Annotated in this window: 55 protein-coding genes (1 of these 55 running past the window's edge); 31 read left to right on the forward strand and 24 right to left on the reverse strand. The window is 63.7% G+C overall.

The annotated features are described in order from the left end of the window. The 6 genes from ABNP31_RS04650 to ABNP31_RS04675 form a co-directional block, all read right to left on the reverse strand. Positions 1–872 carry the 5' portion of an ABC transporter permease subunit gene (locus tag ABNP31_RS04650; RefSeq protein WP_012316108.1) on the reverse strand. Its footprint begins 139 nt before the window's first position, so the window shows 872 of its 1011 coding nt (coding positions 1–872); its start codon is at positions 870–872; its stop codon lies beyond the left edge, outside the window. A gap of 90 nt (positions 873–962) precedes the next feature. After that, positions 963–2573: an ABC transporter substrate-binding protein gene (locus ABNP31_RS04655; protein ID WP_238067294.1), complete on the reverse strand. Its 1611-nt coding sequence runs from the start codon at positions 2571–2573 to the stop codon at positions 963–965. Positions 2574–2648: 75 nt separating this feature from the next. Then, positions 2649–4028 (reverse strand): OprD family porin, encoded by a 1380-nt coding sequence (locus ABNP31_RS04660; RefSeq protein ID WP_025337802.1) that lies wholly within the window; start codon positions 4026–4028, stop codon positions 2649–2651. 233 nt (positions 4029–4261) lie between these two features. Beyond that, the gene (locus ABNP31_RS04665; RefSeq protein WP_350013043.1) at positions 4262–5854 is read right to left on the reverse strand and encodes an ABC transporter substrate-binding protein; all 1593 of its coding nucleotides are present in this window, start codon (positions 5852–5854) and stop codon (positions 4262–4264) included. Positions 5855–6000: 146 nt separating this feature from the next. Further along, the gene (locus ABNP31_RS04670; protein WP_025337804.1) at positions 6001–7626 is read right to left on the reverse strand and encodes an ABC transporter substrate-binding protein; all 1626 of its coding nucleotides are present in this window, start codon (positions 7624–7626) and stop codon (positions 6001–6003) included. A gap of 473 nt (positions 7627–8099) precedes the next feature. Beyond that, complete coding sequence (locus ABNP31_RS04675) at positions 8100–8816, reverse strand: SIMPL domain-containing protein (protein WP_015269044.1); 717 nt, start codon at positions 8814–8816, stop codon at positions 8100–8102. Between the two features lie 202 nt (positions 8817–9018). Here ABNP31_RS04675 and ABNP31_RS04680 point away from each other — a divergent pair, with 202 nt between their 5' ends. The 4 genes from ABNP31_RS04680 (at position 9019) to ABNP31_RS04695 (ending at position 13409) form a co-directional block, all read left to right on the forward strand. Continuing rightward, positions 9019–10275, forward strand: a complete 1257-nt coding sequence (locus ABNP31_RS04680; RefSeq protein ID WP_025337805.1) for an ATP-binding protein — start codon at positions 9019–9021, stop codon at positions 10273–10275. Beyond that, positions 10275–10835: a response regulator transcription factor gene (locus ABNP31_RS04685; protein WP_025337806.1), complete on the forward strand. Its 561-nt coding sequence runs from the start codon at positions 10275–10277 to the stop codon at positions 10833–10835. The genes ABNP31_RS04680 and ABNP31_RS04685 overlap by 1 nt, the downstream gene beginning before the upstream one ends. Positions 10836–11052: 217 nt before the next feature. After that, positions 11053–11994 carry an AEC family transporter gene (locus tag ABNP31_RS04690; RefSeq protein ID WP_238067296.1) on the forward strand — a complete coding sequence of 314 codons (942 nt, stop codon included), beginning with the start codon at positions 11053–11055 and terminating at the stop codon, positions 11992–11994. Positions 11995–12050: 56 nt separating this feature from the next. After that, positions 12051–13409, forward strand: coding sequence for an amino acid permease (locus ABNP31_RS04695; RefSeq protein WP_085616810.1), 1359 nt, complete (start codon positions 12051–12053; stop codon positions 13407–13409). Between the two features lie 119 nt (positions 13410–13528). Here the strand turns inward: ABNP31_RS04695 and ABNP31_RS04700 are convergent, their stop codons facing one another. The 6 genes from ABNP31_RS04700 to gatC all read right to left on the reverse strand — a co-directional run bounded on the left by ABNP31_RS04700 (position 13529) and on the right by gatC (position 18750). Then, on the reverse strand, positions 13529–13900 hold the full coding sequence (locus ABNP31_RS04700; protein WP_046615782.1) for a carboxymuconolactone decarboxylase family protein: 372 nt from the start codon (positions 13898–13900) through the stop codon (positions 13529–13531). A 10-nt stretch (positions 13901–13910) separates the two neighbouring features. Further along, complete coding sequence (locus tag ABNP31_RS04705) at positions 13911–14954, reverse strand: calcium/sodium antiporter (protein WP_137164765.1); 1044 nt, start codon at positions 14952–14954, stop codon at positions 13911–13913. A gap of 60 nt (positions 14955–15014) precedes the next feature. After that, positions 15015–15395: a septal ring lytic transglycosylase RlpA family protein gene (locus ABNP31_RS04710; protein WP_025337810.1), complete on the reverse strand. Its 381-nt coding sequence runs from the start codon at positions 15393–15395 to the stop codon at positions 15015–15017. Positions 15396–15538: 143 nt separating this feature from the next. Beyond that, the gene (gatB, locus tag ABNP31_RS04715; protein ID WP_013971062.1) at positions 15539–16984 is read right to left on the reverse strand and encodes an Asp-tRNA(Asn)/Glu-tRNA(Gln) amidotransferase subunit GatB; all 1446 of its coding nucleotides are present in this window, start codon (positions 16982–16984) and stop codon (positions 15539–15541) included. Positions 16985–16995: 11 nt separating this feature from the next. Beyond that, positions 16996–18447 (reverse strand): Asp-tRNA(Asn)/Glu-tRNA(Gln) amidotransferase subunit GatA, encoded by a 1452-nt coding sequence (gene gatA, locus ABNP31_RS04720; protein ID WP_085664509.1) that lies wholly within the window; start codon positions 18445–18447, stop codon positions 16996–16998. A 15-nt stretch (positions 18448–18462) separates the two neighbouring features. Beyond that, positions 18463–18750 (reverse strand): Asp-tRNA(Asn)/Glu-tRNA(Gln) amidotransferase subunit GatC, encoded by a 288-nt coding sequence (gene gatC, locus ABNP31_RS04725; RefSeq protein WP_003255165.1) that lies wholly within the window; start codon positions 18748–18750, stop codon positions 18463–18465. A gap of 205 nt (positions 18751–18955) precedes the next feature. Here gatC and mreB point away from each other — a divergent pair, with 205 nt between their 5' ends. The 8 genes from mreB to tldD all read left to right on the forward strand — a co-directional run bounded on the left by mreB (position 18956) and on the right by tldD (position 30200). Beyond that, the gene (gene mreB / locus ABNP31_RS04730) at positions 18956–19993 is read left to right on the forward strand and encodes a rod shape-determining protein MreB (RefSeq protein WP_003255163.1); all 1038 of its coding nucleotides are present in this window, start codon (positions 18956–18958) and stop codon (positions 19991–19993) included. A gap of 225 nt (positions 19994–20218) precedes the next feature. After that, positions 20219–21235, forward strand: a complete 1017-nt coding sequence (gene mreC / locus ABNP31_RS04735) for a rod shape-determining protein MreC (protein WP_350013044.1) — start codon at positions 20219–20221, stop codon at positions 21233–21235. Further along, positions 21235–21723, forward strand: coding sequence for a rod shape-determining protein MreD (mreD, locus tag ABNP31_RS04740; protein WP_015269051.1), 489 nt, complete (start codon positions 21235–21237; stop codon positions 21721–21723). Before mreC ends, mreD begins: the two co-directional genes overlap by 1 nt. 33 nt (positions 21724–21756) lie before the next feature. Beyond that, positions 21757–22470 (forward strand): Maf family protein, encoded by a 714-nt coding sequence (locus tag ABNP31_RS04745; protein WP_085664510.1) that lies wholly within the window; start codon positions 21757–21759, stop codon positions 22468–22470. Positions 22471–22524: 54 nt separating this feature from the next. After that, complete coding sequence (rng, locus tag ABNP31_RS04750) at positions 22525–23982, forward strand: ribonuclease G (RefSeq protein ID WP_013971067.1); 1458 nt, start codon at positions 22525–22527, stop codon at positions 23980–23982. Positions 23983–24064: 82 nt separating this feature from the next. Next, positions 24065–27898 carry a YhdP family protein gene (locus tag ABNP31_RS04755; RefSeq protein WP_350013045.1) on the forward strand — a complete coding sequence of 1278 codons (3834 nt, stop codon included), beginning with the start codon at positions 24065–24067 and terminating at the stop codon, positions 27896–27898. Positions 27899–27906: 8 nt separating this feature from the next. Continuing rightward, complete coding sequence (locus ABNP31_RS04760) at positions 27907–28758, forward strand: carbon-nitrogen hydrolase family protein (RefSeq protein ID WP_085664513.1); 852 nt, start codon at positions 27907–27909, stop codon at positions 28756–28758. Between the two features lie 2 nt (positions 28759–28760). After that, the gene (gene tldD, locus ABNP31_RS04765) at positions 28761–30200 is read left to right on the forward strand and encodes a metalloprotease TldD (RefSeq protein WP_025337816.1); all 1440 of its coding nucleotides are present in this window, start codon (positions 28761–28763) and stop codon (positions 30198–30200) included. Between the two features lie 139 nt (positions 30201–30339). Here tldD and yjgA read toward each other — a convergent pair whose 3' ends face one another. Further along, the gene (gene yjgA / locus ABNP31_RS04770) at positions 30340–30861 is read right to left on the reverse strand and encodes a ribosome biogenesis factor YjgA (RefSeq protein ID WP_025337817.1); all 522 of its coding nucleotides are present in this window, start codon (positions 30859–30861) and stop codon (positions 30340–30342) included. Between the two features lie 108 nt (positions 30862–30969). Between yjgA and pmbA the strand changes: the two genes are divergently transcribed. The 4 genes from pmbA to ABNP31_RS04790 all read left to right on the forward strand — a co-directional run bounded on the left by pmbA (position 30970) and on the right by ABNP31_RS04790 (position 35017). Further along, positions 30970–32316: a metalloprotease PmbA gene (pmbA, locus tag ABNP31_RS04775; RefSeq protein WP_025337818.1), complete on the forward strand. Its 1347-nt coding sequence runs from the start codon at positions 30970–30972 to the stop codon at positions 32314–32316. Positions 32317–32559: 243 nt separating this feature from the next. After that, complete coding sequence (locus ABNP31_RS04780; RefSeq protein ID WP_025337819.1) at positions 32560–32961, forward strand: hypothetical protein; 402 nt, start codon at positions 32560–32562, stop codon at positions 32959–32961. Then, positions 32954–34330, forward strand: coding sequence for a class II fumarate hydratase (locus ABNP31_RS04785; RefSeq protein WP_350013046.1), 1377 nt, complete (start codon positions 32954–32956; stop codon positions 34328–34330). Before ABNP31_RS04780 ends, ABNP31_RS04785 begins: the two co-directional genes overlap by 8 nt. A 75-nt stretch (positions 34331–34405) precedes the next feature. After that, positions 34406–35017, forward strand: coding sequence for a superoxide dismutase (locus ABNP31_RS04790; RefSeq protein WP_238067302.1), 612 nt, complete (start codon positions 34406–34408; stop codon positions 35015–35017). 364 nt (positions 35018–35381) lie between these two features. Here the strand turns inward: ABNP31_RS04790 and ABNP31_RS04795 are convergent, their stop codons facing one another. From ABNP31_RS04795 to ABNP31_RS04840, 10 genes are all read right to left on the reverse strand, one after another. Further along, positions 35382–35654 carry an HPr family phosphocarrier protein gene (locus ABNP31_RS04795; protein WP_023660775.1) on the reverse strand — a complete coding sequence of 91 codons (273 nt, stop codon included), beginning with the start codon at positions 35652–35654 and terminating at the stop codon, positions 35382–35384. Between the two features lie 19 nt (positions 35655–35673). Continuing rightward, positions 35674–36528, reverse strand: a complete 855-nt coding sequence (rapZ, locus tag ABNP31_RS04800; protein WP_085587488.1) for an RNase adapter RapZ — start codon at positions 36526–36528, stop codon at positions 35674–35676. 2 nt (positions 36529–36530) lie between these two features. Then, positions 36531–36995, reverse strand: coding sequence for a PTS IIA-like nitrogen regulatory protein PtsN (gene ptsN / locus ABNP31_RS04805; protein WP_015269060.1), 465 nt, complete (start codon positions 36993–36995; stop codon positions 36531–36533). A gap of 12 nt (positions 36996–37007) precedes the next feature. Continuing rightward, entirely contained in the window at positions 37008–37316 is a 309-nt protein-coding gene (hpf, locus tag ABNP31_RS04810; protein WP_003255135.1) for a ribosome hibernation-promoting factor, HPF/YfiA family, read from the reverse strand. A gap of 79 nt (positions 37317–37395) precedes the next feature. Then, on the reverse strand, positions 37396–38889 hold the full coding sequence (locus tag ABNP31_RS04815) for an RNA polymerase factor sigma-54 (protein ID WP_015269061.1): 1494 nt from the start codon (positions 38887–38889) through the stop codon (positions 37396–37398). A 175-nt stretch (positions 38890–39064) separates the two neighbouring features. Continuing rightward, positions 39065–39790 carry an LPS export ABC transporter ATP-binding protein gene (gene lptB, locus ABNP31_RS04820; protein WP_015269062.1) on the reverse strand — a complete coding sequence of 242 codons (726 nt, stop codon included), beginning with the start codon at positions 39788–39790 and terminating at the stop codon, positions 39065–39067. Beyond that, positions 39791–40315, reverse strand: a complete 525-nt coding sequence (gene lptA / locus ABNP31_RS04825) for a lipopolysaccharide transport periplasmic protein LptA (protein ID WP_015269063.1) — start codon at positions 40313–40315, stop codon at positions 39791–39793. Then, positions 40302–40874 carry an LPS export ABC transporter periplasmic protein LptC gene (gene lptC, locus ABNP31_RS04830; protein WP_085664516.1) on the reverse strand — a complete coding sequence of 191 codons (573 nt, stop codon included), beginning with the start codon at positions 40872–40874 and terminating at the stop codon, positions 40302–40304. The genes lptA and lptC overlap by 14 nt, the downstream gene beginning before the upstream one ends. 8 nt (positions 40875–40882) lie before the next feature. Then, the gene (locus ABNP31_RS04835; protein WP_024086339.1) at positions 40883–41407 is read right to left on the reverse strand and encodes a KdsC family phosphatase; all 525 of its coding nucleotides are present in this window, start codon (positions 41405–41407) and stop codon (positions 40883–40885) included. Between the two features lie 12 nt (positions 41408–41419). After that, complete coding sequence (locus tag ABNP31_RS04840) at positions 41420–42394, reverse strand: KpsF/GutQ family sugar-phosphate isomerase (RefSeq protein WP_003257920.1); 975 nt, start codon at positions 42392–42394, stop codon at positions 41420–41422. Positions 42395–42642: 248 nt separating this feature from the next. Here ABNP31_RS04840 and ABNP31_RS04845 point away from each other — a divergent pair, with 248 nt between their 5' ends. The 14 genes from ABNP31_RS04845 to ABNP31_RS04910 all read left to right on the forward strand — a co-directional run bounded on the left by ABNP31_RS04845 (position 42643) and on the right by ABNP31_RS04910 (position 53780). Beyond that, complete coding sequence (locus ABNP31_RS04845; protein ID WP_012270662.1) at positions 42643–43452, forward strand: ATP-binding cassette domain-containing protein; 810 nt, start codon at positions 42643–42645, stop codon at positions 43450–43452. Further along, positions 43452–44249 carry a lipid asymmetry maintenance ABC transporter permease subunit MlaE gene (gene mlaE / locus ABNP31_RS04850; protein ID WP_025337825.1) on the forward strand — a complete coding sequence of 266 codons (798 nt, stop codon included), beginning with the start codon at positions 43452–43454 and terminating at the stop codon, positions 44247–44249. Before ABNP31_RS04845 ends, mlaE begins: the two co-directional genes overlap by 1 nt. Further along, positions 44249–44734 (forward strand): outer membrane lipid asymmetry maintenance protein MlaD, encoded by a 486-nt coding sequence (gene mlaD, locus ABNP31_RS04855; protein WP_003257921.1) that lies wholly within the window; start codon positions 44249–44251, stop codon positions 44732–44734. Before mlaE ends, mlaD begins: the two co-directional genes overlap by 1 nt. A gap of 9 nt (positions 44735–44743) precedes the next feature. Then, positions 44744–45391 (forward strand): MlaC/ttg2D family ABC transporter substrate-binding protein, encoded by a 648-nt coding sequence (locus ABNP31_RS04860; protein ID WP_025337826.1) that lies wholly within the window; start codon positions 44744–44746, stop codon positions 45389–45391. Then, entirely contained in the window at positions 45388–45690 is a 303-nt protein-coding gene (locus tag ABNP31_RS04865; RefSeq protein WP_025337827.1) for an STAS domain-containing protein, read from the forward strand. The genes ABNP31_RS04860 and ABNP31_RS04865 overlap by 4 nt, the downstream gene beginning before the upstream one ends. Positions 45691–45807: 117 nt before the next feature. Continuing rightward, complete coding sequence (locus ABNP31_RS04870; protein ID WP_003255121.1) at positions 45808–46047, forward strand: BolA family protein; 240 nt, start codon at positions 45808–45810, stop codon at positions 46045–46047. A gap of 23 nt (positions 46048–46070) precedes the next feature. After that, positions 46071–47336, forward strand: a complete 1266-nt coding sequence (murA, locus tag ABNP31_RS04875; RefSeq protein WP_085616790.1) for a UDP-N-acetylglucosamine 1-carboxyvinyltransferase — start codon at positions 46071–46073, stop codon at positions 47334–47336. Positions 47337–47503: 167 nt separating this feature from the next. After that, positions 47504–48139, forward strand: a complete 636-nt coding sequence (hisG, locus tag ABNP31_RS04880; protein ID WP_003257924.1) for an ATP phosphoribosyltransferase — start codon at positions 47504–47506, stop codon at positions 48137–48139. 134 nt (positions 48140–48273) lie between these two features. After that, entirely contained in the window at positions 48274–49599 is a 1326-nt protein-coding gene (hisD, locus tag ABNP31_RS04885) for a histidinol dehydrogenase (RefSeq protein ID WP_025337829.1), read from the forward strand. A gap of 2 nt (positions 49600–49601) precedes the next feature. Beyond that, positions 49602–50648 carry a histidinol-phosphate transaminase gene (gene hisC / locus ABNP31_RS04890; RefSeq protein WP_075043871.1) on the forward strand — a complete coding sequence of 349 codons (1047 nt, stop codon included), beginning with the start codon at positions 49602–49604 and terminating at the stop codon, positions 50646–50648. A gap of 241 nt (positions 50649–50889) precedes the next feature. Continuing rightward, positions 50890–51540, forward strand: coding sequence for a FadR/GntR family transcriptional regulator (locus tag ABNP31_RS04895; RefSeq protein WP_025337831.1), 651 nt, complete (start codon positions 50890–50892; stop codon positions 51538–51540). Between the two features lie 13 nt (positions 51541–51553). Further along, complete coding sequence (locus tag ABNP31_RS04900; RefSeq protein WP_075043873.1) at positions 51554–52834, forward strand: CynX/NimT family MFS transporter; 1281 nt, start codon at positions 51554–51556, stop codon at positions 52832–52834. 180 nt (positions 52835–53014) lie between these two features. Then, on the forward strand, positions 53015–53491 hold the full coding sequence (locus tag ABNP31_RS04905) for a nuclear transport factor 2 family protein (RefSeq protein ID WP_350013047.1): 477 nt from the start codon (positions 53015–53017) through the stop codon (positions 53489–53491). Next, positions 53484–53780: a GIY-YIG nuclease family protein gene (locus ABNP31_RS04910; RefSeq protein ID WP_350013048.1), complete on the forward strand. Its 297-nt coding sequence runs from the start codon at positions 53484–53486 to the stop codon at positions 53778–53780. The genes ABNP31_RS04905 and ABNP31_RS04910 overlap by 8 nt, the downstream gene beginning before the upstream one ends. Before the next feature lie 122 nt (positions 53781–53902). On the opposite strand, the gene yejK is transcribed toward ABNP31_RS04910, so the two are convergent. After that, positions 53903–54910 carry a nucleoid-associated protein YejK gene (gene yejK / locus ABNP31_RS04915; RefSeq protein ID WP_085664594.1) on the reverse strand — a complete coding sequence of 336 codons (1008 nt, stop codon included), beginning with the start codon at positions 54908–54910 and terminating at the stop codon, positions 53903–53905. Positions 54911–55280: 370 nt separating this feature from the next. Between yejK and ABNP31_RS04920 the strand changes: the two genes are divergently transcribed. After that, positions 55281–55562 carry an HU family DNA-binding protein gene (locus ABNP31_RS04920; protein WP_003257928.1) on the forward strand — a complete coding sequence of 94 codons (282 nt, stop codon included), beginning with the start codon at positions 55281–55283 and terminating at the stop codon, positions 55560–55562. The last annotated feature ends 22 nt before the right edge of the window (positions 55563–55584 follow it).

A 55584-nucleotide genomic window follows, 5' to 3' on the forward strand; every position in this document is an offset into this window, starting at 1 on the left:
AGCCACTTGCCGATGCCCGGCCAGGAAAAGATGGTTTCGGTCAGCACCGCACCGGCCAGCAACGTGCCGACCTGCAGGCCGAATACGGTCAGTACCGGGATCAGCGCGTTGCGCAGGCCGTGCACGAACACCACGCGGGCCGGCGACAGGCCTTTGGCGCGGGCGGTGCGGATGTAGTCCTCGCGCAGCACTTCGAGCATCGACGAGCGGGTCATGCGGGCAATCACCGCCAGCGGGATGGTGCCGAGCACGATGGCCGGCAGGATCAGGTGCATCACCGCGTCCTTGAACGCGCCTTCCTCGTCGCTGAGCAGGGTGTCGATGAGCATGAAGCCGGTCTTCGGCTCGATGTCGTAGAGCAGGTCGATGCGCCCGGACACCGGGGTCCAGCCCAGGCTTACCGAGAAGAACATGATCAGGATCAGGCCCCACCAGAAGATCGGCATCGAGTAACCGGCCAGGGAAATGCCCATCACCCCGTGGTCGAACAGCGATCCGCGCTTGAGCGCAGCGATCACCCCGGCCAGCAGGCCGACGATGCCGGCGAACAACAGGGCGGCAAAGGCCAGTTCCAGGGTGGCCGGGAACAGGGTGAGGAACTCGCTCCACACGCTCTCGCGGGTGCGCAGCGATTCACCGAGGTCACCCTGGGCCAGCTTGCCGACGTAGTCCAGGTACTGGACCGGCAGCGGCTTGTTCAGGCCCAGGCGCTCCATGGCCTGGGCATGCATTTCGGGGTCGACCCTGCGCTCGCCCATCATCACTTCCACCGGGTCGCCGGGGATCAGGCGTATGAGCGCGAAGGTCAGCAAGGTGATACCGAAAAATGTCGGTATCAGCAGGCCAAGGCGCCGGGCAATAAAGCTCAACATTGTCTGGGTTACCTCATCAGGCCGTGCGGCTAGCAGCACGCTACGGGGTGCCGCCGGTCCCCGTGTGGGTTGCCGGCGGTCGTTGTTGTTCTACTTCACCTTGGTGGTGGCGAAGTTGTTGTTGGCCAGAGGGCTGATCACGTAGCCCTCCACGTTGTCACGCATGGCGGCGAACACCTTGGGGTGGGCCATGCTGATCCAGGGTTGGTCGTCATCGTACACCCTTAAAGCCTCGGCATAGACCCATCGGCGCTCATTGTCATCCGTCATCTGCCGTGCACGCGTGATGAGTTCCTGGAACTGCTGATTGCACCAGCGGGCGTAGTTCTCGCCGTTCTTGGCGGCCTCGCAGCTCAGCAGCGGGGTGAGGAAGTTGTCCGGGTCACCGTTGTCGCCTGCCCAGCCGGTGGAGACCAGGTCGGCTTCGCCGTTCTTGGCACGACGCAGCATTTCGGCCCATTCCATCACGCGGATATCCAGCTGCAGGCCGACCTGTTTCAGGTCGGCCTGCAGCATCTCGGCGGACAGGCGTGGGTTGGGGTTGGTCATGCCGCCGCCGTTGCGGGTGAACAGGGTGATCACGGTACCTTCCGGTACGCCAGCTTCCTTGAGCAGGGCGCGGGCCTTGGCCAGGTCTCGAGGCGGGTTCTGGTTGGTGGTGTTGTAACCGAGCATGGTCGGCGGGTACGGGTTCACGCCCACCAGCGCGTTGTCCTTGCCAAACAGCTGGTCGACGTGTGTCTGGCGGTCGAAGGCCATGTTGATGGCTTTGCGCACGCGCACATCGCTGAGGTACTTGTGCTGGGTGTTCATGGCGATATAGCCGGTAACCAGCGCTTCGGTCTCGGCGACCTTGAGCTTGGGGTCGGCCTTGATCGTCGGCACGTCCTCCGGTTTGGGGTACAGCGCCACCTGGCATTCGTTGGCGCGCAGCTTTTGCAGGCGCACGTTGCTGTCGGTGGCGATGGCGAATATCAGGGCGTCGGCCGGGGGCTTGCCGCGGAAGTAGTCCGGGTTGGGTTTGAAGCGGACCTGGGCGTCCTTGTTGTAACGCTGGAAGATGAACGGGCCGGTGCCGATCGGCTTGCTGTTGAGCTCGGCGGTCTTGCCGGCCTTGAGCAACTGGTCGCCGTATTCGGCGGAGTAGATCGAGGTGAAGCCCATTGCCATGTCCCGCAGGAACGGTGCTTCCGGGCGAGTGAGGGTGATCACCACGGTGTGGTCATCGGTCTTGTCCACCGACTTGAGCAGGCTTTTGAAGGACATGCTTTCGAAGTACGGGTAGCCGACGCTGGTCTTGTCGTGCCACGGATGCGCCGGGTCGAGCTGACGGCGCAGGCTCCACAACACGTCATCGGCGTTGAATTCGCGAGTGGGCGTGAAGTAGTCGGTCTTGTGGAACTTCACCCCTTGGCGCAGGTGGAAGGTGTAGGTCAGGCCGTCCGGTGAGATGTCCCAGCGTTCGGCCAGGGCCGGCTGGACGTCGGTGGTGCCAGGCTTGAAGTCGACCAGGCGGTTGAACAGCGCTTCGGAGGTGGCATCGAAGGTGACCCCCGTAGTGTACTGGACAACGTCGAACCCTTCCGGGCTGGCCTCGGTGCACACTACCAGCGGCTTGGCCGCCAGCTGCGTGGCGCTGCCCAGTACCAGCGCTGCCAGGGCGAGGCGTAGCGGTAGCGATTTCATGAAAGCTCTCTGCATGGGTGGACTCCCTGCTTGCATTGATTCCAGCGTAGCCGCCACGGCCCGCAGCGAAGCAGGCCGTGGCGCCGGCGGTCAGAGAATGTTGAATGGAATGGTGGTAACCACCCGGAACTCATCCAGGCTGCCATCGCCCTGGGCCTTGCTGGCGCGGTGCGCGGTGTAGGTGGCACGGATGCTGGTGTCTTTCAGCGGCCCGCTCTGTACCGCGTAGCTGGTGCCGAAGCCCCACTCGTAGTGGGTTTCGCCGTCCAGGCCGTTCACGTCGTAGGCGGTACCGCGGTAATGGGTACCATCGATGCCCCAGCCGCGGGCGTTGTACAGGTTGAACTTCAGGCCCGGCACGCCGTACGGCGCCATGTTCAGCACGTAGGAAATCTGCAGCGATTTCTCGTTGGGGCCGTTGAAGTCCGACAGCAGCGAGTTGGCCAGGTAGATGCCGTTGGTTTCGTGCAGGTAGTCGAAGTACTCGTTGCCGTTGACCTGCTGCCAGGAGGCGCTGAGGGTGTGGGCCTGGTGGGTCAGGCCGAACGACAGGCTGTAGGTGTCGTTGTCGATCTCGCCCATCTTCTTGCTGCCGGCGTCGACGGTCTTGTAGTAGTTCAGGCCGGTGCTCAGGCTGAGCACTGCGCTGTCGCCGAGCACGTGGTTGGCGCCAAAGTAGTACTGGTTCCAGAAGTCGTCGACCTTGGTGGCGTACAGGCTGGTGCTCAGGCTCTTGAACGGCTGGTAGTTGATGCCGGCGGTACTGGCGCGGTCGGTTTCCACGCCAGTGGCACTGTACTCGGTGCGGAACTTGCTGAGGCTCTGTTCGGTACGTGGCGAGACGCGGTCGAAGGTGCCCAGGTCGAAGCTCAGGTTGTCGAATTCGGCACTGTGCAAAAACGCGCCTTGGAAGCTCGAGGGCAGGGCACGGTTGCCGATGTAGGCGATCATCGGCGTGTCCACCGATTGGCGGCCGACGGTGAGGGTAGTGTTGGACACCCGCGCCTTGACGTTGGCCAGGCCCATCTTGCTCCACTGGCCGACCGGGTCGCCGTCGCTGTGGGTCAGGGTGCGGTTGTTGGGGCCGGCGACGTCCTCGCGGTTCTGCAGCAGGGCGATGGCATTGTAGCCGGCGGCTTCGACGGCGAAGCCGACGGTGCCCTGGGTGAAGCCGGAGCTGTAGTTGAGGATGGTGCCCTGCACCCAGTTCTCGCGGCTGTGGGTGTCGTGGCGGGTGCCGTCGCTCTTGTAGTACTTCCACAGCGGGGCGCGTGCGGCGCGCTCGCGGGCGTACCAGTTGCGGGTGCTGCCGGACAGGCTCTGGCCGTCGACGAAGCCGCTGGCCTGCTCCTGCTCGCTGCTGCCTTTGAGGGTGATGGGCACGTATTCCTGGCTTTGCGGGTCGGCCTGGGTCACGGTGGATAAGGCACTGATGGATAACGCCAGTGCGGTCAAGGTGAATAGTCTCAAGGTTAAAGCTCCCTTTCTGTTCTTCTAGTTATTGCCTGGCCTTGTGGGCCGGGTTTCTTGCTGCGGTGTTGCCAGGGTTGCCCGGGGTCACCGGGCAGAATCGGGGGGTTGTGTTGGCTGTGCCGGCCCTTTCGCGGGTAAACCCGCTCCCACAGGGGCACCACAGGTTTCGGCATGTGCGCCGTACCTGTGGGAGCGGGTTTACCCGCGAAGAGGCCCTTGAGGGCTAAAGATCAATCAACACTCACACCGGAAAAGTCGTTGCGCCCGAACGGGCTGACCTTGAACTCGGAAACCTTGACGCTGAGCGGTTGGTTGACCGTGGAGTGCGCCACCGGGGTAATCGGCACCTGTTGCTTGAGCCGCTGCTGGGCCTGCTGGTACAGGGCGGTGCGCTGTGTGCGGTCGGTGACCTGCTTGGCCTGCTTGACCAGGCTGTCGTACTGCGGATCGCACCACAGCGAGTAGTTGTTGCTGCCGATGGCATCGCAGTTGTAGAGGGTGCCCAGCCAGTTGTCCGGGTCACCGTTGTCCCCGGTCCAGCCGATCAGGGCGATATCGTGCTCGCCGCTTTTCATGCGCTTGAGGTACTCGCCCCATTCGTAGCTGACAATGCGCACCTTGAAGCCGAGCTTGCTCCAGTCGGCCTGGAGCATCTCCGCCATCAGCTTGGCGTTGGGGTTGTACGGGCGCTGCACCGGCATGGCCCACAGGGTGATCTCGGTGCCTGGCTTGACCCCGGCCTGCTGCAGTAGCTGCTTGGCCTTTTCTGGGTCGAAAGGCGCGTCCTTGAGGCTGTCGTCATAGGACCACTGGGTTGGCGGCATGGCGTTGACTGCCAGCTGGCCGGAATCCTGGTACACGGCCTGGATGATCGCCTGCTTGTTTACTGCCATGTCCATCGCCTGGCGCACTTCCAGGCGGTCGAACGGTGGGTGCTGGGTGTTGTAGGCGATGTAGCCAAGGTTGAAGCCAGGTTGCTGCAGCACCTGCAGTTTGCTGTCGGCCTTGAGCGCCGGCAGGTCGGCGGGGCGCGGGTGCAGGGTGACCTGGCATTCGTTGCGGCGCAGCTTCTGGATGCGCACCGAAGGGTCGATGTTGATCGAGAACACCAGATTGTCGATCTTCACGTCCTGCGGTGACCAATAGGCCTTGTTGCCCTTGTAGCGGATCTGCGAATCCTTCTGATAACGCTGGAACACGAACGGGCCGGTGCCGATCGGTTGCTGGTTGATGTCGCTGGGGCGCCCGCTGGCCATCAGTTGTTCGGCGTATTCGGCAGACAGGATGGAAGCGAAGCTCATGGCCAGGTTCTGGATGAACGCGGCATCGACCTTGTTCAGGGTGAACACCACGGTCAGTGGATCGGTCTTTTCGACACGGGCAATGTTCTTGTCCAGGCCCATGCTGATGAAATAGGGGAACTCGGTCGGGTAGGCCTGGCGGAACGGGTGGTTCTTGTCGAGCATGCGGTTGAAGGTGAACAGCACGTCGTCGGCGTTGAAGTCGCGGCTCGGTGCAAAGGCCTTGTTGCTGTGGAATTTCACCCCTTCGCGCAGATGGAAGGTGTAGCGCAGGCCATCCTCGGACACCTCCCAGCGGGTCGCCAGGGCAGGGTGCACGGCAGTGCCGCCGCGTTCGAATTCGACCAGGCGGTTGTAGAGCGGTTCGGCGGCGTCGTTGTCGGTGGCGCTGGTGTACTGGGCGGTGTCGAAGCCGGCGGGGCTGCCTTCCGAGCAGAACACCAGGTTGCTGGCCAGCAGGGCCGGCGATTGGCTGATCAGGCCCACGGCCAGCAGGGCGGAAAGGCGGGTGGTATGGCGCATGGCAAGTCCTTTTACGTCTGTTTGCGCCGCCTCGGGGTACGAATGGCGGCAACAGGTCGCCGACCCCGCTGCGGATGGCGGCGGGACGACATGAAAGGGTACGAGGTTGGCGGGGCACCCGCCGCTCGGCGGGTGCCTTGGCTAGCCTATTTGTCCACGCTGACGCCGTAGAAGGAGTTCAGCGCGAACGGGCTGATCTTGAAGTCCTTCACCTTGGCGCTCATGGGCTGGTACACGGTGGAGTGGGCGATCGGGGTGATCGGCACCTGCTCCTTGAGGATGTGCTGTGCCTGCTGGTACAGCTCGGTGCGCTTGGCCTGGTCGGAGGTGGCCTTGGCCTGCTTGATCAGGTCGTCGTAGGGCTTGTAGCACCACTTGGAGAAGTTGTTGCCGCTCATGGCGTCGCAGCCGTACAGGGTGCCCAGCCAGTTGTCCGGGTCACCGTTGTCACCGCTCCAGCCGATCAGCATGGCGCCTTGTTCGCCGCCTTTGGAGCGCTTGATGTACTCGCCCCATTCATAGCTGACGATCTTCGCCTTGATGCCGACCTTGGCCCAGTCGGATTGCAGCATCTCGGCCATCAGCTTGGCATTGGGGTTGTACGGGCGTTGCACGGGCATCGCCCACAGGGTGATTTCGGTGCCTTCCTTGATGCCGGCTTCCTTGAGCAGCTGCTTGGCTTTCTCAGGGTCGAACGAGGCATCCTTGATGCTGTCGTCATAGGACCATTGGGTCGGCGGCATGGCGTTGACCGCCAGTTGGCCGGCGCCCTGGTAGACCGACTCGATGATCTTTTTCTTGTCCACGGCCATGTCCAGCGCCTCGCGGACTTTCAGCTGGGCCAGCGGGTTGGCCTCGTTGCTGCCCTTGACCTTGTCCATCACGTTGTAGGCGATGTAGCCGAGGTTGAAGCCGGCTTGTTGCGGCATCTGCAGCTTGGGGTCCTGCTTCAGCGGCTGGATGTCGGCCGGCCGCGGGAACAGGGTGACCTGGCATTCGTTCTTCTTCAGCTTCTGCATGCGCACCGAGGCGTCGGTGGTGATGGCGAAGATCAGGTTGTCGATCTTCACGTCATCGGGTTGCCAGTAGTCCTTGTTGCCCTTGAAGCGGATCTGCGCGTCTTTCTGGTACTTGCTGAACACGAACGGGCCGGTGCCGATCGGCTTCTGGTTGATGTCGGCGGCCTTGCCGTCCTTGAGCAGCTGGTCGGCGTATTCGGCGGACTGGATCGAGGCGAAGCTCATGGCCAGGTTCTGGATGAACGCGGCGTCGACTTCGTTGAGGGTGAACTTGACCGTGTGCTCGTCGAGCTTCTCCAGCTTGGCGATGTTCTTGTCCATGCCCATGTCGGTGAAGTACGGGAACTCGGTGGGGTAGGCTTTGCGGAACGGGTGGTTCTTGTCGAGCATGCGGTTGAAGGTGAACAGCACGTCGTCGGCGTTGAAGTTGCGGGTGGGCTTGAAGTAGTCGGTGGTGTGGAACTTGACCCCTTCGCGCAGGTGGAAGGTGTAGGTCTTTCCGTCGTCGGAGACTTCCCACTTGGTCGCCAGACCCGGGATGACTGCAGTGCCGCCACGTTCGAACTGGGTCAGGCGGTTGAACACGGTCTCGGCCGAGGCGTCGAAGTCAGTCCCTGTGGTGTATTGGCCTGGGTCGAAGCCGGCCGGGCTGCCTTCGGAGCAGAACACCAGGTTGGACGCGGCGAGGGCCGACGGTGCGCCGGAGAGCAAGCCTGCGCCTAGCAGGAACGGAATGACTGCGTGTTTGAGCATGGTGGCCTCATTGTTGTCATTTTTCGATTGAGGTGGCCTCGTGAGCCGACCTGCGGATACTTATGCAGGGGCTGTTCCCAATGCAATATGCGGAGGGATAGTTGACGCCAGAAAAGTGGTACGGTCGTACATGGATGTCGCATTGATATAACTTTCGAAGAAGTTAAACGTTTGCGTAGGCAAAATGATGGCTTTTTGCGGGATATTTCGAGGCGGGGTTAGTGTAGGAAGCACCTATTTGGTGCGTAGGAAATTTCCGAAAATCCTGATTTGACAGACAACTGGACTCGCAAGCGATCCGCGTACCCTGTGGGAGCGGCTTTAGCCGCGAAGAATCCAACGCGGTGCATGGCACCGGCTGCGCCGGTGTTCGCGGCTAAAGCCGCTCCCACAGGGTCCCTGCTAATTCAATGTGTTATGTGCAGTTCCATGAGGGCGGGCAAGCCCGCTCCCACAGGTGTTTCGAGGACTCTTCAAGGCATCTGCACTTCGATCAGGCCATCGGCATTCATGCTCACTTCACTGGTCCCGGCCTCGATATCCGGCGCCGGTGCCGACTCATCAGCCCCCATGGCCTTCATCGCCATCGGTGCACTGCGCAGGTACGGGCGTGGGTAACCGCTGCTGTTGAGGTTCAGGCTGACCACTTTGTAGCCCTTGCCACCCAGCGCCTCGGTCGCCAGCTGGGCGCGCGCCTTGAAGGCATCCACGGCATCCTTGAGCAGTGCATCCTCGCTGGCCTTGCGCGTGGCCGGGGCGATGGAGAAGTCCATGCCACCCATCTTCAGCTCTTGCAGCAGGTCGGCGGTCAGCTGCGACAGGGCCGGGAAGTTGGCGCTTTCCAGTCGCAACTCGGCGCGCTCGCGCCAGCCGGTGATCTTCTGGCCCTTGCTGTCATACACCGGGTAGCTGTTGCGGCTGCCCTGGCTGATCTTCACGTCCTTGACCTGGCGCGACTGCTGTACGGCCTTGTTCATGGTTTCGGTGATCTGCTTGGCGAGCTTGCCCGGGTCGGTGTTCTGCGCTTCGCTGTACAGGGTAACGACCATCAGGTCACGCGCCACTTCCTTGCTGACTTCGGCACGCAGCGAGACCTGGTTGTAGCGCGGCTCATCGGCAGCCAGCGCCGGCAGGCTGGCGAGCAGGCCGCAGGACAGGATCAGGGCGGTGCCGCGACGTGGGATTTGCATGTGGTACTCCTTGGCAATATAAGGCGTGGGTTGTGGTCATCCATTCCACGCATGGCCCATCAGACCGGCAACAGTGTAGTGGGTTCAAAAGTGCCATCATCAACCTGTGACAAAGTGTGGCGCTTTGCCGCATCGCTGCAGCGAGGCGCCTGGCTTCGGTATACTCCAGCCGATTTTTCTGGAGCACTCATCAGGAGAGCTCATGCTCGCCGCCGTACAACCGCTGTCCGCTACTCGCCAGAACCTCTGGCGCCTGACCGTCATTCGGGTCCTGGTCCTGGCTGCCCAGGCCGGCTCCGTGGGGGTCGCCTACTGGACCGAACTGCTGCCCTTGCCCTGGCTGTCGCTGGCCGGCACCTTGGCCTTGTCTTCGCTGCTGTGCGCCTTCACGGCCCTGCGCCTGCGCCTGTCGTTGCCGGTCACCGAGCTGGAGTACGCCCTGCAACTGGCCTGCGACCTGCTGATCCACAGTGCCTTGCTGTATTACTCCGGCGGCTCGACAAACCCGTTCGTGTCGTATTACCTGGTGCCGCTGGCGATCGCCGCGGTGACCCTGCCGTGGTTGTATTCGCTGATTCTCTCGGGCATTGCCCTGACCGCCTACAGCCTGCTGCTGGTGCAGTTCTACCCGCTCGAAGGCCTGCCAATGGCGCGGGACAAGATGCAGGTCTATGGCATGTGGTTGAGCATTGCCCTGGCCGCCGCAGTGATCACCTTCTTTGCCGCGCGCATGGCCGAAGAGCTGCGCCGCCAGGAGCAGCTGCGTTCCGAGCGGCGTGAAGAAAGCCTGCGCGACGAGCAGCTGCTGGCCGTGGCCACCCAGGCCGCCGGTGCCGCCCATGAGCTGGGCACGCCGTTGGCGACCATGAGCGTGCTGCTGAATGAAATGCGCCAGGACCACGCCGACCCGCTGCTGCAGGAAGACCTGCAGATCCTTCAGGATCAGGTGAAGCTGTGCAAGGAAACCCTGCAACAGCTGGTACGCGCCGCCGAAGCCAACCGCCGCCTGGCCGTGGTGGAGCAGGATGTGACGGCCTGGCTGGACGAAGCGCTCAACCGTTGGCACCTGATGCGCCCGGAAGCCAGCTACCGCTTCCAGCGCCTGCGCGACGGCCAGGTGCCGCGCCTGACCCCGCCGCCGGACCTGACCCAGGCGCTGTTGAACCTGTTGAACAATGCCGCCGATGCCTGCCCCGATGACCTTGAAGTGCGCCTGGACTGGGACGCCCATGACATCGTCATCAGCATCCGTGACCATGGCCCCGGCGTGCCGCCGGCCATCGCCGAAGCCATCGGCAAACCCTTCATTACCACCAAAGGCAAAGGCTTCGGCCTGGGCCTGTTCTTGAGCAAGGCCAGCGTGACCCGTGCGGGCGGTTCGGTGAAACTCTATAGTCATGAACAGGGTGGCACCCTGACCGAACTGCGCCTGCCCTATGGCAAGCGAGGAGATGAATGATGAGCGAAGAAAACCAGGTCGAAGGCGAAGAGCTGCCGCACCTGCTGCTGGTGGATGACGATGCCACCTTCACCCGGGTCATGGCCCGTGCCATGAGCCGCCGCGGTTTCCGCGTGAGCACCGCCAGCTCTGCCGAAGAAGGGTTGATCCTGGCCCAGCAGGACCTGCCGGACTACGCCACGCTGGACCTGAAGATGGACGGCGACTCCGGGCTGGTGCTGTTGCCCAAGCTGCTGGAGCTGGACCCGGAAATGCGCGTGGTGATCCTGACCGGTTACTCGAGCATTGCCACCGCGGTGGAAGCGGTCAAGCGCGGTGCCTGCAACTACCTGTGCAAGCCGGCCGATGCCGATGATGTGCTGGCGGCGCTGCTGTCGGAGCACACCGACCTGGACACCCTGGTGCCGGAAAACCCGATGTCGGTCGACCGCCTGCAGTGGGAACACATCCAGCGGGTGCTGAACGAGCACGAAGGCAATATCTCGGCCACCGCCCGGGCGCTGGGCATGCACCGGCGGACCTTGCAGCGCAAACTGCAGAAGCGCCCGGTTCGGCGCTGATTCAGTACTGGCAGTACCGGCCTCTTCGCGGGTAAACCCGCTCCCACAGGTATTTCACAAGCCTCAAGACCTGTGCAGTACCTGTGGGAGCGGGTTTACCCGCGAAAGGGCCGTAACTGACAGAAACTTCTCTTTATCACCCCGCGATCCCCGCAAGTCCCGGCCGTTGGCGTATCATTAGCCCCCTAACGGCAACCCCCTCCAGGATCGCTTGCGCATGCTCGCCCTTCTTATCCAGACACTGAACATCACGGCCCCGGTCTTCGCCATGCTGTTCATGGGCGTGCTGCTCAAACGTATCCGCCTGATCGACGACAATTTCAACCGCGTCGCCTCGCAGCTGGTGTTCAACGTGTGCATGCCGGCGCTGCTGTTCCTCGGCATCTATCACGCCGACCTGGCCACGGCGGTCAAACCCGGCGTCCTTCTCTATTTCATCGTCGCCACCCTGGCCGGCTTCGCCATTGCCTGGGGCCTGGCCATCTGGCGCAGCCCGCTGGCCGACCGGGGCATCTATACCCAAGGCGCATTCCGCGGCAACAACGGCGTGATCGGCCTGGCCCTGGCCGCCAGTCTCTACGGCGACTACGGCATCTCCCTGGGGGCGGTGCTCGCCGGCCTGGTCATCCTCATGTACAACTCGCTGTCGGCAGTGGTGCTGGCGGTGTACAGCCCGGACCTGAAGTCCGACCCGTGGAGCATCTGCAAGAGCATCCTCAGCAACCCGCTGATCATCAGTGTGCTGGTGGCCACGCCCATGGCGTACGGCCAGGTGCCGCTGCCCAACTGGCTGCTGACCTCGAGCGACTACCTGGCGCAGATGACCCTGCCGCTGGCGCTGATCTGCATCGGAGGCACGCTGTCGCTGGCGGCACTGCGCGACAGTGGCAGGCTGGCCATCGACGCCAGCCTGGTGAAGATGGTCTGGCTACCGCTGCTCGGCACCCTCGGTGCCTGGCTATGCGGCTTCCGCGGGGCCGAGCTGGGCATCCTGTTCCTGTACATCGGCAGCCCGACCGCAGCGGCCAGCTACGTCATGGCGCGGGCGGCCAACGGCAACCATGAGCTGGCGGCGTCGATCATCGTGATTACCACGCTAATGGCGGCGATCACCACCAACATTGGTATTTTCATCTTGCAGTGGGGCGGATGGATCTAGATCCTTGACTGCAAACAACACAAAAAACACAGCCTCACTGAGCTAAAGGACACTTCATGCAAGACCAGAGCACGCCCGAGCGGTTACAGCGCGGGCTGAAGAATCGCCATATCCAGCTGATCGCGCTGGGCGGGGCCATCGGTACCGGGTTGTTCCTGGGCATCGCCCAGACCATCCAGCTGGCCGGCCCTTCCGTCCTGCTGGGCTACGCCATTGCCGGCCTGATGGCCTTCCTGATCATGCGCCAGCTCGGCGAAATGGTGGTGGAAGAGCCGGTGGCCGGCAGCTTCAGCCACTTCGCCCACCAGTACTGGAGCGAGTTCGCCGGCTTCGTCTCGGGCTGGAACTACTGGGTGGTGTATGTACTGGTCGGCATGGCCGAGCTGACAGCGGTGGGTATCTACGTGCAGTACTGGTGGCCCGGCTTCCCCACCTGGGCCACGGCGGCGATCTTCTTCGTGGTGATCAACCTGATCAACCTGACCCAGGTGAAGGTCTACGGCGAGATGGAGTTCTGGTTCGCCCTGGTCAAGGTGGTGGCCATCGTCAGCATGATCGGCTTCGGCGCCTGGCTGCTGACCAGCGGCCATGGCGGCCCGGACGCCAGCGTGGCCAACCTCTGGCAGTACGGCGGCTTCTTCCCCAACGGCGTCTCCGGCCTGGTGATGGCACTGGCAGTGATCATGTTTTCGTTCGGTGGCCTGGAGCTGGTGGGCATTACCGCCGCCGAGGCCGACAACCCGCGTCAGAGCATCCCCAAGGCCACCAACCAGGTGGTGTACCGCATCCTCATCTTCTATATCGGTGCCCTGGCGGTGCTGCTGTCGCTGTACCCGTGGCAGAAGGTGGTGCAGGGTGGCAGCCCGTTCGTGATGATCTTCCACGAACTGGACAGTGACCTGGTGGCGACCATCCTCAATATCGTGGTGCTGACGGCCGCACTGTCGGTGTACAACAGCTGCGTGTACGCCAACAGCCGCATGCTGTTTGGCCTGGCCAGCCAGGGCGACGCACCGCGTCAGTTGCTGAAGGTAAGCCGTAGCGGCGTGCCGCTGACCGCGCTGGGTGTGTCGGCTTTCGCCACCGGGCTGTGCGTGCTGATCAACTACCTGATGCCGGGTGAAGCCTTTGGTTTGCTGATGGCCCTGGCGGTGTCGGCGCTGGTGATCAACTGGGCGAGCATCAGCATCACCCACCTGAAGTTCCGCAAGGCCAAGCTGGCGGCCGGGATTACCCCGTTCTACAAAAGCTGGGGGCACCCGGTCACCAACTACCTTTGCCTGGCGTTCATCGTGCTGATCCTGGTGGTGATGTACCTGACCCCGCCGATTCGCATCTCGGTGATGCTGATTCCGGGGTGGATCCTTGTGCTGTGGGTGGCCTTCAAGATGAAGAAGGCTCGCCAGGCCAGGTAGGTAACACAGTACCGGCCTCTTCGCGGGCACGCCCGCTCCCACAGGGGCTCCACAGGCACTGAAACCTGTGCAGTACCTGTGGGAGCGGGTTTACCCGCGAAGAGGCCGGCACAGGCTACCTATTGATAACTGTCGATCACTTCCTGTGCCGCACGGAACGCGTCAATCGCCGCCGGCACCCCCGCATACACCGCGCAATGCAGCAGCGCTTCGCGAATCTCCTCCACCGTACAGCCATTGTTCAACGCCCCGCGCACATGCCCCTTGAGTTCCTGCGGGCACTTCAGTGCGGTCAGCGTGGCCAGGGTAATCAGGCTGCGGGTTTTCAACGGCAGCCCGTCGCGGGCCCACACGCTGCCCCAGGCATGTTCGTTGACGAAGTCCTGCAGCGGTTGGGTAAAGTCGGTGGCATTGCCCAGGGCGCGGTCGACGAACGCATCGCCCATCACCTGGCGCCGAATCTGTTCGCCGGTTTTCTTGCTATCAGCCATGTTGTTTTCCTTAGTGTTGGCGACGCCAGGCTCGTGCGGTGGTGTACAGCAACACCATGGCGAGCACCGGCAGTACGTAGAACAGCATCAACCGCTCCAGGCGGCCGGCCAGCGGCATGCCCATGGTGAACGCCGCCACGTGCAGCCCATAGGCCAGGTACAGGCAGAGGAACACCAGGCCTTCGGCGCGGGTGATGCGGTAACCGGAATAGAACACCGGCAGGCTCAGCGCAGCAACACCCAGCATTACCGGCAGGTCGAAAGCCAAGGCGTTGGGCGAGATCGACAGCGGCTCGGGGGTGACCAGTGCGGTCAGGCCCAGCACCGCCAGCAGGTTGAACAGGTTGCTGCCTATCACCGTGCCCACGGCGATTTCCCGTTCACCGCGCAGGGCGGCGATCAGCGCAGCGGCCAGTTCCGGCAGGGAGGTACAGATGGCAACGACGGTCAGGCCGATGATGCGCTCGGACAGCCCCAGGTCGGTGGCCACCTCTACGGCAGCTTCCAGCAACAAGTGACCCGCCAGGCTCAGCAGGCCCAGGCCGGCCAGCACCTGCAGCAGCGTGCCCGACCAGAAGCGCCCGGTGCTGCTGGTGGCGGTGGCCGGAGCGGGGTAGGTGCGGGCGTAGTGGCGCGACTGGTGCCAAAGCATAGCCAGGTAGCCGACCAGCCCGGTCAGCAACAACACCCCTTCGACCCGGCCGAGGTGGCCGTTGGCGGATAACCCGTAGACCAGGCCGCTGGCGATGATCATCAGTGGGATGTCCAGGCGCACCAGTTGCCGCGACACGCGCAGCGGGATGATCAGTGCGGCCAGGCCGAGAATGACCAGTACGTTGAAGATGTTGCTGCCGATCACGCTGCCCACCGCCACGTCCGGCGCGCCCTGGTAGGCGGCCTGCAGGCTCACGGTCATTTGCGGGGCAGTGCTGCCGAAGGCCACCAGGCTCAGGCCGATGATCAGCGGGCGTACGTGCAGGCGCTGGGCCAGGCGCAGGGCTGCGCGTACCAGCAGTTCGGCACCGCCGACCAGCAACAGCAAGGCGATGCCCAGTTGCAAGAGGCTGAAGGTGGGAAGGGTAGCCAGGTCGAAAATGGTCGGACTCCTGTCGCGTCAGTCGCTAAGCCCTTGTACTCGCACGCGCGCGGTTCCGCTACGGATCATGCCGATTTTTTCTGCGGCGGCACGTGAAAGATCGATCAGGCGGCCGCGGGTATGTGGGCCACGGTCATTGATGCGCACCACGACGCTGCGCTGGTTGGCCAGGTTGGTAACCCGTACCCGGGTGCCGAAGGGCAGGCTGCGGTGGGCGGCGGTGAGGCCATGCTGGTTGAACGGTTCGCCGCTGGCGGTGCGTTTGCCGTGGTGGCGCGCGCCGTAATAGGAAGCGGTGCCGGTCTTGTCGTAACCGTCGGGGTCGACGTCGATGTCCTGGCTGGCGCAGCCGGCCAGCAGGGAGAAGAGGGCGAGGGTGCTCAGGGATCGCTTTAGCAATTCGAATGCTCCGGTGCGGCCATTCGCGGCTAAAGCCGCTCCCACAGGTACGGCGCTGCACTGGCGAGCGGTGCTGTACCTGTGGGAGCGGCTTTAGCCGCGAACGAGGGCAAAGCCCTCGCAGGACTACAGGGGTAAAACAATCACCCTTCGAGCTTGGCCTTGAGCAATTGGTTCACTTGCCCCGGGTTGGCCTTGCCTTTGGAGGCTTTCATCGCCTGGCCGACGAAGAAGCCGAACATCTTGCCACGCTTGGCCTCGTCGGCTGCGCGGTACTGTTCGACCTGCTCGGCGTTGGCCGCCAGCACTTCGTCGAGCATCTTGTCGATCGCACCGGTATCGGTGACCTGCTTCAGGCCTTTGCTTTCGATGATGCTGTCGGCATCGCCTTCACCAGCGGCCATGGCCTCGAACACAGTCTTGGCGATCTTGCCGCTGATGGTGTTGTCGCGGATACGCAGCAGCATGCCGCCCAGCTGTGCGGCGCTGACCGGCGCCTGGTCGATCTCGATGCCCAGCTTGTTCAGCAGGCTGCCCAGCTCGACCATGACCCAGTTGGCTGCCAGCTTGGCATCGCCACCGATCTTCACCACTTCCTCGAAGTAGTCCGCCTGTTCGCGGCTGGATGCCAGCACGTTGGCGTCGTAGGCCGACAGGCCGTACTGGTTCTGGAAGCGCTCGACCTTCTGCGTCGGCAGTTCCGGCAAGCCGGCGCGGACGGTTTCGAGGAAGCTGTCCTCGATCACCACCGGCAGCAGGTCCGGGTCGGGGAAGTAACGGTAGTCGTTGGCTTCCTCCTTGCTGCGCATGGAGCGGGTCTCGTCCTTGTTCGGGTCGTACAGGCGAGTTTCCTGTACCACCTTGCCGCCGTCCTCGATCAGGTCGATCTGGCGCTGGATCTCGCTGTTGATCGCGCGCTCGATGAAGCGGAACGAGTTGACGTTCTTGATCTCGCAGCGGGTGCCGAACTCGGCCTGGCCTTTCGGGCGGATCGACACGTTGCAGTCGCAACGCAGCGAGCCTTCAGCCATGTTGCCGTCGCAGATGCCCAGGTAACGCACCAGCGCGTGGATCGCCTTGACGTAGGCCACGGCTTCCTTGGCGCTGCGCATGTCAGGCTCGGAGACAATTTCCAGCAGCGGGGTGCCGGCACGGTTCAGGTCGATGCCGGTGGAGCCGCTGAAGTCTTCGTGCAGGCTCTTGCCGGCGTCTTCTTCCAGGTGCGCACGGGTTACCCCGATGCGCTTGATGGTGCCGTCTTCCAGGGCGATGTCCAGGTGGCCCTTGCCGACGATCGGCAGGTCCATCTGGCTGATCTGGTAGCCCTTGGGCAGGTCCGGGTAGAAGTAGTTCTTGCGCGCGAACACGTTGCGCTTGCCGATCTCGGCATCGATGGCCAGGCCGAACATGCACGCCATGCGCACGGCTTCCTGGTTCAGCACCGGCAGTACGCCAGGCATGCCCAGGTCAACCAGGCTGGCCTGGGTGTTCGGCTCGGAACCGAAGGTGGTGGCGCTGCCGGAGAAGATCTTCGACTGGGTGGCGAGCTGAGTGTGGATTTCCAGCCCGATCACAACTTCCCATTGCATGTGTGAATTCCTCAGAAGCCGTTGGGGGCGCGGGTGTGCCAGTCGGTCACTTGCTGGTAGCGGTGCGCGACGTTGAGCAGGCGGCCTTCCTGGAAGTATGGCGCCAGCAGCTGCACGCCGACCGGCAGGCCATCGACGAAGCCGGCCGGCATCGACAGGCCCGGCAGGCCCGCCAGGTTGGCGGTGATGGTGTAGACGTCTTCCAGATAGGCGGCGACCGGGTCGCTGCTTTTGGCGCCGAGCTTCCAGGCCGGGTTCGGCGTGGTCGGGCCGAGGATCAGGTCGACGTCGTTGAAGGCAGCCATGAAATCGTTCTTGATCAGGCGGCGGATCTGCTGCGCCTTCACGTAGTAGGCGTCGTAGTAGCCGGCCGACAGGGCGTAGGTGCCGACCATGATGCGGCGCTGCACTTCGACACCGAAGCCTTCGCCACGCGAACGCTTGTACAGGTCGGTGAGGTCTTTCGGGCTTTCGCAGCGGTAGCCGAAGCGCACGCCGTCGAAGCGCGACAGGTTGGACGAGGCTTCAGCGGGGGCGATCACGTAGTAGGCCGGGATGGCGTGCTGCATGTTCGGCAGGCTGATTTCCTTGACCACCGCGCCGAGCTTTTCCAGCTCCTTGACGCTGGCCTGGACCAGGTCGGCGATGCGTGGGTCGAGGCCGGCACCGAAGTACTCCTTCGGCAGGCCGATGCGCAGGCCCTGCAGCGAAGCATTCAGGTTGGCGCTGTAGTCCGGCACCGGCTCTTCGATGCTGGTGGAGTCCTTGGCGTCGAAACCGGCCATGCCTTGCAGCAGCAGGGCGCAGTCTTCGGCGGTACGGGCCAGCGGGCCACCCTGGTCGAGGCTGGAGGCGTAGGCAATCATGCCCCAGCGCGACACGCGGCCATAGGTCGGCTTGAGGCCGGTGAGGTTGGTCAGTGCCGCCGGTTGGCGGATCGAGCCGCCGGTGTCGGTGCCGGTGGTGGCTGGCAGCAGGCGCGCAGCCACTGCCGCGGCCGAACCGCCCGACGAGCCGCCCGGGACGTGCTCGAGGTTCCATGGGTTCTTCACCGCGCCGTAGTGGCTGGATTCGTTGGCCGAACCCATGGCGAATTCGTCCATGTTGGTCTTGCCCAGGGTGACCATGCCGGCTTCGGCCAGCTTGGCAACCACGGTGGCATCATACGGCGCCTTGAAGTTGTCGAGCATCTTCGAGCCGCAGCTGGTGCGTACGCCGTTGGTGCAGAACAGGTCCTTGTGGGCGATCGGGGCACCCAGCAGCGCGCCGGTTTCGCCGGCGGCGCGACGGGCGTCGGCGGCACGCGCCTGGCCCAGGGCCAGGTCTTCGGTGACGCTGATGAAGCTGTTGATCTGCGGGTCGAGCTGCTTGATGCGCGCCAGCAGGGCGCCGGTCAGCTCTTCGGAGGAAAACGACTTGTCGGCGAGTCCGCGGGCGATCTCGGCCAGGGTCAATTGATGCATGGCAGGCTCTATCCCTTACTCGATGACTTTGGGAACCAGGTACAGACCGCTTTCGGTCGACGGCGCGATGGCCTGGTAGGCGTCGCGCTGGTTGCTTTCGGTGACCTGGTCGGGACGCAGGCGCTGGCTGGCCTCCAGGGGGTGGGCCAGTGGCTCGATGCCGGTAGTGTCGACCGCTTGCATCTGGTCGACCAGCCCGAGAATGCTGTTCAGTGCGTCAGTAATGCGTGGCAGTTCGCCATCATTCAGGCCCAGACGGGCCAGATGGGCGATCTTTTCCACGTCGCAGCGTTCAAGCGCCATGGGGATCTCCAGGGGAAACAAAGACCGGAATTTGGGTCCGCAGTGAGGAACATGTCAGCTTTCTGGCGGTCTAACGGCCGCGAAATTCTGCTGGCGTGCTCGGAAAAACAGCCAATTTAACATATTGGCTCCTTGCCCAAAATCCCTGCCATTGTTAGAGTTTGCCGCACTTTTTTACCCACGCTTTCCCCAGGGTCACTTTCCCATGTTCAAGAAACTGCGTGGCATGTTTTCCAGCGATCTGTCCATCGACCTGGGTACTGCCAACACCCTTATTTACGTGCGTGAGCGCGGTATCGTCCTGAATGAGCCCTCGGTTGTTGCCATCCGTACCCATGGCAACCAGAAAAGCGTCGTCGCCGTCGGTACCGAAGCCAAGCGCATGCTGGGCCGTACGCCTGGCAACATTGCTGCCATTCGTCCGATGAAGGACGGCGTCATCGCCGACTTCAGCGTTTGCGAAAAAATGTTGCAATATTTTATCAACAAGGTTCACGAGAACAGCTTCCTGCAGCCGAGCCCGCGCGTGCTGATCTGCGTGCCGTGCAAGTCGACCCAGGTAGAGCGCCGCGCCATTCGCGAATCGGCGCTGGGTGCCGGTGCCCGTGAAGTGTTCCTGATCGAAGAGCCGATGGCCGCCGCCATCGGTGCCGGCCTGCCGGTCGAAGAAGCCCGCGGTTCGATGGTCGTCGATATCGGTGGTGGTACCACTGAAATCGCGCTCATCTCCCTGAACGGCGTGGTCTATGCCGAGTCCGTCCGCGTTGGCGGCGACCGCTTCGATGAAGCCATCGTCACCTACGTGCGCCGCAACTACGGCAGCCTGATCGGCGAGTCCACCGCCGAGCGCATCAAGCAGGAAATCGGTACCGCCTACCCGGGCGGCGAAGTACGCGAAGTCGATGTGCGCGGCCGCAACCTGGCCGAGGGCGTACCGCGTGCCTTCACCCTGAACTCCAACGAAGTGCTCGAAGCGCTGCAGGAGTCCCTGGCGACCATCGTCCAGGCGGTCAAGAGTGCCCTGGAGCAATCGCCGCCTGAGCTGGCCTCGGACATCGCCGAGCGTGGCCTGGTGCTGACCGGTGGTGGCGCACTGCTGCGTGACCTGGACAAGCTGCTGGCCCAGGAAACCGGCCTGCCGGTGATCGTCGCCGAAGACCCGCTGACCTGTGTCGCCCGTGGCGGTGGTCGCGCCTTGGAGATGATGGACAAGCACGCGATGGACCTGCTCTCCAGCGAGTGATTCCGCTCGCTGTTCACGAGCCCCGGTTTACAGGTAGTACGCACAGTGCTACCTGTATGTGCTGGGCTGGCGCCCGTTCGGGGCGCCGTATCCGTCAACCCGCAACCAGGCTGGTGCGTTGTCCCATGTCCAATGACCTCCTGAGTCGTCCACGAGGAACGGCCCATTAAACCGCTTTTCTCCAAGGGCCCTTCGCTGGGCGTTCGCCTGCTCGTCCTGGTGGTGATGTCGGTCGCGTTGATGGTTGTCGACGCGCGCTTCGACGTGCTCAAACCAGTGCGCAGCCAGATGGGCCTGGTACTCATGGAGTCGTACTGGATCACCGACCTGCCGCAGCGTGCGTGGCAAGGTGTGGCCGGCCAGTTCGGCAGCCGCACCGAACTGATCGCCGAGAACGAAAAGCTCAAGACCGAAGCCCTGCTGCTGCAGGGGCGCCTGCAGAAGCTGGCGGCCCTGACCGAGCAGAACGTGCGCCTGCGCGAGTTGCTCAACTCCTCGGCGCTGGTCAACGAAAAGGTCGAGGTGGCCGAGCTGATCGGTGTCGACCCCAACCCGTTCACCCACCGCATCCTGATCAACAAGGGCGAGCGTGATGGCGTGTTCCTGGGCCAGCCGGTGCTCGATGCCCGTGGCCTGATGGGCCAGGTGGTCGAGCTGATGCCCTACACCTCGCGGGTACTGTTGCTGACCGATACCACCCATAGCATCCCGGTGCAGGTCAACCGCAACGGCCTGCGCGCCATCGCCAGCGGCACCGGCAACCCGGAGCGCCTGGAGCTGCGCCATGTGGCCGATACCGCCGACATCAAGGAAGGCGACCTGCTGGTCAGTTCCGGCATGGGGCAACGGTTCCCGGCCGGCTACCCGGTGGCCACGGTCAACGAAGTGATCCACGATTCCGGCCAGCCGTTCGCCATCGTTCGTGCCATCCCCACCGCCGCGCTCAACCGTAGCCGCTACATGCTGCTGGTGTTCAGCGACCGGCGCAGCCCGGAACAGCGCGCCACCGATGCCGCCATTGCCCAGGAAGAGGCTGACCGCAAGGGCACCTCGACCGCAGGCCAGCCGGCCACGACGGGCGAGCAGGGCGCACCAGCTGGCAGCGCCCCTGCCACGCCGGCCACACCAGCGGCCACACCAGCGACCCCGGCAGCCCCGGCTGCGCAGCCTGCAGCTCCGGCGGCCGCACCTGCCACGCCGGCTGCCGCGCCTGCCGCACCCGCTCACACCCGGAGGCAATGATGGCTGCATCACGCCGCAACAACGGCTGGGTCATCTGGCTGACTTTCGCCATCGGCCTGCTGCTCAGCGTCTCGCCCATGCCGCAGTTCATGGAAGTGTTCCGGCCCATGTGGCTGGCCTTGCTGGTGTCGTTCTGGACCCTCGCCGTACCGAACAAGGTCGGCATGACCACCGCGTTCGTGCTGGGCCTGGCCGAGGATGTGCTGTACGGCACCCTGCTGGGGCAGAACGCGCTGATCCTTACCCTCATCACCTTCCTGGTGCTGTCGTTGCAGCAGCGCCTGCGTATGTTCCCCATGTGGCAGCAGAGCCTGGTGATCCTGGTGATCTTCGGTATTGCCCAGCTGATCCAGCTGTGGCTCAGCGCGCTGACCGGCAACCGCCTGCCCACCCTGGCGTTGGTCTGGTCGGCGGTGATCAGTGCCTTGCTCTGGCCGTGGATCAGCTTCGCCCTGCGCGACCTGCGCCGACGCTTGCATATCAACTGACGGCGCCGCCGCGACTGACAGGGAGATGTCTGCATGACCCCGCTATACCTGGCCTCCGGCTCGCCCCGTCGTCGTGAACTGCTGACCCAGATCGGTGTACCGTTCAGCGTCGTCAGTGCCCCCATCGATGAAACCCCATTGCCTGATGAAAGCGCCCCGGCCTACGTCGAGCGCCTGGCCCGGGCCAAGGCTGCCGCCGGCCTGGCCAGCCTGGAACATCCAGTGCAGGCCATTCGCGGGCATGCCCGCTCTCACGAGGGCAGCGCCGTCCCTGTGGGAGCGGGCGCGCCCGCGAATAGCCACACCGCGGCCCTGGAAAATCGTGCTGTGGTGCTGGGTGCAGACACTGCCGTGGTGCTCGATGGTCGTATTCTCGGCAAACCGGAAACCCGCGAAGATGCCCTGGCCATGCTGGCCGACCTTTCGGGCCGCGAGCACCAGGTTTTGACCGCGGTCGCCCTGAGCGATGGCCAGCGCGTGCACAGCCTGTGCGTCACCAGCAAGGTGCGCTTCCGTGCGATCAGCGCCGAGGAAGCGCAACGCTACTGGGCCAGCGGCGAGCCCGCGGACAAGGCCGGCGGCTATGCCATCCAGGGCTTGGGCGCGGTGTTCGTCACCGGCCTTTCCGGCAGCTACTCGGCGGTGGTCGGCTTGCCCCTCAGTGAAACGGCCGAACTGCTCGGCCAATTCGGCATTGCCTGCTGGCAATCGCCCGCGCATACGCCAGAGGTAACAAACCAGCGGTAGCCAGCACTGCATACGCCATCCATCATTATCCAAGACCTTTGACGAGAGCCTGCCATGAGTGAAGAGATCCTGATCAACATCACCCCGATGGAGTCGCGCGTGGCGGTGGTGGAAAACGGGGTGCTGCAGGAAGTGCATGTCGAGCGCACCCAGCGCCGGGGCATCGTCGGCAATATCTACAAAGGCAAGGTGGTGCGTGTGCTGCCGGGCATGCAGGCGGCCTTTGTCGACATCGGCCTGGAGCGCGCGGCATTCATCCATGCCTCGGAAATATCCCAGCGCGAAGGCTCGGCGGTAGAGAACATCACCGCCCTGGTGCACGAGGGCCAGGCCCTGGTGGTGCAGGTGACCAAGGACCCGATCGGCACCAAGGGCGCGCGCCTGACCACCCAGCTGTCGATCCCGTCGCGCTACCTGGTGTACATGCCGCGCAGCAGCCATGTCGGCATTTCCCTGAAGATCGAAGACGAAGCCGAGCGCGAGCGCCTCAAGCAGGTGGTCAGCGACTGCATGGAAAGCGAGAACATCAAGGACGCCGGTGGCTTCATCCTGCGTACCGCCGCCGAAGGCGCACGCGCTGAAGAGATCCTGCAGGACATTCGCTACCTGCGCCGCCTGTGGGAGCAGATCGGCACCCAGATCAAGACTTGCGGTGCGCCCACGGTCATCTACGAGGACCTGGGCCTGGCCCTGCGTACCTTGCGCGACCTGGTCAACCCGAAGATCGAGAAGATCCGCATCGACTCGCGGGAAACCTTCCAGAAGACCACGCAGTTCGTTGGCGAGCTGATGCCGGAAATCGCCGACCGCCTCGAGCACTACCCGGGCGAACGGCCGATCTTCGACCTGTACGGCGTCGAGGACGAGATCCAGCGCGCACTGGAGCGCAAGGTACCGCTGAAGTCCGGCGGCTATCTGGTGGTCGACCCCGCTGAAGCGATGACCACCATCGATGTGAACACCGGCGCCTTCGTCGGCCATCGCAACCTTGAAGAGACCATCTTCAAGACCAACCTCGAGGCCGCCACAGCCATCGCCCGGCAACTGCGCCTGCGCAATATCGGCGGCATCATCATCATCGACTTCATCGACATGGAAGACGAGGAGCACCAGCGCCAGGTGCTGCGCACCCTGGAAAAGCAGCTGGAGCGCGATCACGCCAAGACCAATATCATCGGCATCACCGAGCTGGGCCTGGTGCAGATGACCCGCAAGCGCACACGGGAAAGCCTGGAACAGGTGCTGTGCGAGCCCTGCCTGGCCTGTCAGGGCCGTGGCAAGCTGAAAACCCCCGAGACCATCTGTTACGAAATCTTCCGCGAGATCCTGCGCGAGGCCCGTGCCTACCAGGCCGAAGGCTACCGCGTGCTGGCCAACCAGAAGGTGGTCGACCGGTTGCTGGATGAAGAGTCCGGTAACGTCGCGGAACTGGAGGCCTTCATCGGCCGAACCATTCGTTTCCAGGTGGAGTCGATGTATTCGCAGGAACAATACGATGTGGTGCTGCTCTGAGGCCTTCTGAAACGCGCCGCGGGTGGCCCGGGCTGGCAAAACCGGGACGACGGGCCATCATGGATAAACGACCTGGAGGGCCATGGCCATGGGACGTCTGACCCGCGTTCTTGTCGCCTTGACCCGCTGGGGGCTGGGCGTTTGCGCCCTGCTGGCGGTACTGGTGGCGCTGTATGTCAGCCTCGGCCGCGAACTGGTGCCGTTGGTGGCCGAGTACCGCGCCGATGTGGAAAGCAAGGCCGAACAGGCTTTGGGCCTGCCCGTGCACGTCGGTGCCCTGGAAGGCCGCTGGAGCGGCCTGGCACCGGTGCTGCGGGTGCGCGACCTGCAACTGGGCGAGGGGGCCACGGCCCTGCGCCTGGACGACGTCAAGGTGGTACCCGATGTCTGGGCCAGCCTCACCGCCCGCGAGGTACGCCTGGCACGCATTCAGTTGGGCGGCCTGCAACTGATCCTGCGCGAGAACGAGCAGGGCGCCTGGAGCCTCGAAGGCCTGCCGAAGAAGGACGATACGCCGCTCGACCCCGCCGAGTTGTTGCAGCGCCTGCGCCAGTTGGGCCGCATCGATGTGTTCGACAGCCAGGTCACCCTGCACCCCTGGCAGCGCGACCCGTTGACCCTGACTTATGTGAGCGTCGGCCTGCAGGCCGGGGCTTCGCGCCATGCCCTGGACCTGCGCGCGACCCTGCCCGATGGCCAGCCCCTGTCGCTGAACCTGCGCAGTCGTGCCTCGGCCAACGCCTGGCGCGACGGCCAGGTCGAAGCCTACCTGAGCCTGCCACAGAGTGACTGGGCGCGTTGGCTGCCACCACGCCTGCTGGGTCAGTGGCATGCCGACGCGCTGCGGGCGGGCGGCGAGTTCTGGGTCGACTGGCGCAAGGGGCAGTTGCAGCAGGCCGTCGTACGCCTCAATGCACCGGAGTTGCAGGGCGCCTATGCCGGGCGCAAGGCGGCCAAGCTGAACAACCTGGCCCTGGGCGCCTGGTTCCAGCGCCGGGAGCAAGGCTTCGATGTGGTGGTCGACTCCCTGGCCATGGATGTCGGCAAGACCCGCTGGGAGTCGCACCTGCAATTGCAGCAGCGTCCAGGCGAGGACGCTGCCGCGGAAAGCTGGCAAGTGCAGGCCGACCGCCTCGACCTCACACCGTTGACCCCGCTGATCGATGCCCTGGCGCCGCTGCCGGACAAGGTCATGGCCGTGGTCGATGGCCTGAAGGTGACCGGCGCGCTGCGCAATGTGCGCCTGGAGGCCCGGCCCAAGGCCGAGGGTGACCAGCGCCTGCAGTTCGAAGCCAACCTGGAGAAGGTCGGTTTCGATGCCTATCACAATGCTCCTGCAGCCGGTAACGTCAGCGGCAGCATCAGCGGTGACCTTGGCCATGGCGAACTGCGCCTTGATACCGATGCGTTCATGCTGCATCTGTACCCGATCTTCGCCAAACCCTGGCACTACCAGAAGGCCAATGCGCGCCTGACCTGGGCCTTGGACAAGGAAGGTTTCACCCTGGTCGCGCCTTACCTCAAGGTGCTCGGCGAGGAGGGCAAGATCGCCGGTGACTTCCTCATTCGCCTGTTGTTCGAAGAGGGCCGCGAGGACTACATGGACCTGCGCGTCGGCCTGACCGAAGGCGATGGCCGCTACACCGCCAAGTACCTGCCCGAGGTGCTCAGCCCCGCCCTCGACGAATGGCTGCGCAGTGCGATCGTCAAAGGCACGGTGGACGAAGGCTACTTCCAGTACCAGGGCTCGCTGAACCATGGCGTCGCGCCGGAAGCCCGCAGCATCAGTCTGTTCTTCAAGGTGCGTGATGCGGCCCTGGACTTCCAGCCGGGCTGGCCGCAGGTGCAGCACGTTGATGGCGATGTGTTCATCGAGGACAGCGGTGTGCGCATCAAGGCCCAGCGTGGCGTACTGCTCGACACCGAGGTCAGTGATGTGAGCGTCGATATCCCGCATGTCGACCAGGGCCAGCAAAGCCACCTGTACCTCGATGGCGACTTCGACGGCAGCCTGGGCGATGGCCTGAAGATCCTCAAGGAAGCGCCAATCGGCACTGGCGAGATCTTCGCTGGCTGGGAGGGCGAGGGGCCGCTCAAGGGCAAGGTCAAGCTCGACATTCCGCTGGCCCACGGGCAGCGGCCGAAAGTGCAGGTGGACTTTGCCACCGACGATGCGCGGCTGAAGGTCGCGCCGCCGAGCCTTGATTTGAGCCGCCTGAAGGGTGACTTCAGTTTTGATTTGGACAAGGGCCTGAGCGGCAAGGGCATCAGCCTGCAGGCCTTCGGCAAGCCGGTGACGGCGCAAATCACCGCCGAAGGCCAGCCCGGGCAGATGCAGACACGCGTCAACGCCAGCGGCCAGGTGTCGCTCAAGGCACTGACCGACTGGCTGCAGTTCAACCAGGCCTTGCCGGCTTCCGGCGACCTGCCGTACCAGTTGCAGGTCAGCCTGGGTAGCCGGGACAACCGCCTGAGCATCAATTCCAGCCTCAAGGGCCTGGCCATCGACCTGCCAGCACCCTTTGGCAAGGCAGCGTCCGATACCCGTGACACCCGTTTCAGCATGACCCTGCAGGGGCCGGAGCGGCGCTTCGATGTCGCCTACACCGACCTTGCCCGCTTTGCCTACGCCGCGCCGGCCGAGAAGCTGGGGCAGGGCCGTGGCGAGTTGCTGCTGGGCGCCGGGGACGCCCAGGTACCTGCCGGCCAGGGCCTGCGAGTGCGCGGGCACCTGGAGGCGCTGGACCTGGGGCCTTGGCAGGAACAGGCGGCGCGCCTGGCCGGTAACGACCCGGGTGGTAGCGCGCGGCAGAACCTGCAAGGCGTCGACCTGAGCATCGGCCAGCTGAAAGCCTTTGGCCTGGACCTGAACCAGGCCGTGGTGCGCCTGGCCCGTGGTGGCCCCGCCTGGGATTTGCGCCTCGACAGCAAGGAAGTCATCGGCAACGCCCGGCTGCCGGATGCCAAGGGCGCGCCCATGGTCGTGCGCATGCAGACCTTGCGCCTGCCCGCCGCCAGCGCTGCTGAAAAGCAGGCCGAGGCACAGGCCGAGGAGGGCCCGGACCCGCTGGCCTCGTTCGACCCGCGCAAGGTGCCGGCGCTGGACCTGAGCATCGACAAGCTCTATCGCGGTGACGACCTGTTCGGCAGTGCGTCGCTCAAGCTGCGGCCGACCGCGCGTGGCGTGACCGCCAGCGACATCGACCTCGACTTCAAAGGCCTGCGTATCGATGGTGGCGGCGGCTGGGAAGGCGAACCGGGCGGCACCAGCAGCTGGTACAAAGGGCGCCTGGACGGCAAGAACCTGGCGGATGTGCTCAAGGCCTGGGGCTTTGCCCCGACCGTGACCAGCCGCGACTTCCGCCTGGATGTGGATGGCCGCTGGCCGGGTTCGCCGGCCTCGGTGAGCCTCAAGCGCTTCTCTGGCAGCATGGACGCAGCGCTGCGCACCGGACAGTTCGTCGAGGTCGAAGGCAGTGCCCAGGCGCTGCGGGTGTTCGGCCTGTTGAACTTCAACTCCATCGGCCGGCGCTTGCGCCTGGACTTCTCCGACCTGTTCGACAAGGGCCTGGCCTACGACCGGGTCAAAGGCTTGCTGGTGGCCAGTAACGGTGTCTATGTGACCCGCGAGCCAATCGCCGTGACTGGCCCGTCGAGCAACTTCGAGCTGGACGGTACCCTGGACCTGGTACGCGACCGGGTCGATGCCAACCTGCAGGTGAGCCTGCCAGTGACCAACAACCTGCCGCTGGCGGCCTTGATTGTCGGCGCGCCGGCCGTGGGCGGGGCGCTGTTCCTGGTCGACCGGCTGATCGGCGACCGCGTGTCGCGCTTTGCCAGCGTGCACTACCGTGTCGAAGGTCCGGTGAAAGAGCCTAGAATCACATTTGTGAAACCTTTCGAGAAATCCCGCTAGGAGTGCCCATGAAGGCAGCTGTAATCCAGATGGTCAGCCAGGACGATGTGCTGGCCAACCTGCAGCGCGCCGGTGCCCTGCTGGAGCAGGCCGCCTTTGGCGGTGCACAACTGGCCGTGCTGCCAGAAAACTTCGCCGCCATGGGCCGCAAGGATGCCGCTGCCATCGGCCGCGCCGAAGCGTTGGGCGAAGGGCCGGTCCTGCCATGGTTGAAACGTACCGCCCGCGACCTCAAGTTATGGATTGTCGCCGGTACCTTGCCATTGCCACCGGTCGGCCAGCCTGAAGCCAAGGCGCATGCCTGCTCGCTGTTGATCGACGAACACGGTGAGGTAGCGGCACGCTATGACAAGCTGCACCTGTTCGATGTGGACGTTGCCGACAACCGTGGCCGTTACCGCGAGTCTGACGACTATGCTCACGGCGCTCAGGTAGTGGTGGCTGATACGCCGGTGGGGCGGCTGGGGCTGAGCGTGTGCTACGACCTGCGCTTCCCCGAACTGTACAGCGCACTGCGCGCCGCTGGTGCGGAACTGATCACTGCGCCGGCCGCCTTCACTGCGGTAACGGGCGCGGCGCACTGGGAAGTGCTGGTGCGCGCCCGGGCCATCGAGACCCAGTGCTACCTGCTGGCTGCGGCGCAGGGCGGCACTCACCCGGGGCCACGGGAAACCCATGGCCATGCGGCGATCGTCGACCCCTGGGGGCGCATCGTCGCGGAACAGGCGCAAGGTGAAGCGGTACTGCTCGCCGAGCGCGACATTGACGAACAAGCGTCCATCCGGGCGCGCATGCCGGTGGTATCGCACCGGCGCTTTTTCTCGCAGGGCGCGTTGCGGCCTGCGCACACCTCGGAGTGACTATGAGCCAGATGTTATCCACCGTCAGCGAGCAGCTCCTGGCCCCAGGCGGCTTGACCCTGGACAGCCTGCAGAGCGTGCTGGGTGAGTTGGCCGGCCCCGGCATCGATGCCGCCGACCTGTATTTCCAGGGCCAGATCTCGGAAACCTGGGCGCTGGAAGACGGCATCGTCAAAGAGGGCAGTTTCAACCTCGACCAGGGCGTGGGCGTGCGTGCCCAGTCGGGTGAAAAGACCGGCTTTGCCTACAGCAACGCAATCAACCTCGAAGCGCTGACCTCGGCCGCCCGTGCCGCCCGTTCGATCTCCCGTGCCGGGCAGAACGGTAAGGTGCAGGCCTTCCGCAGCCAGGACGTGACTGCCCTTTATCCGGCGGACAACCCGCTGGATGTGCTCAGCCGTGCTGAAAAGGTCGACCTGCTCAAGCGTGTCGACGCCGCCACCCGTGCCCTGGACCCGCGTATCCAGCAGGTCAGTGTGAGCATGGCCGGGGTCTGGGAGCGCATCCTGATCGCTGCGGCCGATGGCAGCCTGGCCGCCGACGTGCGCCCGCTGGTGCGCTTCAACGTCAGCGTCATCGTCGAGCAGAATGGCCGCCGCGAGCGTGGCGGGCAGGGCGGTGGCGGGCGTACCGACTACCGCTTCTTCACCGAAGAGCGGGTCATGGGCTATGCCCGCGAAGCGCTGCGCCAGGCCCTGGTGAACCTGGAGGCGATCCCGGCACCGGCTGGTACCCTGCCGGTGGTGCTGGGCTCGGGCTGGTCGGGCGTGCTGCTGCACGAGGCTGTCGGCCATGGCCTGGAAGGTGACTTCAACCGCAAGGGCAGTTCGGCGTTCAGCGGCCGCATTGGCGAGAAAGTGGCATCGAGCCTGTGCACCATCGTCGACGACGGCACCCTCGAAGGCCGCCGTGGCTCGCTGAGCGTGGATGACGAAGGCACCCCGACCGAGTGCACCACGCTGATCGAGAACGGTGTGCTCAAGGGCTACATGCAGGACAAGCTGAACGCGCGCCTGATGGGCATGGCGGTGACCGGCAACGGCCGCCGCGAATCCTACGCGCACCTGCCGATGCCGCGCATGACCAACACCTACATGCGTGCCGGCGAAAGCGACCCGCAGGAAATCATCGCTTCGGTGAAGAAGGGCATCTACTGCGCCAACCTCGGCGGTGGCCAGGTGGACATCACCAGCGGCAAGTTCGTGTTCTCGACCAGTGAGGCCTACCTGATCGAAGACGGCAAGATTACCGCGCCGGTGAAGGGGGCGACCCTGATCGGCAATGGCCCGGAGGCGATGAGCCGGGTGTCGATGGTCGGTAACGACCTGGCGCTGGACAGCGGGGTAGGGACTTGCGGCAAGGACGGGCAGTCGGTGCCGGTGGGGGTCGGGCAGCCGACCTTGAAGCTGGATGCGATTACCGTGGGCGGTACCGGGGCGTGATGGCCATCTGGGACCGCTTTGCGGTCCTTTCGCGACGCAAGGCCGCTCCCACAGGGATTGCGCCATGCAGAAATGGCTGCGCACTTACTGTGGGAGCGGCCTTGTGTCGCGATTGGGCCGCAAAGCGGCCCCAGAGTGATCAGCGCAAGCCGCGCTGCAGCTCGTCGAGGTCGCGGATGTACTTGAACACCTTGCGCGCGGCGGCAGGCGGTTTGTTCCGCGCCTTCTCGTGCTGGGCATGGCGTACCAGCGAGCGCAGTTGCTGGCGGTCGGTGTCGGGGTATTCGCTGACGAAGCGCTCAAGGTCTTCGTCGTTACCGTCGATCAACCGGTCGCGCCAGCGCTCCAGGCCGTGGAAGCGCTCGTTGTACTGGCGGGTCGAGCTGTCCATCTGTTCGAGCAAGGCGTGGATGGCATCCAGGTCCTGCACGCGCATCAGCTTGCCGACAAACGACATGTGGCGTTTGCGGGCACCGTGAGCGGTGTGCTTGCTGGCTTCGGCCAGGGCCTTGCGCAGCTCGTCGGTCAACGGCAGGCGAGCCAGGGTATCGGCCTTGAGCGTGGTAAGGCGCTCGCCGAGTTCGACCAGCGCATGCAGCTCGCGCTTGATCTGGGTTTTGCTTTTTTCGCCGTCGAAGGCGTCGTCGTTTGAATCAACCATGGTGGCAGTCCGCTAGAAATCGCCGCCATGATAACCAGTCGGGGGCCGCTTGTCCGGCCCGGTCGTAGAATGACCCTCGCCGAACGCAGAATTTGAGTGGAGAGAACCATGAGTGCAGTCCAGAGCGTAGGTCCGAAGGACCTGCCAGCATTGCAGGAGCAGGTCGAGGCGATCATCGCCGAAGCGCGCCGCCAGGGGGCCAGTGCCTGCGAAGTGGCGGTGTCGCTGGAGCAGGGCCTGTCCACCACGGTACGCCAGCGAGAGGTCGAAACGGTCGAGTTCAACCGCGACCAGGGCTTTGGCATCACCCTCTATGTGGGCCAGCGCAAAGGCTCGGCCAGCACCTCGGCCAGTGGCCCGGAAGCGATCCGCGAAACCGTCGCCGCCGCCTTGGCGATTGCCAAGCATACCTCCGAAGACGAATGTTCCGGCTTGGCCGACGCAGCGTTGATGGCCCGCGAGATCCCGGACCTGGACCTGTACCACGACTGGAACCTCGAGCCGGAGAAGGCCATCGAGATGGCCCTGGCCTGCGAGGCGGCGGCGTTCGACGCCGACCCGCGTATCCTCAATGCCGACGGCACCACCCTCAATACCCACCAGGGCTGCCGCGTGTATGGCAACAGCCATGGTTTCATCGGTGGCTACGCCTCGACCCGGCACAGCCTGAGCTGCGTGATGATCGCCGAAGGCGACGGCCAGATGCAGCGCGACTACTGGTACGACGTGAACCGCCAGGGCAACCTGCTGGCAGACCCGCGTAGCATCGGCGTGCGCGCTGCCCAGCGTGCTGCCAGCCGCCTGGGTGCGCGACCGGTGCCGACCTGCGAGGTGCCGGTGCTGTTCTCGGCCGAGCTGGCCGGTGGCCTGTTCGGCAGCTTCCTGTCGGCCATCTCCGGCGGCAACCTGTACCGCAAGTCGTCGTTCCTGGAGGGGACCATCGGCCAGCGCCTGTTCCCTACCTGGCTGACCCTCGACGAGCGCCCGCACATTCCGCGGGCACTGGGCAGTGCCGCATTCGACGGCGATGGCCTGGCTACCTATGCCAAGCCGTTCGTCGACAAGGGTGAGCTGGTGTCGTACTTGCTGGGTACCTATTCCGGGCGCAAGCTGGGTTTGCCAAGCACGGCCAATGCCGGCGGCGTGCACAACCTGTTCGTCAGCCATGGTGTCGAAGACCAGGCGGCGCTGATCCGGCGCATGGGCCGCGGGCTGCTGGTGACCGAGTTGATGGGGCATGGCCTGAACATGGTGACGGGGGATTATTCCCGTGGCGCGGCAGGGTTCTGGGTCGAGAATGGCGAGATTCAGCACGCGGTGCAGGAAGTGACCATTGCCGGGAACATGAAAGACATGTTCCAGCAGATTGTCGCGATTGGCAGCGATCTTGAGACCCGCAGCAACATTCACACCGGCTCGGTGCTGATCGAGCGGATGACTGTGGCGGGTAGCTGATCCACAGCCTGTACCGGCCTCTTCGCGGGTAAACCCGCTCCCACAGGTGCTGCACCAGACTTAAGCCCTGTGCGATTCCTGTGGGAGCGGGTTTACCCGCGAAGAGGCCGGTGCAGGCTATAGAGAATTTTCAATGAAACCGAAGACCCGGCCCCCACGCCGGGTTTTTTGTTTCATCACCTTTCTCTTGAAGTGATTCTGTTTATCACCTAATAATGAATATCATTATCCAGTAACCCGGCGATGATGTTCATGAAACCCGTCCTCCGCGAACTGCCCTACCTGGAAAACTGGCGCTGGCTCAGCCGACGCATCCGCTGTGCGCTCGAGCCCGACGAGCCGCGCTTGATCGAGCATTACCTGGCTGAAGGCCGTTACCTGGTGTGCTGCACCGAGACCTCGCCATGGACGGTGGCGCTGACCTCCTTCCGCCTGCTGCTGGATACCGCCTGCGACCGCATGCTGCCCTGGCATTGGCGCTGCCTGTGCCTGGACCAGGCCTGGCGCCCGCTACTGGACCTGCGCAACCTCGACCGCGAGGCCCAGAACCAGCGCTGGCAGCCCTACGCCCTGCAGTTGGCCAATTGCCGCCTGCTGCCGTCGATTTCTCCCGATGAACTGATGCAAGGATTTGATGATGAGTGATACCCGTATCGAGCGTGACAGCATGGGCGAACTGCAGGTGCCGGCCCAGGCCCTGTACGGTGCCCAGACCCAGCGCGCGGTCGACAATTTCCCGATCAGCGGCCAGCGCATGCCGGCCCAGTTCATTCGTGCGCTGCTGCTGGCCAAGGCTGCCGCGGCCAAGGCCAACGTCGAACTGGAACAGCTGTCGACCGCGCAGGGCCAGGCCATCGTAACGGCAGTCGAGCAACTGCTGGCGGGTCACTTCATCCAGCATTTCCCGGTGGATGTGTTCCAGACCGGCTCCGGCACCAGCTCGAACATGAACGCCAACGAGGTGATCGCGACTCTGGCCAGCCGCGTGCTGGGTGAGGCCGTCAACGCCAACGACCACGTCAACTGCGGCCAGAGCAGCAACGACATCATCCCGACCACCATTCACGTCAGTGCCGCCCTGGCCCTGCACGAGCAACTGCTGCCAGCCCTGGCGCACCTGGTAAAGGTGATCGAGGCCAAGTCGGCACAGGTGCATCAGTACGTGAAGACCGGCCGCACCCACCTGATGGACGCCATGCCAGTGCGCATGAGCCAGGTGCTGGATGGCTGGGCGGCGCAGATCAATGGCGCCAAGGCACACATCGAAGCGACCCTGCCGAGCCTGCAGGCGCTGGCCCAGGGTGGCACCGCCGTGGGCACCGGCATCAACGCTCACCCACAGTTCGCTGCCGGTTTCGCCCGCCAGCTCAGCGGCCTGACCCAGGTCGAGTTCACCCCCGGGCAGAACCTGTTCGCCCTGATCGGCTCGCAGGACACCGCGGTGGCCCTGTCCGGCCAGCTCAAGACTGCCGCCGTGGCGCTGATGAAGATCGCCAACGACCTGCGCTGGATGAACTCTGGCCCGCTGGCCGGGCTGGGCGAAATCGAGCTGCAAGGCCTGCAGCCGGGCTCTTCGATCATGCCGGGCAAGGTCAACCCGGTGATTCCGGAGGCCACCGCCATGGTCGCCGCCCAGGTGATCGGCAATGACGCCACCATCGCCATCGCCGGCCAGTCCGGCAACTTCGAGCTGAACGTGATGCTGCCGGTGATCGCCCGCAACCTGCTGGAGAGCATCGAGCTGATGGCCAACGTCAGCCGCCTGCTGGCCGACAAGGCCATCGCCAGCTTCAAGGTCAACGAAAGCAAGCTCAAGGAAGCCCTGGCACGCAACCCGATTCTGGTCACGGCGCTGAACCCGATCATCGGCTACCTCAAGGCCGCTGAAATCGCCAAGACCGCCTACAAGCAGGGCCGTCCGATCATCGACGTGGCGCTGGAGCACACCGACCTGTCGCGTGACCAGCTGGAAGCGCTGCTGGACCCGGAGAAGCTCACCGCCGGTGGTATCTGACACTGAGTCACGGCCCAAGCGCCAGCGGTGGCCGCATTGGTCATCGCCCAACCCATGCCTACGGAATTCACTGATATGCCCCATACCTTGCCTGCACTGTCTTACGCCTACGCTGCGCTGGAACCGCACATCGACGCGCAGACCATGGAAATCCACCACACCAAGCACCACCAGACCTACGTCAATGGCCTCAACGCCGCCATCGAAGGCACCGAGTGGGCTGAGTGGCCGGTGGAAAAACTGCTCGGCGCGGTCGGGCAACTGCCGGAAAACCTGCGTGGTGCGGTGACCAACCATGGCGGCGGGCACGCCAACCACAGCCTGTTCTGGACCGTGATGTCACCGCAGGGCGGGGGAGAGCCGCATGGCGCTCTGGCGCAGGCCATCGACGCCCAACTGGGCGGCTTCGATGCCTTCAAGGAGGCCTTCACCAAGGCTGCGCTGACCCGCTTCGGCAGTGGCTGGGCCTGGCTCAGCGTGACCCCGCAGAAAACCCTGGTAGTGGAAAGCAGCGGCAACCAGGACAGCCCGCTGATGCACGGCAACACGCCAATCCTCGGCCTGGACGTGTGGGAGCATGCCTACTACCTGAAGTACCAGAACCGTCGTCCGGAATACATCGGTGCTTTCTACAACGTCATTGACTGGGCGGAAGTGGAGCGCCGCTACCTCGAAACCCTGAAATGAGTCTCCCCGGTATGCGCTCCCAGATGATGTCCGTCAGCCGTGTGCGCCTGTTTCGCCTGTTTCGCCTGACGCTTGGGACTTTGCTGTTGCTGGCAGGCACTGCATTGCTATTGGCGCGCGGCTTCGCCTGGTTGGACCTGGCCTGGCCAGCTTGGGGGTGTGCATCGGTTTGCGCCGGATGATGGGGTGTTCACCGGTTTCGCTGTGGGAGCGGCACATGACTCATTGAATTAGCGGGGACTCTGTGGGAGCGGCTTTAGCCGCGAACACCGGCGTAGCCGGTGCCATGCACCGCGTTGGGTTCTTCGCGGCTAAAGCCGCTCCCACAGGGTACGCGTACCGCTTGCGAATGAGCCAGCGAAATTCATTCGCCTTCGTCGAAGAAGTTGTTGATCAGCTCGACCAGCGCATCCATGGCATCAACGTCCTGCTCGCCTTCGGTATGCAGGTGCACCTGGGTGCCTTTGCCGGCCGCCAGCATCATCACCGCCATGATGCTCTTGCCATCCACCAGCTTGTCCGGCGCACGGCCAACCCTGACCTGGCAGGGGAAGCGGCCGGCAACGCCGACGAACTTGGCTGCCGCCCGGGCATGCAGACCCAGCTTGTTGATGATGGTGATTTCACGGGCGGGCATCGTGGGGCGGATCCTTGGGCTAGAGGTCGCGGTGGCGGACCTGGACGTTTTTCAGGGATTGCTGCAGCAGCTGGCCAAGGCGTTCGGTGATGTACACCGAGCGGTGGTGACCGCCGGTGCAGCCAATGGCAATGGTGACGTAGGCACGGTTGCTGGCGGCGAAGCGGGGCAGCCACTTGAGCAGGTAGCTGGAAATGTCGTTGAACATCTCTTCGACATCCGGCTGTGCGGCCAGGTAGTCGATTACCGGTTGGTCGAGGCCGGAGTGCTCACGCAGCTCAGGCTTCCAGTAGGGGTTGGGCAGGCAGCGCACATCGAACACCAGGTCGGCATCGACCGGCATTCCGCGCTTGAAACCGAACGACTCGACCAGGAACGCGGTGCCAGGCTCGGGCTGGTTGAGCAGGCGCAGCTTGATCGAATCACGCAACTGGTACAGGTTCAGGCTGGTGGTATCGATCTTCAGGTCGGCCAGGTCAGCAATCGGCCCCAGCAATTCGCTTTCCACCCGAATCGCTTCCGCGAGCGAGCGGTTGGCGTTGGTCAGCGGGTGGCGCCGGCGGGTTTCCGAAAAGCGCTTGAGCAGCATGTCTTCGTCGGCATCCAGGTACAGCACGTCGCACTGGATATGCCGGGCGCGGGCTTCTTCGAGCAACTCGGGGAAGCGCGTCAGGTGGCTGGGCAGGTTGCGCGCGTCGATCGACACGGCGACCTTGGGTTGCAGCAACTCGGTATTGATCAGTGCATTTTCCGCCAGCTGTGGCAGCAGCCCGGCGGGCAGGTTGTCAATGCAGTAGAAACCGTTGTCTTCCAGGACATCGAGGGCGGTGCTCTTGCCGGAGCCGGACCGGCCGCTGACGATGATCAGGCGCATGTTCAGTGCTCGTTCTGTACGTCCAGGACAACCTGGAACAGGGCCTCGCTGCTGGTGGCCGCACGCAGGCGATCACGGACCTCCTTGCGATCGAGCATGCTGGCAATCTGGCGCAGCAGTTCCAGATGGGCATCGGTGGCGGCTTCAGGCACCAGCAGGACGAACAGCAGGTCCACCGGCGCGCCATCGATGGCGTCGTAGTCGATAGGGGCTTCCAGGTGCAGCAGGGCGCTGACCGGAGCGGAACATCCTTCAAGCCGGCAGTGCGGGATGGCGATGCCGTTGCCGAAACCGGTCGAACCGAGTTTTTCCCGGGCGACCAGTTTTTCGAAGACGTCTTGCATCTCCAGTTCGGGCACTTGTTCGGCGATGACGGTGGCGACCTTTTCCAGGGCGCGCTTCTTGCTGCCGCCCGGCACGTTCACGAGGGAACGGCCGGGGGTCAGGATGGTTTCAAGTCGGATCATGGATGAGGGGGATCAGCGGGCAGCTGCACCTTGCAGCAGGCTTTGCTGTTTTTCCTTGTGTTTTTTCAGTTGGCGGTCGAGCTTGTCGGCCAAGGCGTCGATCGCTGCATACATGTCTTCGTGTTCGGCGTTGGCAACCACTTCGCCGCCGGGAATCTGCAAGGTCGCCTCGACCTTCTGCTGCAGCTTCTCGACTTTCATGATGACCTGCACGTTGGTGATCTTGTCGAAGTGACTTTCCACGCGAGCGAGCTTTTCAAGCACATAATCGCGCAGTGGCTGGGTGACTTCTACATGCTGTCCACTGATATTGACTTGCATACAGCTTCTCCTTTGTTGCCCGTGCATAAAGAGGCAGGTCTTGCACCTGCCCCACAAACGCTGTGGCACATCTCAGGGGCTACATCAGTCGCTTGCGCTCGCTCGACGGTGCGATGCCGAGGGACTCGCGGTACTTGGCGACGGTGCGACGGGCTACCTGGATGCCTTGTGCCTCCAGTAAACCAGCGATCTTGCTGTCACTCAATGGCTTTTTCTGATTTTCCGCCGCAACCAGTTTCTTGATGATCGCGCGGATCGCCGTAGACGAGCATTCTCCGCCTTCGGAGGTGCTGACGTGGCTTGAGAAAAAGTATTTCAGTTCGTAGATGCCACGCGGGGTGTGCATGTATTTCTGCGTGGTTACCCGCGAAATGGTCGACTCGTGCATGCCCACCGCTTCGGCGATGTCATGCAGTACCAGCGGCTTCATCGCTTCGTCGCCGTGGTCGAGGAAGCCGCGCTGGTGCTCGACGATCTGCGTGGCCACCTTCATCAGGGTTTCGTTGCGGCTTTGCAGGCTCTTGATGAACCAGCGCGCTTCCTGCAGCTGGTTGCGCATGAAGGTGTTGTCGGCGCTGGTGTCGGCCCGGCGCACAAACCCGGCGTACTGCGGGTTGACGCGCAGGCGCGGAATGGCCTCCTGGTTCAGCTCCACCAGCCAGCGGTCGCTGTCCTTGCGCACGATGACGTCGGGCACCACGTACTCGGGCTCGCTGGACTCGATCTGCGAGCCGGGGCGCGGGTTGAGGCTTTGTACCAGCTCGATGACCTGGCGCAGCTCGTCTTCCTTGATTTTCATGCGACGCATCAGCTGGCTGTAGTCACGGCTGCCGAGCAGGTCGATGAAGTCGGTGACCAGGCGCTTGGCTTCGGCCATCCACGGGGTGCTGGCGGGCAGTTGGCGTAGTTGCAGCAACAGGCATTCGCCCAGGGTACGGGCGGCAACGCCGGCTGGCTCGAACTGCTGGATGCGGTGCAGCACCGCTTCGACCTCGTCCAGCTCGATATCCAGCTCCGGGTCGAAACCGGCGCAGATCTCCTCGAGGGTGTCTTCCAGGTAGCCCTGGCCGTTGATGCTGTCGATCAGGGTGACGGCGATCAGGCGGTCGGTGTCGGACATCGGAGCCAGGTTCAGTTGCCACAACAGGTGGCTTTGCAGGCTTTCGCCGGCCGATGTGCGGGTGGTGAAGTCCCACTCGTCGTCGTCGTTGCTCGGCAGGCTGCTGGCACTGGTCTGGTAGATGTCTTCCCAGGCGGTGTCGACCGGCAGTTCGTTGGGGATGCGCTCGCTCCACTCACCGTCTTCCAGGGTGTCGGCACTGGTAGTGCTTTCCTGGAAGCTGTTGTCCTGGACTTCGGCGGCCGGCTTGTTCTCGGCGTTGTCCGCCATCGGGTCGCTGTTGTCGAAGTCGTCGCCGTCTTCCTGACGTTCGAGCATCGGGTTCGACTCCAGCGCTTCCTGGATTTCCTGTTGGAGGTCCAGGGTGGAGAGCTGGAGCAGGCGGATGGCCTGTTGCAACTGCGGTGTCATCGTCAGTTGCTGGCCCATTTTTAGGACGAGCGATGGTTTCATGGCTGGGGCTTAATACCTTGTTCGCCGGCGCGCATGCGCCATCCACTACACGAGGGCGCCGGGGCGCCAGATCAAGCAAGTTTTATGCCTTAAATTGTAGCGTTTGCCTAGAGCACCGTAACACTTTACCCCGGGTTTCAGGGCGATTTGCCAGTACTCCAGGCGCGTGCCGGGCTCAGAGCCGGAACTCGTGGCCCAGATAAACCTCTTTGACCAGGTCGTTGGCCAGGATGGTTTCGGCGTCGCCTTCGGCGATCAGCCGGCCATCGTTGACGATATAGGCGGTTTCGCAGATATCCAGGGTCTCACGCACGTTGTGGTCGGTGATCAGTACACCGATACCCTTGGCCTTGAGGTGATGGATGATCTGCTTGATGTCGCCGACCGAAATCGGGTCGACACCGGCAAACGGTTCGTCCAGCAGGATGAACTTGGGTGCGGTCGCCAGCGCGCGGGCAATTTCCACGCGGCGGCGCTCACCACCGGACAGGCTCATGCCGAGGTTGTCGCGAATGTGGCTGATGTGGAACTCCTGCAGCAGGCTTTCCAGCTCTTTGCGCCGGCCGTCGCGATCGAGTTCCTTGCGGGTCTCGAGGATGGCCATGATGTTGTCGGCCACCGACAGCTTGCGGAAGATCGAGGCTTCCTGCGGCAGGTAGCCGATGCCGGCGCGGGCGCGACCGTGCATGGGCTGGTGGCTGACATCGAGGTTGTCGATCAGCACGCGCCCCTGATCGGCCTGGACCAGGCCGACGATCATGTAGAAGCAGGTGGTCTTGCCGGCGCCGTTGGGGCCGAGCAGGCCGACGATCTGGCCGCTGTCGATCGACAGGCTGACGTCACGTACGACTTGCCGCCCCTTGTAGCTCTTGGCCAGGTGCTGGGCTTTGAGGGTTGCCATTTACTCGGCCTTCTTCTTGGGCTGGATCACCATGTCGATACGCTGACGCGGCGAGGTCACGTTGCCACCGCGACCGGCGGTTGCCACCTGGGTCTGGGTGTTGTAGACGATCTTCTCGCCTTCGGTGGTGTTGCCTTCGTTCTCGACCTTGGCGCGGTCGGTGAGGATCACCATGTCCTTCTGCGACTGGTACTGGATGGTCACCGCCCAGCCTTTCATCTTGTCTGGCTTGGCTGCGCTCTGCTGCTGCTCGAAGTAGGCCAGGTTGCCCACCGAGGTCACCACGTCGATGTCGCCGGAGGCGGAGCGGGTGATGGTCACGGTGTTGCCTTTGATCATCATCGAACCCTGGGTGATGATCACGTCGCCGGTGTAGGTGGCCACGCCCTGCTTGTCGTCCAGGTGGGCGTTGTCGGCCTGGATGCGGATAGGCTGGTCACGGTCGTTCGGCAGGGCGAGGGCGCTCGCGCTTCCCAGTGCTGCGCTCAGGCTGAGCAAAAGGGGGAGGGTTTTAACGAGCCTCATACTGTCCTCTTACGTTAGAGAGCAAGTCCATCTTGCCTTCTTTCAAATACGCTTTCATTCCTTTGCCCGTAGTTGTGCCACCGGCGCCGTCGATTCTAACGGCTTGCTCGGTCTGCGCATATTGCTTCTGCGGGAACACGGTCATGCGTGAGCTGGTAATGATCATTTCGCGCTGCTTTTCGTCGGTGCGGGCGACCCGTACGTTGTCGATCAGTTCGACTTCGCTGCCGTCCGGGTTGACTTCGGCGCGGGTGCTCTGCACATGCCACGGGTATTCGGTACCGCGGTACAGGTGCAGGTCCGGCGTGGTCAGCAGGGTGATTTCGCTGGCCTTGAGGTGTTCGACCTTGTCGGCGGTCATTTCGTACTGCAATTTGCCGTCGGGCAGGAACTGCACGCTGTGGGCGTTGACCGCGTAGTAGTCGATGGCGCTTTCGTCGACCTGGGTCACCGGCTTGTCGAGGAAGCTTTCCGGGCTGACATTCCAGTAGCCGATCGCCACCAGCAGGGCGGCGATCACTGCGAGCAGCGCAATGTTGCGGGCTTTCTTGCTGAGCATGGGCAGCCTTACAGGTAGTTGGCGTTGGCAGCGTCCAGGGTGCCCTGGGCCTGCATGATCAGTTCGCAGAATTCACGGGCCGCGCCTTCGCCGCCACGTGCCTGGGTCACGCCATGGGCGTGCTGGCGAACGAACGGCGCGGCGTTGGCCACTGCCATGCCCAGGGCGACCCGGCGGATTACCGGCAGGTCGGGCAGGTCGTCGCCCAGGTAGGCCACTTGAGCATAGCTCAGGCCCAGTTCGGCGAGCAGGCCGTCCAGCACCACCAGTTTGTCCTCGCGGCCCTGGTACAGGTGCGGGATGCCGAGGTTCTTCGCCCGGCGCTCGACCACCGGGGTCTTGCGCCCGCTGATGATCGCGGTGGTCACGCCCGAGGCCATGAGCATCTTGATGCCCTGGCCGTCGAGGGTGTTGAAGGTCTTGAACTCGCTGCCGTCCTCGAGGAAGTACAGGCGCCCGTCGGTGAGCACGCCGTCCACGTCGAACACTGCCAGCTTGATGTTCTTGCCGCGTTGCATGAGGTCCTGGTTCATTCCATCGCTCCTTTACATCACGCCGGCGCGCAGCAGGTCGTGCATGTTCAGGGCGCCGGTGGGGCGGTCCTCGCGGTCCACCACCACCAGGGCGCCGATCTTGTGGTCTTCCATGATCTTCAGGGCCTCGGCCGCAAGCATTTCGGCGCGGGCCGTCTTGCCGTGCACGGTCATTACCTGGTCGATCAGGGTGGTGTGGACGTCGATGTTGCGGTCCAGGCTGCGGCGCAGGTCGCCGTCGGTGAAGATCCCTGCCAGCTTGCCATCGGCTTCGACGATCACGGTCATGCCCAGGCCTTTGCGGGACATTTCAAGGAGTGCGTCCTTGAGCAGGGTGCCGCGGGGCACCTGGGGCAGTTCGTCGCCGGCGTGCATCACGTTTTCCACCTTGAGCAGCAGGCGGCGGCCCAGTGCACCACCCGGGTGCGAGAAGGCAAAGTCCTCGGCGGTGAAGCCGCGAGCTTCGAGCAGGGCAATGGCCAGCGCGTCGCCCAGCACCAGCGATGCGGTGGTGGAGGAGGTGGGGGCCAGGTTCAGCGGGCAGGCCTCTTGCTCGACGCGGGCGTCGAGGTTGACCTCGGCAGCTTGGGCCAGGGGCGAGTCCGGGTTGCCGGTCAGGCTGATCAGCTTGATGCCCAGGCGCTTGATCAGCGGCAGCAGGGTGACGATTTCGGCGGTGCTGCCGGAATTCGACAGGGCAAGGATGACATCATCGCGGGTGATCATGCCCATGTCGCCATGGCTGGCTTCGGCCGGGTGCACGAAAAACGCCGGCGTGCCGGTGCTGGCCAGGGTGGCGGCGATCTTGTTGCCGATGTGCCCGGACTTGCCCATGCCGACCACGACGACCCGGCCCTTGCTGGCCAGGATCAGTTCGCAGGCCTTGACGAAATTGTCGTCGATGCGCGCCAGCAGGGCCTCTACGGCCTCGAGTTCCAGGCGCAGGGTGCGTTGGGCGGATTGGATCAGCTCGCTGGATTGGCTCATGTCGAAAAAGCAATGCCTGATGAAAAGGCGGCGATTATAGCTGCAATGAAAGAAACCCTCACGCTTTCGATTGCCGTGGTGAATGTCTCGCCAGCCTGTCGCAGGGCTGAACGACTCGTTAGCCGACCTTGGGGCGGCGCTGTCAGCGGTGCTATAGTTCGCCGCTATTCGGCCTGCCAGGGGCGCTTGTGCCTTCCAGATGGAGGCCGACGTCCATTAGGACGAGGCTGCACTAGCAAGGAGTCTAGATGAGTGTGGATAGCGCCTACGCGGTCGAGTTGAAGGGGGTTACCTTCAAACGCGGTTCGCGCAGCATTTTCAGCAACGTCGACATTCGCATCCCGCGCGGCAAGGTCACCGGTATCATGGGGCCATCGGGTTGCGGCAAGACCACGTTGCTCCGCCTGATGGGCGCGCAGTTGCGCCCCTCCAGCGGTGAGGTCTGGGTTGCCGGGCAGAACCTGCCGACGCTGTCGCGCAGCGACCTGTTCGACGCCCGCAAGCAAATGGGGGTGCTGTTCCAGAGCGGCGCGCTGTTCACCGATCTCGATGTGTTCGAGAACGTCGCGTTCCCGCTGCGCGTGCACACCCAGCTGTCGGACGAGATGATCCGCGATATCGTGCTGATGAAGCTGCAGGCCGTGGGGCTGCGCGGTGCCATCGACCTGATGCCCGACGAGCTGTCCGGTGGCATGAAACGCCGTGTGGCGTTGGCCCGGGCAATTGCCCTCGATCCGCAGATCCTCATGTACGACGAACCGTTCGTCGGCCAGGACCCGATCGCCATGGGTGTATTGGTGCGTCTGATCCGCCTGCTCAACGACGCCCTGGGTATCACCAGCATCGTCGTTTCCCACGACCTGGCGGAAACCGCCAGCATCGCCGACTACATCTATGTGGTAGGTGATGGCCAGGTGCTGGGCCAGGGTACGCCTGACGAGCTGATGGGCTCGGACAACCCGCGCATTCGCCAGTTCATGAAGGGCGACCCGGACGGCCCGGTGCCTTTCCATTTCCCTGCGCCTGACTACCGCGCCGACCTGCTGGGAGCGCGTTGATGCGCAGAAAATCCTTACTCGAACGTGTCCGCCTGCTGGGGCGCTCGGCCATCGACGTGCTTGCGGTGCTGGGGCGCTCCTGTCTGTTCCTGTTCCATGCGCTGATTGGCCGTGGGGGCATCGGTGGCGGCTTCCAGCTGCTGGTCAAGCAGCTGTATTCGGTGGGCGTGCTGTCGCTGGCGATCATCGTCGTGTCCGGCGTGTTCATCGGCATGGTGCTGGCGCTGCAGGGCTTCAGCATCCTGACCAAGTACGGCTCGGAGCAGGCGGTTGGGCAGATGGTCGCCCTGACCCTGCTGCGTGAGCTCGGCCCGGTGGTGACGGCATTGCTGTTCGCCGGCCGTGCCGGTTCGGCGCTGACCGCAGAAATCGGCAACATGAAGTCCACCGAGCAGTTGTCGAGCCTTGAAATGATCGGCGTCGACCCGCTCAAGTACATCGTCGCGCCGCGCCTGTGGGCCGGTTTCATCTCGCTGCCGTTGCTGGCGCTGATCTTCAGCGTGGTCGGCATCTGGGGTGGCTCGTGGGTGGCGGTGGACTGGCTGGGCGTCTACGAGGGCTCGTTCTGGGCCAACATGCAGAACAGTGTTTCGTTCACCGACGATGTGCTCAACGGGCTGATCAAGAGCCTGGTATTTGCCTTCGTCACGACCTGGATCGCCGTATTCCAGGGGTACGACTGTGAGCCCACCTCAGAAGGGATCAGCCGTGCCACCACCAAGACCGTGGTCTATGCCTCGTTGGCAGTGCTGGGTCTGGACTTTATTCTGACCGCCTTGATGTTTGGAGATTTCTGATGCAAAACCGCACCCTGGAAATCGGTGTCGGCCTGTTCCTCCTGGCCGGGATCCTGGCGCTGCTGCTGCTCGCCCTGCGTGTCAGCGGGCTGTCGGCCAGCCCGAGCAGCGATACCTATAAAGTTTATGCCTACTTCGACAATATCGCCGGTTTGACGGTCAGAGCTAAAGTGACCATGGCCGGTGTGACCATCGGCAAGGTTACCGCCATCGATCTGGACCGTGATTCGTACACCGGTCGGGTGACGCTGCAGCTGGACAAGTCGGTGGACAACCTGCCGACCGACTCCACTGCCTCGATCCTGACCGCCGGGTTGCTTGGCGAGAAGTACATCGGCATCAGCGTGGGCGGTGAGGACCAGGTGCTCAAGGACGGCGGGACCATCCACGACACCCAGTCGGCGCTGGTGCTGGAGGATCTGATTGGCAAGTTCCTGCTCAACTCCGTTGGCAAGGAACCGAAAGAAGCGCAACCGGCTAACTAAGGAGTTTCCATGATTTCCATCCTGCGACGTGGCCTGCTGGTCCTGCTGGCGGCCTTCCCCCTGCTGACCATGGCTGCGCAGACGCCACACGATGTGGTTCAGGGCACCACCACTGAACTGCTGGGCGACCTCAAGGCCAACAAGGAACAGTACAAGTCCAACCCCAACGCCTTCTACGATGCGCTGAACCGCATCCTCGGCCCGGTGGTGGACGCTGACGGTATTTCCAGAAGCATCATGACCGTCAAGTACTCGCGCAAGGCTACCCCCGAGCAGATGCAGCGCTTCCAGGAAAACTTCAAGCGCAGCCTGATGCAGTTCTATGGCAATGCCCTGCTCGAGTACAACAACCAGGGCATCACCGTCGACCCGGCCAAGGCTGATGACGGCAAGCGCGCCAGCGTTGGCATGAAGGTCACCGGCAACAACGGTGCCGTGTATCCGGTGCAGTACACCCTGGAAAACATCGGCGGCGAGTGGAAGGTGCGTAACGTGATCGTCAACGGCATCAACATCGGCAAGCTGTTCCGCGACCAGTTCGCCGACGCCATGCAGCGCAATGGCAACGACCTGGACAAGACCATCGACGGCTGGGCCGGCGAAGTGGCAAAGGCCAAGCAGGCCGCCGACAACTCGCCAGAGAAGACCGTCAAATGAGTGAGGCCGGCGTAAGCATGGCCGAGCCGGGCGTGCTGCGCCTGGCCGGCGTGCTGGACTACCGCAGCGGGCCGGCCCTGCGCAAGCAGGGCAAGGCGCTGATCGCGGCCTGCCGCGAGGCGCAGCTGGTGCTCGATTGCTCGGCAGTGCAGCGCTCCACCAGTGTCGGCCTGTCGTTGCTGCTGGCATTCATGCGTGACGCCCAGGCCGCCGGCAAGGGTTGCCAGGTGCGCAGCATGCCCGACGACATGCGGGAAATTGCCGAGGTCTATGACCTCGATGAAGTGCTGGCAACCTGATGGCATGGCACGGATGATGGCCCCTCGGTCAGCGAAGCCCTCGTTGGGCTTCGCAGGCGAGGGGCTTTTTTGTATGATGGCCGACCCGTGCGCATCGGGCGCCGATTGAGGTTGAGCATGCAGGCCGTAGAAGTTAAAAGCTTCCTTGAAGAGAAATTGCCGGGTTCCCGGGTCGAAGTTGAAGGCGAAGGCTGCAACTTCCAGTTGAACGTGATCAGCGACGAGTTGGCTGGCCTGAGCCCGGTCAAACGCCAGCAGGCGATCTATGCTCACCTGAATCCGTGGATCGCCAATGGCAGCATCCATGCGGTAACCATGAAATTTTTCAGCAGCGCAGCCTGGGCTGAGCGCACCTGAGCCAACGTGGCGGCGAGATTCCAATGGACAAACTGATTATTACTGGCGGCGCTTGCCTTGATGGCGAGATCCGCATTTCGGGCGCGAAGAACGCAGCCCTGCCGATTCTGGCGGCGACCCTGCTGGCCGACGGCCCGGTCACCGTGGGCAACCTGCCGCACCTGCACGACATCACCACCATGATCGAGCTGTTCGGCCGCATGGGCATCGAGCCGGTGATCGACGAAAAGCTGGCGGTCGAGATCGACCCTCGCACCATCAAGACCCTGGTTGCACCTTACGAGCTGGTCAAGACCATGCGCGCCTCGATCCTGGTGCTGGGCCCGATGGTCGCCCGTTTCGGTGAGGCCGAAGTGGCCCTGCCTGGCGGTTGCGCCATTGGCTCGCGCCCGGTCGACCTGCACATCCGTGGCCTCGAGGCCATGGGCGCGAAGATCGAAGTCGAAGCCGGCTACATCAAGGCCAAGGCGCCTGAGGGTGGCCTGCGCGGTGCGCACTTCTTCTTCGACACCGTGAGCGTGACCGGTACCGAGAACATCATGATGGCCGCTGCCCTGGCCAAGGGCCGCAGCGTGCTGCAGAACGCCGCGCGCGAGCCGGAAGTGGTCGACCTGGCCAACTTCATCAACGCCATGGGCGGCAAGGTCCAGGGCGCTGGTACCGACACCATCACCATCGATGGCGTCGAGCGCCTGCACTCGGCCAACTACCGCGTGATGCCGGACCGTATCGAGACCGGCACCTACCTGGTTGCCGCTGCCGTGACCGGCGGCCGCGTCAAGGTCAAGGACACCGATCCGACCATCCTTGAAGCCGTACTGGAAAAACTCAAGGAAGCCGGCGCCGACATCAACACTGGCGAAGACTGGATCGAGCTGGACATGCACGGCAAGCGGCCGAAAGCCGTCAACCTGCGTACCGCCCCGTACCCGGCGTTCCCGACCGACATGCAGGCGCAGTTCATCTCGCTCAACGCCATTGCCGAAGGCACCGGTGCAGTGATCGAGACGATCTTCGAAAACCGCTTCATGCACGTCTACGAAATGCACCGCATGGGCGCGCAGATCCAGGTCGAAGGCAACACTGCCATCGTCACTGGCGTCAAGGCGCTGAAGGGTGCCCCGGTAATGGCCACCGACCTGCGTGCTTCCGCCAGCCTGGTGCTGTCGGCGCTGGTAGCCGAAGGCGATACCCTGATCGATCGCATCTACCACATCGACCGTGGTTACGAGTGCATCGAAGAAAAACTGCAGATGCTGGGCGCGAAGATCCGTCGCGTACCGGGCTAGTAGCCCGTCGGCATACCGTGTGGGAGCGGGCTTGCCCGCGAATACCGGCAGAGCCGGTGCCATGCACCGCGGTGGTTGCTTTGCGGGCAAGCCCGCTCCCACAATGAATCAAATGCGGTCGGGCTCGACGCCCGGCCGGCAGTAGCCGCTTAAGGACCGACGTTCCAATGTTGACCATCGCGCTTTCCAAAGGCCGTATTCTCGACGATACCCTGCCGTTGCTGGCCGAGGCCGGTATCGTGCCGACCGAGAACCCGGACAAGAGCCGCAAACTGATCATCCCCACCACGCAGGACGATGTGCGCCTGCTGATCGTGCGTGCCACCGACGTGCCGACCTATGTCGAGCATGGTGCCGCCGACTTGGGTGTGGCCGGCAAGGATGTGCTGATGGAGTACGGCGGCCAGGGCCTTTACGAGCCCCTGGACCTGCAGATTGCACGTTGCAAGCTGATGACCGCTGGCGTGGTCGGCGCACCCGAGCCCAAGGGGCGTCTGCGCGTGGCTACCAAGTTCGTCAACGTAGCCAAGCGCTATTACGCCGAACAGGGCCGCCAGGTCGACATCATCAAGCTGTACGGCTCGATGGAACTGGCACCGCTGATCAACCTCGCCGACAAGATCATCGACGTGGTCGACACCGGCAACACCCTGCGTGCCAACGGCCTGGAGCCCCAGGAACTGATCGCCACGATCAGCTCGCGCCTGGTGGTCAACAAGGCCTCCATGAAAATGCAGCACGCCCGTATCCAGAGCCTGATCGACACGCTGCGCGGAGCGGTCGAATCGCGACACCGCGGCTGACTCTCTACCGACTGCGCGCGGCCTTCGCTGCCGCGCCCGTCTATCCGCGTCATAGCCATTTTTCTCGGGTGCCCGCGCGGATGGACTGGTAGCCTAGGGCGCCTGAGCATTCGCCAATAATCGAGGCCCTCGCCATGACCGTGTCCACTGCAATTGCCCGTCTCAACGCTGCTGATCCGGATTTCGCCCGACATCTGGATCATCTGCTGAGCTGGGAAAGTGTGTCCGATGACGCGGTCAACCAGCGCGTGCTCGACATCATCAAGGCCGTGCGCGAGCGTGGCGATGCGGCATTGGTGGAATTCACCCAGCGTTTCGATGGTGTCGATGCCAAGTCCATCGATGACCTGATCCTCGGTCGCGAGCGCCTGGAACTGGCCCTGACCCGCATTACCCCGGTCCAGCGCGAAGCCCTGGAAAAGGCTGCCAACCGTGTGCGCATGTACCACGAGCGGCAGAAGCAGGACTCCTGGCAGTACACCGAGGCCGACGGCACCGTGCTTGGCCAGAAGGTCACCCCGCTGGACCGCGCCGGCCTGTATGTGCCGGGTGGCAAGGCGTCGTACCCGTCGTCGGTACTGATGAACGCCATCCCGGCCAAGGTCGCCGGTGTGGCCGAAGTGGTGATGGTGGTGCCGACCCCGCGTGGCGAGGTCAACGAGCTGGTGCTGGCGGCTGCCTGCATCGCCGGTGTCGACCGTGTGTTCACCGTCGGTGGCGCCCAGGCTGTCGCCGCCCTGGCCTACGGTACCGAAAGCGTGCCGCAGGTGGACAAGATCGTCGGCCCGGGCAACATCTACGTTGCCACCGCCAAGCGCCACGTGTTCGGCCAGGTGGGTATCGACATGATCGCCGGCCCGTCGGAAATCCTCGTGGTGTGCGACGGCCAGACCGACCCGGACTGGATCGCCATGGACCTGTTCTCCCAGGCCGAGCACGACGAAGATGCCCAGGCCATCCTGGTCAGCCCGGACGCCGCCTTCCTCGACCGCGTTGCCGCCAGCATCGACAAGCTGCTGCCGACCATGGAACGTGCCGAGATCATCGAGAAGTCGATCAATGGCCGTGGTGCGCTGATTCAGGTGCGTGACATGCAGCAGGCCATGGAAGTGGCCAACCGCATCGCACCCGAGCACCTGGAACTGTCGGTGGCCGATCCGCAGGCCTGGCTGCCGCACATCCGCCACGCTGGCGCGATCTTCATGGGTCGTCACACCAGCGAAGCGCTGGGCGACTACTGCGCAGGGCCCAACCACGTGCTGCCGACTTCCGGCACCGCGCGTTTCTCGTCGCCGCTGGGGGTTTATGACTTCCAGAAGCGCTCGTCGATCATTTTCTGCTCCGAGCAGGGCGCGTCCGAGCTGGGCCACACCGCCTCGGTCCTGGCCCGTGGCGAGTCGCTGACCGCCCACGCCCGCAGCGCCGAATACCGCATCCTGACCCAAGAGAAGGGGAACTGAGCATGAGTCGATTCTGGAGCCCCTTCGTCAAGGACCTGGTGCCTTACGTGCCGGGCGAGCAGCCCAAGCTGGCCCGCCTGGTCAAGCTGAACACCAACGAAAACCCCTACGGCCCTTCGCCCAAGGCGCTGGAGGCCATGCGCGGCGAGCTGAACGACAACCTGCGCCTGTACCCGGACCCGAACGGTGACCGGCTGAAGCAGGCGGTGGCCGAGTACTACGGCGTGACGCCGGCACAAGTGTTCGTCGGCAACGGCTCGGACGAGGTGCTGGCGCACATCTTCCACGGCCTGTTCCAGCACGACGCACCGCTGCTGTTCCCTGACATCAGCTACAGCTTCTACCCGGTCTACTGCGGCCTGTACGGTATCGCCTTCGAGCAGGTGGCGCTGGACGAGCAGTTCCAGATCCGCATCGAGGACTACAACAAGCCCAATGCCGGCATCATCTTCCCCAATCCCAACGCGCCGACCGGTTGCCTGATGCCGCTGCAGGCGGTGGAGCAGTTGCTGCAGGCCAACCGTGATTCGGTGGTGGTGGTCGATGAAGCCTACATCGACTTCGGTGGCGAAACGGCGATCAGCCTGGTGGACCGCTACGACAACCTGCTGGTCACCCAGACCCTGTCGAAGTCGCGTTCGCTGGCCGGGCTGCGGGTTGGCCTGGCGGTGGGCCACCCGGACCTGATCGAGGCGCTGGAGCGGATCAAGAACAGCTTCAACTCCTACCCGCTGGACCGTGCCGCGATCGTCGGCGCAGCGGTGGCGTTCGAGGACCGCGAGTACTTCGAGGAAACCTGCCGCAAGGTGATCGACAGCCGCGAGGTGTTGGTCGGGCAGCTGCAGGCCAAGGGCTTCGAAGTGCTGCCGTCGGCGGCCAACTTCATCTTCGCCCGCCATCCGCAACAAGATGCTGGTGAGCTGGCTGCACGCCTGCGCGAGCAGGGCGTGATCGTGCGCCACTTCAAGCAGCCGCGCATTGCCCAGTTCCTGCGCATCACCATCGGTACGCCAGAGATGAACCAGGCGCTGCTCGATGCGTTGACCTGACGCCATCCACTGCCCTGCGCGGTCCTTGTAGGAGCGGCCTTGTGTCGCGATAGGGCCGCAAAGCGGCCCCAGCAGTTTTTGCATCTGCGCTGAAATCCAGGGGCCGCTTTGCGGCCCTTTCGCGACACAAGGCCGCTCCCACAAAAAATCGCGCCAGGTTTCTAATCGTTGCTCTCTTCAATGACAAACACTTTGCCCACCGGTATGCTGCGCCAATTCATCGGATGATTGGTTGAGTAGCATGAGTACCGAATTGACCAAGCGGTCCCTGGTCGAACTGGCCGTCGAGCGCATGCGCGAACGCATCGTGCTGGGCGACTGGCAGGTTGGCCAGCGTTTGCCGACCGAGCCGGAACTGGCCCTGCAGTTGGGCATAAGCCGCAACACCGTACGCGAGGCCATGCGTGTGCTGGCATTCAGTGGCCTGGTGGAGATCCGCCAGGGCGACGGCAGCTACCTGCGCACGGCCCAGGACCCGCTGCAGGCGGTGCAGGCGATGTCACGCTGCACGCCCGAGCAGGCCCGTGAAACCCGGCACATCCTCGAAGCCGAGGCCATCGGCCTGGCCGCACTGCGCCGAACCGACGCCGACCTGCAGGCGCTGCGTGATGCCCTGGCCAACAGTGCCGGGCATTTTCACGGTGATATCGATGCTTATGTGGCCTGCGACCTGGTGTTTCACCAGCGGCTGGTCGATGCCGCCCACAACCCGGCCTTGAGTGAGCTGTACCGTTACTTTTCCGGGGTGGTGGCTGCCGCGCTGCAGCACAACATGGCGACCGTGCCGCGCTGCCAGGCCACGTTCGACCTGCATGGGCAGATCCTTGCCGCCATCGAGCAACGCGATGCGGAGCAGGCCAAGCGCCTGAGCCGTACCCTTATCGAATCCTGACTCCGAGAAGGCCATGGCTGATTCCATCACCCGTAACACCCCACCGAGCGAGCGGGACCTCGAAGAGTTGCTGATCGACGCCGAGGCTGACGACGAACAGGTCCAACAGCAGCCGGTACAGGTACAGCGGCCTTGGCTGTTGTTGCTCGGCCTGGTGCTGGTGGCTTTGAACCTGCGCCCGGCATTGTCGAGCATGGCGCCAGTGCTGGGCCAGGTGTCCGAAGGCCTGGGGCTGAACGCCTCGCAGGCCGGTTTGCTGACCACCTTGCCAGTGCTGTGCCTGGGCCTGTTCGCCCCTTTGGCGCCGGTGCTGGCGCGGCGCTTTGGCAGCGAGCGGGTGATCCTCGGCATTCTCGCTACCCTGGCGCTTGGCATTGTCGTGCGCAGTAGCCTGGGGGCTGCCGGGGTGTTCCTCGGCAGCCTCATGGCGGGGGCCAGTATCGGCATCATTGGCGTGCTGTTGCCGGGCATCGTCAAGCGCGATTTCCCGCAGCACGCTGGCACGCTGACCGGCGTGTACACCATGGCGTTGTGTCTGGGCGCCGCCATGGCGGCTGGCGCCACGGTGCCCCTGGCCCAGCATTTCGACGGCAGCTGGGCGCTGGGGCTTGGCTTCTGGATGTTGCCGGCCCTGCTGGCCATGCTCGTATGGCTGCCGCAGGCCCGCCAGGGTCATGGCCTGCACAAGGTGGCCTATCGCGTGCGTGGGCTGTGGCGTGATCCGCTGGCCTGGCAGGTGACCCTGTACATGGGCCTGCAGTCGTCACTGGCCTACATCGTCTTTGGCTGGTTGCCATCGATTCTGATCGGCCGTGGGTTGAGCCCGACCGAGGCGGGGCTGGTGCTGTCGGGGTCGGTGATCGTGCAGCTGGTCAGTTCGCTCAGTGCGCCCTGGCTGGCCACTCGCGGCAAGGACCAGCGCCTGGCGATCGTGCTGGTCATGCTGATTACCCTGGCCGGCCTGTTCGGTTGCCTGTATGCGCCGCTTTCCGGGCTATGGGGCTGGGCGGTTGTGCTGGGCCTGGGGCAGGGCGGTACCTTTGCCCTGGCGCTGACCTTGATCGTGCTGCGCTCGAAGGATGCCCATGTGGCGGCGAACCTGTCGAGCATGGCGCAGGGGGTGGGTTATACGCTGGCGTCGATGGGGCCGTTTGCGGTGGGGCTGGTGCATGACCTGACCGGGGGCTGGGCGGCAGTGGGGTGGATCTTTGCCGTGCTGGGGGTGGGGGCCATCGTGTTCGGCCTGGGCGCCGGGCGGGCTTTGCATGTGCAGGTGAGCAGCGAGAAGGTCTGAAGGGGTATGTTGGCAGTGCCGGCCTCTTCGCGGGCACGCCCGCTCCCACAGGAGAGCCACAGGATCAAAGCATGCATGGATCTTGTGGGAGCGGGCGCGCCCGCGAAGAGGCCGGTACTGGCATAAGCAACCGGGGCAGATTATCGTGCTGCTTTCGACCCCCAGGACGGACCAGCCCCCATGAGCGACGCCAACCGCGACCTGATCACCCGCTTCTACCAGGCCTTCCAGCGCCTGGATGCCGAGGCCATGGTCGCCTGCTACAGCGACGATATCGTCTTCAGCGACCCGGTCTTCGGCACCTTGCGTGGCAAGGATGCAGGCGACATGTGGCGAATGCTCACCAGCCGGGCCAAGGACTTCACCCTTACCTTCGACAACGTCCGCGCCGATGAACGCACGGGCGCCGCACATTGGGTGGCCACCTACCTGTTCAGCCAGACCGGCCGCATCGTGGTCAACGATATCCAGGCGCGTTTCGTGATTCGTGACGGGCTGATCTGCCAGCACGATGACCACTTCGACTTGTGGCGCTGGTCGCGGCAGGCGCTGGGTGTGCCTGGCATGCTGCTGGGCTGGTCGCCGCTGGTGCAGAACAAGGTACGCCAGCAGGCGTTCACAGGATTGCGAGCATTCCAGCAGGCCCAGGGTGAGTGAGCCCGTCGAAATTGCCGCGAGCAAACCCTGGTATGTCTACTTGGTAAGGGCTGCCAATGGATCGCTGTATTGCGGTATCAGCGATGACCCGCAGCGGCGCTTTCTGGCGCACCAGAAAGGGCAGGGCGCGCGCTACTTCAAGACCAGCCCGGCCCAGGCGCTGGTGTATGTGGAGCAATGGCCGGACAAGGGCGAGGCGTTACGCCAGGAGCGGCTGGTGAAGCGGCTGCGCAAGGCGGCGAAGGAGGCGTTGGTGGCCTCCTATGGCGCAGTAGTGGCTGCTAATTAGGGCCGCTTCGCGCCCCATCGCCGGCAAGCCAGCTCCCACTTCGACTGCATGGACCTCAGGCCTGTGCAGTACCTGTGGGAGCTGGCTTGCCGGCGATGGGCTGCCCAGCAGCCCCGGGGCCATCAGTCCTTGCGCCGCTTCAACTGATCCACCAAGGTGGTCGGAAGGCCCTTGATGATCAAGGTCCCTGCCTCTTCGTCATACTCGACCTTGTCCCCCAGCAGGTGCGCTTCGAAGCTGATCGACAACCCCTCGGCACGGCCGGTGAAACGGCGGAACTGGTTGAGGGTGCGCTTGTCTGCGGGGATTTCCGGCGACAGGCCGTAGTCCTTGTTGCGGATGTGGTCGTAGAACGCCTTGGGCCGGTCCTCGTCGATCAGGCTGGACAGCTCTTCCAGCGTGACCGGCTCACCCAGTTTGGTCTGGGTTGTGGCGTACTCGACCAGGGTCTGGGTTTTTTCGCGGGCAGACTCTTCCGGCAGGTCTTCGCTCTCGACGAAGTCACTGAAGGCCTTGAGCAGGGTGCGGGTTTCGCCCGGGCCGTCGACGCCCTCCTGGCAGCCAATGAAGTCGCGGAAGTAGTCCGAGACCTTCTTGCCGTTCTTGCCCTTGATGAACGAAATGTACTGTTTGGAGTTCTGGTTGTTCTTCCACTCCGACAGGTTGATGCGCGCCGCCAGGTGCAGCTGGCCAAGGTCGAGGTGGCGCGAAGGCATCACGTCGAGCTCGGCGTTCACCGCCACGCCTTCGCTGTGGTGCAGCAGGGCGATCGCCAGGTATTCGGTCATGCCTTGTTGGTAGTGGGCAAACAGGATGTGGCCGCCGGTGGACAGGTTGGACTCTTCCATCAGCTTCTGCAGGTGCTCCACGGCCACGCGGCTGAAGGCGGTAAAGTCCTTTTCTTCGTCCAGGTACTGCTTCAGCCAGCCGCTCAGTGGGTAGGCGCCGGACTCGCCGTGGAAAAAGCCCCAGGCCTTGCCTTGCTTGGCGTTGTAGCTGTCATTGAGGTCGGCCAGCAGGTTTTCGATGGCGTCGGAGGCGGCCAGTTCGCAATCGCGGGCATGCAGCACGGCGGGGCTGCCATCGGGCTTTTTGTCGATCAGGTGAACGATGCAATGACGGATTGGCATGGAATTCTCGGCGAGCTGCAAAAGTCGTCCAGTTTACCCTAGACACAAGGTGGTGCAGTGGCCGGATGTTGGCGGAAATGCCGGTTGTTCGTTTTTTGTTCAAATTTGTGCGTTTTAGGCTAAAACCCCCGAAAAACCTGCATTAAATCGAAGCGCGCAGCGGATATTTATCCGTTCCTGTGGTAGCTTTGCGCGGTCTTGCGCCCCTTGTGTGGCGCATTGCTGGCAGCGTGCTGTCGTCGTGTCGAACCAAACGTCGATTTACGTATCTACATACGCGATTGGCGCGGCCCTCCACTTTCAGGGGCTGGCCCGATAACGTCGTAGTCCGCTGCATAACCATCGAATTTGATAGGGAAGGAACACCACCATGGCATTGACCAAAGACCAACTGATTGCCGACATCGCCGAATCGATCGCCGCGCCAAAAGCCACCGCCAAGAACGCTCTGGAGCAACTGGGCCAGATCGTTGCCGACCAGCTGGAAAACGGCGCTGAAATCACTCTGCCAGGCATCGGCAAGCTGAAAGTCGCTGAGCGTCCTGCCCGTACCGGCCGCAACCCTTCGACTGGCGCTGCCATCGAAATCGCTGCCAAGAAAGTCGTCAAGTTCGTTCCAGCCAAAGTGCTGACCGACGCCATCAACAAGTAATTGTTGAAGCTTTGACGAAACC

The organism is Pseudomonas asiatica, from assembly GCF_040214835.1.
Taxonomy (GTDB): Bacteria; Pseudomonadota; Gammaproteobacteria; order Pseudomonadales; family Pseudomonadaceae; genus Aquipseudomonas; species Aquipseudomonas putida_Z.

Coding starts and splice junctions, on each gene's coding strand:
- ABNP31_RS04895 (WP_025337831.1), top strand. CDS start 50,890: ATGAGTACCGAATTGACCAAGCGGTCCCTGGTCGAACTGGCCGTCGAG.
- lptB (WP_015269062.1), bottom strand. CDS start 39,790: ATGGCAACCCTCAAAGCCCAGCACCTGGCCAAGAGCTACAAGGGGCGG.
- yjgA (WP_025337817.1), bottom strand. CDS start 30,861: ATGGTTGATTCAAACGACGACGCCTTCGACGGCGAAAAAAGCAAAACC.
- lptC (WP_085664516.1), bottom strand. CDS start 40,874: ATGCTCAGCAAGAAAGCCCGCAACATTGCGCTGCTCGCAGTGATCGCC.
- gatC (WP_003255165.1), bottom strand. CDS start 18,750: ATGGCGCTTGAACGCTGCGACGTGGAAAAGATCGCCCATCTGGCCCGT.
- ABNP31_RS04780 (WP_025337819.1), top strand. CDS start 32,560: ATGATGTTCATGAAACCCGTCCTCCGCGAACTGCCCTACCTGGAAAAC.
- ABNP31_RS04900 (WP_075043873.1), top strand. CDS start 51,554: ATGGCTGATTCCATCACCCGTAACACCCCACCGAGCGAGCGGGACCTC.
- ABNP31_RS04680 (WP_025337805.1), top strand. CDS start 9,019: ATGCTCGCCGCCGTACAACCGCTGTCCGCTACTCGCCAGAACCTCTGG.
- hisC (WP_075043871.1), top strand. CDS start 49,602: ATGAGTCGATTCTGGAGCCCCTTCGTCAAGGACCTGGTGCCTTACGTG.
- ABNP31_RS04815 (WP_015269061.1), bottom strand. CDS start 38,889: ATGAAACCATCGCTCGTCCTAAAAATGGGCCAGCAACTGACGATGACA.
- hpf (WP_003255135.1), bottom strand. CDS start 37,316: ATGCAAGTCAATATCAGTGGACAGCATGTAGAAGTCACCCAGCCACTG.
- mreB (WP_003255163.1), top strand. CDS start 18,956: ATGTTCAAGAAACTGCGTGGCATGTTTTCCAGCGATCTGTCCATCGAC.
- lptA (WP_015269063.1), bottom strand. CDS start 40,315: ATGAGGCTCGTTAAAACCCTCCCCCTTTTGCTCAGCCTGAGCGCAGCA.
- ABNP31_RS04845 (WP_012270662.1), top strand. CDS start 42,643: ATGAGTGTGGATAGCGCCTACGCGGTCGAGTTGAAGGGGGTTACCTTC.
- pmbA (WP_025337818.1), top strand. CDS start 30,970: ATGAGTGCAGTCCAGAGCGTAGGTCCGAAGGACCTGCCAGCATTGCAG.
- murA (WP_085616790.1), top strand. CDS start 46,071: ATGGACAAACTGATTATTACTGGCGGCGCTTGCCTTGATGGCGAGATC.
- ABNP31_RS04860 (WP_025337826.1), top strand. CDS start 44,744: ATGATTTCCATCCTGCGACGTGGCCTGCTGGTCCTGCTGGCGGCCTTC.
- ABNP31_RS04755 (WP_350013045.1), top strand. CDS start 24,065: ATGGCCATGGGACGTCTGACCCGCGTTCTTGTCGCCTTGACCCGCTGG.
- hisD (WP_025337829.1), top strand. CDS start 48,274: ATGACCGTGTCCACTGCAATTGCCCGTCTCAACGCTGCTGATCCGGAT.
- ABNP31_RS04760 (WP_085664513.1), top strand. CDS start 27,907: ATGAAGGCAGCTGTAATCCAGATGGTCAGCCAGGACGATGTGCTGGCC.
- ABNP31_RS04695 (WP_085616810.1), top strand. CDS start 12,051: ATGCAAGACCAGAGCACGCCCGAGCGGTTACAGCGCGGGCTGAAGAAT.
- ABNP31_RS04700 (WP_046615782.1), bottom strand. CDS start 13,900: ATGGCTGATAGCAAGAAAACCGGCGAACAGATTCGGCGCCAGGTGATG.
- rng (WP_013971067.1), top strand. CDS start 22,525: ATGAGTGAAGAGATCCTGATCAACATCACCCCGATGGAGTCGCGCGTG.
- ABNP31_RS04670 (WP_025337804.1), bottom strand. CDS start 7,626: ATGCTCAAACACGCAGTCATTCCGTTCCTGCTAGGCGCAGGCTTGCTC.
- hisG (WP_003257924.1), top strand. CDS start 47,504: ATGTTGACCATCGCGCTTTCCAAAGGCCGTATTCTCGACGATACCCTG.
- ABNP31_RS04690 (WP_238067296.1), top strand. CDS start 11,053: ATGCTCGCCCTTCTTATCCAGACACTGAACATCACGGCCCCGGTCTTC.
- ABNP31_RS04905 (WP_350013047.1), top strand. CDS start 53,015: ATGAGCGACGCCAACCGCGACCTGATCACCCGCTTCTACCAGGCCTTC.
- ABNP31_RS04745 (WP_085664510.1), top strand. CDS start 21,757: ATGACCCCGCTATACCTGGCCTCCGGCTCGCCCCGTCGTCGTGAACTG.
- ABNP31_RS04675 (WP_015269044.1), bottom strand. CDS start 8,816: ATGCAAATCCCACGTCGCGGCACCGCCCTGATCCTGTCCTGCGGCCTG.
- ptsN (WP_015269060.1), bottom strand. CDS start 36,995: ATGATCCGACTTGAAACCATCCTGACCCCCGGCCGTTCCCTCGTGAAC.
- gatB (WP_013971062.1), bottom strand. CDS start 16,984: ATGCAATGGGAAGTTGTGATCGGGCTGGAAATCCACACTCAGCTCGCC.
- mlaD (WP_003257921.1), top strand. CDS start 44,249: ATGCAAAACCGCACCCTGGAAATCGGTGTCGGCCTGTTCCTCCTGGCC.
- mreD (WP_015269051.1), top strand. CDS start 21,235: ATGGCTGCATCACGCCGCAACAACGGCTGGGTCATCTGGCTGACTTTC.
- mreC (WP_350013044.1), top strand. CDS start 20,219: ATGTCGGTCGCGTTGATGGTTGTCGACGCGCGCTTCGACGTGCTCAAA.
- ABNP31_RS04920 (WP_003257928.1), top strand. CDS start 55,281: ATGGCATTGACCAAAGACCAACTGATTGCCGACATCGCCGAATCGATC.
- ABNP31_RS04865 (WP_025337827.1), top strand. CDS start 45,388: ATGAGTGAGGCCGGCGTAAGCATGGCCGAGCCGGGCGTGCTGCGCCTG.
- ABNP31_RS04835 (WP_024086339.1), bottom strand. CDS start 41,407: ATGAACCAGGACCTCATGCAACGCGGCAAGAACATCAAGCTGGCAGTG.
- ABNP31_RS04655 (WP_238067294.1), bottom strand. CDS start 2,573: ATGCAGAGAGCTTTCATGAAATCGCTACCGCTACGCCTCGCCCTGGCA.
- gatA (WP_085664509.1), bottom strand. CDS start 18,447: ATGCATCAATTGACCCTGGCCGAGATCGCCCGCGGACTCGCCGACAAG.
- ABNP31_RS04785 (WP_350013046.1), top strand. CDS start 32,954: ATGAGTGATACCCGTATCGAGCGTGACAGCATGGGCGAACTGCAGGTG.
- rapZ (WP_085587488.1), bottom strand. CDS start 36,528: ATGCGCCTGATCATCGTCAGCGGCCGGTCCGGCTCCGGCAAGAGCACC.
- yejK (WP_085664594.1), bottom strand. CDS start 54,910: ATGCCAATCCGTCATTGCATCGTTCACCTGATCGACAAAAAGCCCGAT.
- tldD (WP_025337816.1), top strand. CDS start 28,761: ATGAGCCAGATGTTATCCACCGTCAGCGAGCAGCTCCTGGCCCCAGGC.
- ABNP31_RS04665 (WP_350013043.1), bottom strand. CDS start 5,854: ATGCGCCATACCACCCGCCTTTCCGCCCTGCTGGCCGTGGGCCTGATC.
- ABNP31_RS04795 (WP_023660775.1), bottom strand. CDS start 35,654: ATGCCCGCCCGTGAAATCACCATCATCAACAAGCTGGGTCTGCATGCC.
- ABNP31_RS04840 (WP_003257920.1), bottom strand. CDS start 42,394: ATGAGCCAATCCAGCGAGCTGATCCAATCCGCCCAACGCACCCTGCGC.
- ABNP31_RS04870 (WP_003255121.1), top strand. CDS start 45,808: ATGCAGGCCGTAGAAGTTAAAAGCTTCCTTGAAGAGAAATTGCCGGGT.
- mlaE (WP_025337825.1), top strand. CDS start 43,452: ATGCGCAGAAAATCCTTACTCGAACGTGTCCGCCTGCTGGGGCGCTCG.
- ABNP31_RS04685 (WP_025337806.1), top strand. CDS start 10,275: ATGAGCGAAGAAAACCAGGTCGAAGGCGAAGAGCTGCCGCACCTGCTG.
- ABNP31_RS04790 (WP_238067302.1), top strand. CDS start 34,406: ATGCCCCATACCTTGCCTGCACTGTCTTACGCCTACGCTGCGCTGGAA.